Genomic DNA, 57,517 nt, shown 5'->3' on the forward strand with positions numbered 1-57,517 from the left:
CCCCCGCATCCGGGCCGCTCTCCAGCAGCCCTTCACACCGGGAGGGGCTCGCAGACATGCAGCCCAAGCCGCCGCCACGGTAAGAAGTAATGGGGCGCGATAATCAGCTCCCAGGTAAGAAGGCTTTATGGCGCGACTCGCCCCGAAGCCGTGCCGCTCTCGATGAGCATGCGTTCGTAGCTGCTGTAGCGGCTTTCGGCGATCCCTCCGGCGGCCACGGCCGCCTTTACACCGCAGTCCGGCTCGCGCAGGTGGGTGCAATCGGAAAAGCGGCAGGTGGTCGCCGGCCGGCGCATCTCGCGGAAGCCCTCGACCAGCTCGGCCGGAGCGACCCGGCCGAGCCCGAATTCGTTGACGCCCGGGCTATCTATAAGGAAGCCGGCGGGCAGGCGGTAGAGGCGCGCCGCGGTCGTGGTCTGGCGGCCCATGCCGTGCCGCGAGACGTTCCCGACACTCGCCTGGCCGCCGAGCGCGCGGAAGATCGAGCTTTTCCCGACGCCGGAGTTCCCGCAAAGCAGCGCGTGACGGCCCTCGAGGGCTCGGCGCAAGGCCGGGACGTTCGCGCCTTCCTTTGGGTTTACGATCAGGCTCGGATATCCGAGTCTCGAGTAGAGATCGTGCAGCTCGCGCGTGATGCCGGGATCGGCGAGGTCGGGTTTTGTCAGTACCACCATGGCTTCGATTGATTCGAGTTCGGCGAATGCCAGTAATTGGTCCAAAGTAATCAGCCGCGGTGCCGGATCGGCTAACGCGGTGACCGTGACCAGCATGTCGACGTTGGCCGCGATCGTTTTGCTGCGGCCTTCGACGGTACGGCGCTCGAGTCGGAAGCTGCGCGGTTCGATCCGGTCGACAACCGTCCGGTCGTCTTCCAAAATGCGGACGTGAACCACGTCACCGGGCACCGGCATGGAGCGTTTACCGCTCTGACGACGCAGCTGCGCGAGGCGCGGCTGCGTTTCGGAATCCAGACAGATCCACGCCACGTTTTTTCCCGTGGATACAACCAATGCGCGATGTAGGCCGTTCATCACATTAGGAGAACCGTGTTATCGTGTCCGGCTTCACCCTGCGAGTTCAACCCATTCCCGACGATGCCGAGCGTGCGACGATCGAATCGATCGCTGCCGGCCATGGGGCGCAGGTCTCGTGGGTCCACTTCCCGGCATGCGGGCGGACGTATGGTTTGGTCGAGCGCGCCGGCGATGCGTGTGCGGCCGCGATCCGCGAGGCGACGGGGGCGGTGATCTTCGAGCGACCCATCATCGCCCTTGCAGTTTACCCCAGCGTCCCCGAAGCCTTGCCGCTGCTGCTCCATGCGCTGGGCGGTCCGGGGCGCCCCGACGGCGTTCTCGCCTGCGAAGCACACGGCGCCGGCGTGATCGTGGAATGGGATATGGACCGATCGGCTCTTGAGGTCGTGCTCGGTTTGGTCGATATCGAAATCAACCGCTTTCACGCGCGCCGCGTCAATGCGCTGCTCACGCCGCTTCCGCTGCGTTGGTGGACGGCAATCGCCGCCAGCGGTTTGCACGCGCCGGAGATCACCCCGGATCGCGTGCTCGAAGAAGCGCTCGAGGTGCATCGTGTCCTGGATTAACGCGCTGTTCGGTTATGTCGGCATCACCGATGTCGTCGACATCGTCGCGACCAGCGTGCTCATCTACTACGTGCTTCTGCTGATCCGCGGGACGCGAGCGGTGCAAATGCTGACCGGCTTGCTGGTGCTGGCCGGCCTGCTCGGCTTGGCCAACCTGATGCACTTATATCTGCTCGGCGCGATTCTCCAGTTCGCGCTCGTCGGCGCCGCCGTCACGATTCCGATCGTCTTTCAGCCGGAGCTGCGGCGCGCGCTCGAGCAGATCGGGCGCGGCGGCTTGCTGCACATCGGCGAAGAAACGACCGACTGGATGCGGCGCGAGGACAAATCGATCACGACGCTCGCGCACGCGGCATTCCTGCTCTCGCGCAACAAGCTCGGCGGGTTAATCGTGATCGAGCAACAGAGCGGCCTCAAAGAATTCGTGGAGAGCGGAACCGTGCTCAACGCCGAGCTCTCCGCCGAGCTCGTGCTCGCGCTCTTCATGCCGCGTTCGCCGTTGCACGACGGCGCACTGATCGTGCGGGGGAACCTCGTCGAGGCCGCCGGCTGCTTCTTGCCGCTTGCCGAGCAGCGTCTCTCGGAACGCCGGGTGGGCACGCGCCATCGTGCGGCGCTGGGTCTGACCGAGCAGACCGATGCGGTCGTCATCGTGATTTCCGAGGAGAGCGGCGCGATCTGCATCGCGCGCGAAGGAAGGCTCTCGCGGCCGATCGAGGAGGAGACGCGTCTGATCAAGGTGCTGCTCGCCGTAACGCGTCCGCCGCGCGAACGCCGCCGCTTTGTGCGCAACGACGTCATCTCGCAATTGCGCTCACGGCTCGCACCGCCAAAAGACAAGGGAAACGTCCGTGCAGATCATCCGAAAGAACTTCGGACTTAAGCTCCTCTCCCTCGCCCTGGCCATCGTCGGCTGGGCGTATTTCCGGTATGCCAGCAATCCGGTTTTGGCGGCACGTTTCGATCAGCAGCTCTCCGTTCCGATCGTCGCGGCGAACCTTCCGGCCGGATACGTCGCACGATATACCGACAAGGAGGCCGTCGTCACCGTCGATACCCGCCGCGCCGGACCGGCGGTCAAGCCCGACGAGATCAAGGCGGTCCTCGATCTTTCGGGCAAGGGGGCGGGCGTCTACAACGTGCCGGTGGAATTGGTCGCGCCGAACGTGGTGGTACAGAGTTTGAGCCCGGCCTCGGTGAGCCTGACGGTTGAAAAGATCGATCAGCGCAGTTTCGCGCTCTCCTTTCATTACAGCGGAGCGCCGCAGACGCACGTCGTGGTCAATAGCTCCCAGCTAACGCCGGCACAAGTGGTCGTCCAGGGCCCGCAGGACCAGCTCTCGCAGGTCAGCTCGATTCGTGTCGACGTCCCGATACCGCAGACACCTCAGGCGATCGACGAGATGGTCCGCCCAATCCCCGTCGACGCGAGCGGATCGGAAGTCGCCGAGCTCAACGTCTCCCCCGATTTGATTCGCGTGCGCGTCGACTTCGTGCAGGGCGCGAGCGAACGCAATCCGTGAGGGCGCACTTCGGCACGGATGGCGTGCGCGGCGTCGCGAACGACGATTTGACGCCGGAGCTCGCCTTTGCGATCGGACGGGCCGGCGCAACGGCGCTGGCGCACGAGAGCGAACGGCACCGGCCGGTGATCGTCGGCCGCGACACACGGCTGTCCGGAACGATGCTCGAGGCTGCAATCGTGGCGGGCATTACCTCGGTTGGACGCGACGTGCTGCAAGTCGGAATCGTGCCGACACCGGCCGTTGCGCGCATCACCCTGGCGGAGGAGGCGGCGGCGGGCGTGATGATCAGCGCCTCACACAATCCGATCGCCGACAACGGAATCAAATTCTTCGGCCCCGACGGATTCAAGCTTTCCGACGATCTCGAACACGAGATCGAGTCCCTTATGGAACGCGACGATCTGCCGCGTCCCACCGGAGCAGGCGTCGGGGTTGCACGGATCGCTCAAAACCTCGGCAAGCACTATTACGACGAACTCTACGAAACGGGCGTCGATCTGGGCGGCATGCGGATCGTGGTGGACGGCGCGTTCGGAGCAGCGTACGCCATCGCGCCGTATGCGCTGCGCAAACTCGGCGCCGACGTGATCGAAATCAATTGCGACAACGACGGTGCGCGGATCAACGTCGAGTGCGGTGCCACGCACCTGGGTCCGCTGCAGGCCGAAGTCGAGCGGGCACGAGCGCGGAACGATCGGCCCGTGGTCGGCGTCGCGTTCGACGGTGATGCCGATCGTGCGCTCTTCGTCGACGAGAGCGGCGCGATCGTTTCCGGCGATCACGTGATGTACGCGATCGGACGTTTGTTGCACGAGCGCGGCGAGCTCACGCACGATACGATCGTCGGGACGGTGATGAGCAATATCGGATTCGAGCGTGCGCTCGCGCGGGTAGGATTGACGCTGATCCGCACGGCGGTTGGCGATCGCTACGTACTCGAACGCATGCAGGCCGGCGGTTTCGTGCTCGGCGGCGAGCAATCGGGACACGTGATCGACCTGCGCCGTAATACGACCGGCGACGGACCGATGACGGCGGTGACGCTCTTCGGTATTATGTGCGAGAAGAACGTGCGGTTGCACGATCTCGTGCGCGAGGTCGTCGTCGCACCGCAGGTCCTGGTCAACGTGCGTACGCCGCACAAGGGCGTGCTCGACGTGCAAGAGGTGCGTGAGGCAATCGTCCGGGCGGAAAGCGCGCTGGCCGGCACCGGCCGGCTCCTGATTCGGCCCTCCGGAACCGAGCCGTTGATCCGGGTCATGGCCGAGGGGGACGATCGCGAGACGATCGAGCGGATCGCCGGGGACTTGGCTCGGCGCATCGAGCAAGCTGCCGCCGTTTTGTAAAGCCTGAGAAAAAGAGGGGCAGGAGATGGTCGCCTCGCGGTAAACCAAAAGGCCCAAGCCGTGGGCATAGCCTGCGGTCCCTACGCCTGCACAAGAACACTGAATCCGGCGATGGCAGCCGGAGCGGGGGACTTTCCCGGGATTAGGGGTGAATGGGCCGGTCCGGTCCTAGGGCGATCTTTCCCGTCCGAACCCGTCAACTAACCTCGCAAGTGTCGTGAAAGAGGAGCGTCTCTTGCGTCAAGCGTTAGCTATCGGGGCTTTTGCCCTGTTGCTCACCGGGTCGTTTGCCACTGCTGGCGCCGCGACCCCAGGTCCCGCAAAAACCAGGGCCTTCGATTCGGCCCCAACCAGCCCCGACGTCGCGGAATGGACGTCCCACCTGATCGTCGTCACCAAGTCCGAGCACGGCGCCAAGAACGCCGAGTTTCGTTCCTTTGCGGGCGGCGTGCTGGCGCGGACCTCACGGATCGCGACCGAGCTCACCCGCAGCGCCCTGAAATTCCTCGGCGTCCCATACGTTTTCGGCGGCACGACCTCGAGCGGCTTCGATTGCTCCGGGTACGTGCAGCACGTCTTCGCGATGCTCGGGATCAGCCTGCCGCGAACCGCCGACGCGCAGTTCGACGCCGGGCAGCGCATCGTGGGCGGCATGCGGCCGGGCGATCTGGTGTTCTTTCAGACCTACGCCCCCGGCGCTTCGCACGTGGGCATTTATCTTGGCCACGGAAAGTTCGTCCACGCCGCGAGCGAAGGAGTGATGGTCTCGAGCCTGCACGACGCGTATTGGGCGAATCGGTTCATCGGCGCCAAGCGCTTCATCAGCGCGAAGCAAAAACATCTGCTCGCAACGAGATAAATTAACACACCGACCGAACGCGCCGACGCGGAAGCGCGCAGCGCATCGCTGGCCTACCTCGCATGGCCGCTGGCGCTCCTCGAAGCGGTGACACCGCGGCCGGAGGCATCGGCCTGGTATCGGTTCCACTTGCGGCAAGCCCTTTGGTTCGGCATTCTGTCGACGGCCATCGGGCTTGCCGCGTTGCTGTGGCCGCTCGTGCTCAGCCTGGTCGTCGGCGACGTGGTTGCCACCCTCTGGATTTACGGTCTCGCCATCCTGCTCGATCTCGGGCTCTTCGTCGTATGGCTCGTGCTTGCGATACGCTATAGCCGGCGCGCGGCTCGTGCCGAACTTTTCGACGTGCCATGGGTCGCGCGTATGACAGGGACCTCGGTCCGAAAGTAGTATTGAGGGCCGTTGCTCCGCAATGGGGTCGCCGCACGAAGCGGCGACACAACCGGAGCGACAGGATGTCGCGATTTTCGCGAAGCGAAAACCGGTGGGGTGTCGCCAAGCGGTAAGGCAGCGGACTTTGAATCCGCCATTCGTTGGTTCGAATCCAGCCACCCCAGGGACTTTATCCGACAAAGCCGGGGACGGCTTTGTCGGGCTAAAGTCGTCGCGGCTTTGCTGACGCAAAGCTCGCGCACTCATCGCTTCGCAGCGCGCAGGCAGCATAGCGGCAACAATAGCGTGGTAGAATGCCCTCATGGAGCGTGAACCGACGCCGGCGGATCTGATGAACGCGATCCTCGACATGCACGGAGCGATGTCCCAGGGGTTCGCCCAGGTCGACGCGCGGTTCGGTCGGCTCGAGGCGCGGGTTACTTCGATCGAAGGCGAGATCAGAGGCATTCATCATTGGATCGCACGCAGCGACGCGCGGTTCGATGCGCTCGAACGGCGCCTTTAACCCTCATGGAGCGTGAACCGACGGCGGCGGATCTGATGAATGCCATCCTCGACATGCACGGCGCGATGTTCCAGGGATTCGCCCAAGTCGACGCGCGCTTTGCCCAGGTCGACGCGCGGTTCGAGCGGCTCGAGGTGCGGGTCACGTCGATCGAAGGCGAGATCAGAGGCATTCATCGCTGGATCGCACGCAGCGACGCGCGGTTCGATGCGCTCGAAGGGCGCCTCTAGCCGGTCACCGCACCCGCGTTTTTAACGCCTCGATGACGGCTTTGGCCGTGCTCGCCCTGGATTGCGGGTTCTGACCGGTAATCCACCTTATCGAGTTTGACGGCACGTTCTTCCTCGTCGGTGAAGCACGTGATCGTCTTTCCGGCGACGAGCGTTGCCGCTTCACCGGTCCGAATCGCATCGACGAACGCCGCCGGTCCATGGCAAACCGCCGCGATGATCTTTCCCTGCGCGTCGAACTCGCTGAGCAACGTCTTCAGCGGATCGAAGGTGGCAAGATCGAACATCGTACCGTGTCCGCCGGGGATAAAGACGGCGTCGTGGTCGGTTGCATCGCCCGCTTCGCGCAAGGTTACGGTCTGCTCGAGGTCCTTGCGCGCGAGATCGTTCGGATCGGCGCCCTCGAGACTGCGCGGATCGATCGGTGCGTGGCCGCCGTGCGGCGTCGCGGTCACGATCTCGAAGCCGGCCTCGCGAAACGCGTGCCACGGGATGCTGTACTCCTCGAGCCAGAGCCCGGTCGGGTGCTCGGCATCGATGCGCGAGTGCCCGGTCACAATCATGAGAATCTTCGGCATAGCAATCCGATGATACATGAAATTTCCGTATCAAGAGGCCGGCCGAGAGCTTGACTCATTGCGCGCGGAGGAAGTGGGCCATGAGCTCGACGCGGCCGTGGAGGCCGAATTTTCGTAAAATCGCGACGACGTATTGATGTGTCGTGCGTGGTGTCAACGAGAGCTGCCACGCGATTTCACGCTCGGCCATCCCGGTGAGAAGAAGACACAGCACCTCGTGCTCGCGCGGCGTAAGCGAACACGCGGGCGCGAACGCCCGCATCGCCTCGCGATGAAAGGCGCCGGCGCCGAGGAGAAAAAGATTCAATACATCGCGCTCACGCTCACCGAAGGGTCGAGCGTTGATGCCCCGTTCGAGCCCGATGTACGACTCGTGTCGCGTATCGATCGTGTGTGAGCCGAGGAGACGGTCGCCGACGGCCAGTGGACGCAGAATTTCATTGTAGAGCCACGAGTTTTCCCACTCGTGATCGTCGACGAGCTCGGGGCGCAGGAAAGCGCGAGTGCGCCCGGCGTGCGCAAGGATCGCTTGCGTTTGCGGGTCGACGTCTCCAGCCGCGAAGCGCGCGGCTTGTTCGGCCACACGGCCGCGGCGCTCAGCGGAAGAATCGAGTTGCGCGGTCGCAACGATACGCCACGCGCGCGGGTCGGTGATGCGCGAGGCTTCAGCGTCCCGTCGGGCCGCAACCCAAAATCCGTTGGTCGCTCCGATCGTCCGGGTAAGTTCCCGCAGCGCGTGGGCTAGTGCCGCATCGATGTCGGATGCGGGAAAGTCGGCGAGCTCGCTCCAGATCCGCGAGACGGCGTGCACGTCGCGCTCCGACACATGCATCGTCAGGCCGACTTCGGGGGGCTAGCGTGGGGCACCCTGCTAGCTAGCAGATTGCCGCACGAGTCTCAGCCTCCCACATAATAAGCAATGACAGTGCGCTACGCGCTTCCGGCGTTCGCCTTATCCGTGCTGGTTCTCGCGGCATGCGCGGCGTCACGCGGGTTGATTCCGGGGCCAACGCCGCCGCCGGGAACGGTGGTCCTTTCGTCCGCAAGTATGGCATTCACGGCCGCGGGCGCGAGCGGTTCCTAATGCGCAATCTTGCATCGGTTGCGCTCGTCGCACTGCTCGCCGGCTGCGGCGGTGGCGGCTCCACGCCGAGCCTTCCCGTGCAATCCGTCGCGTCGCCCGCGCCGCAGCCTACGCAACAGTCGCCGCAAAGCGTGAAGGTTTCGTTCAACATCATCGTGCCGACGGCGAGCGGCGCGAGCGCGCGTCGCGTGCCGAACTACGTTTCAGCGTCGACGAAATCGGCATCGATCGCGGTCGGCAGCGCAATGCCGACCACCGTGAACTGCACGGCGACGTGCAGTGGGACGGTGAGCGCGCCGGTCGGCAGCGATACGTTTACCGTGAACCTCTACGACGCGACCAACGGCACGGGCAACGTGCTCTCGACCGGAGCATTGACGCAAACGATCGTCGCGAACACGGCCAATAGCGTGAACGTCACCTTCAACGGTGTCGTCGCGTCGCTGAGCATCGTGCTCGGTGCAAGCGGCACCGCCGGCACGCCGGCGTTGATTCCGGTCAGCGTCAACGCGCTCGACGCTGACGGGAACACGATCGTCGGGCCCGGCGTGTACGTCAACGCGAGCGACAAGCCGCTAACGATCGCTCTCTCGGATTCCGATCCGTCCGGGGCAACGGCGCTCTCGCAAACATCGCTGACGCAACCGACGAGCGGGATCACGCTGACCTACACCGGCTTGGCGATCACGTCATCCACGATCGGCGGGTCCGCCGCCGGCATTACAACGAGTACAACGAGCTTCACGCCGACGCTGCAGCCGATCGTCGTGACAACGAACGATACGCAAAACCCCGCGTATGCCGGCATCGATTTGTACGCAACGAGCGGCACGGGTTCATCGGCGACGTTCAGCGCCTCCGAAGTCGGGTGGACCAACGCTCCGTACGACAAGACGCTAACCGTAGCCACGGGGAGCGGATGTGCGAGCATCGCGACCGTCGCGCCGTCGAGCGGGACGTCGTTTACGGCATCGGTTGTTGCTTCGCCGAGCGCCGGCACATGTACGGCGACCCTGAGCGACGGCGCGGGACAGAGCCAAGCCGCATCGCTCGCGTATACAAGTTTCGTCTACACCGGCGCATCGCAGTCCATTACGCTGCCCAGCGGCGTGACCAACGTGACGATCACCGCGGCAGGCGCCCAAGGGGGGACGGCCTGCGTTTGCTCGACCGGCGGTTCCCCCGGCGCGGGTGGCGAGGGCGGCTCGGTTACCGCAACCCTGGCTGTAACGGCCGGCATGTTGGACGTCTTGGTGGGCGGCGCCGGCGGCACGAGCAGTAGCGGTTCCGGAGCCGCGGGCGGCTACAACGGCGGTGCGGTGGGCGGCAGTGCTACCGGCTCCGTCGAAGCCGAAGGCGGTGGCGGTGGCGGCGGCGGCGCTTCCAGCGTTACCGAGGGAAGTACGCAACTTGTCGTTGCCGGCGGCGGAGGCGGGGGGGGGATTGGCGACCCCGGTTGCACCGACGGCGGCGGTAACGGTGGCTACCCGGACGGTACTGCTGGCCAGACCCCGGGAGATCTGTGTGCCACTGCTGCCGGTGGTGGGGGTGGCGGCACGCAGAGCGCAGGCGGGGGCGGCGGACAAAACGGCGGCGGCGGTGGAGGCGCGCGCGGTAGCGCAGGCTCGGCCGGTGCGGGCGGCGCCGGCGGAACCGCTGATAGCGCCAACCTCGTCGTGGGCGGCGGCGGCGGCGGCGGCGGCTACTACGGCGGTGGAGGCGGAGGCGGCGGCATCACCGAGGGCAGCGCCGGCGGAGGGGCCGGATCGTCGTTCTACATTTCAACCGCGACGAACGTGACGACACAATCCGGCACACAGAGCGGCAACGGCTACGTGATCATCACGTGGTGAAAGGAGCATTCAATGGGAACGGGTGGTTCGATAACATTGGTCAACGGCACGACCCACGACTGGCGCAGAACGCATCAGAACTCATACCAAATGGCGGCCTGGGAGTTTCCGCAGGCCATCGCGGCGGGAACCGCGCCGAGAATCTATGTCGAGTGGGACGAGCGACTTCTGCACGAGTGGCGTGACGACGTGGGCGAGGTCACCTACGCGATCGGTGATACCGGGCATACGTTCCAGGTTCAAGCGAGCGTCAGGGATGGAAAGTACGACGTGCGTATCTATTTCGAGAATCTCGCAACGCAAGGCACTCCGCGCGGGGCGACGCTCGACCTGGGATGGGGATACAACGGCGACGTGACTTTCGTTCTGGCGAGCGCCGGCGACGACTTCATTTCGAATACCGTTCCCACGTCCTGGATGCAGAACAACCTGGCCATCTTGGGAGATCTCACGCTGCGGCGCCTCTGCATGCCGGGCTCCCATGATGCGGGAATGAGCGTGCTGAATGCTCATACGTTCTTCGGCACCGCCGCGAACTGTTGCACGCAGACGCATTCCATTCGCAATCAGCTCGAACTCGGGGTGCGTTATTTCGACATCCGTCCGGTCATCAGCGGCGGTCAGTACTTCACGGGACACTACGGCTATGTCAAACTCCTCAATTCGTGGCAGGGCGCCAACGGCGAATCGATGGCCCAAGTCCTTTCCGCCGTCCGCGACTACACCGCAAAGCACAAAGAACTGGTGGTTCTGCACCTCTCGCACGAGTTTAACACCGACGTGGCGAACGACCGGTATCGGGTGTTCACCCAGGAGGAATGGGATCGATTGCTCGCGCTCGTGCGCGACGAACTAGAAGCGGTACTCTTCATCGCCAAACCTGCGGACGTCGACCTCACCACGTTAAAGCTCAAGGATTTCATCGGCACCGGGAAGGCGGCGGTCGTCGTGCGGGTCGATCCGGGGGATGGGAAGGTCGGGCTCGGACGTTTTGCCGGTCAGGGGTTTTATCCGCAGTGCCAGTATCCCATCTTCGACCAGTATTCCAACACGGACAACATCGGTCAGATGGCCACCGATCAGCTTTCAAAGATGAAGGCGAATAAACCCGACGGGAAGGCTGCGTGCTTTTTGCTGGCGTGGACGCTGACGCAGACCGCAGCCGAAGCAGCCGCCGGCTTTCCTCCGATCCTCATGTTGGGACTGCTCGTGAACCCGCGACTCTACGGCTACCTGTACCCTGCGTGCACGCCCGACTGCTTCCCCAACATCTTGAATCTGGACTGCGTCTCGACATCGACGGTCACGGCACTGGCTATGGCCTTGAATGCGCGAGCGGCCCGCTCGGCCGGCCTCCCGTCCGGGAGCGTGGCATCGACGGCGTAGTCGGGCTAAAGTCGCCGCGGCTCTGCCGACGCAAAGCTCGCGCACTCATCGCTTCGAAGCGCGCTGGCAGCATGGCGGCAACAATCGCGTGGTAGAATGCCCTCATGGAGCGTGAACCGACGCCGGCGGATCTGATGAATGCCATCCTCGACATGCACGGCGCGATGTCCCAGGGGTTCGCCCAGGTCGACGCACGCTTCGCCCAGGTCGACGCGCGCTTTGCCCAGATCGACACACGCTTTGCCCAGGTCGACGCGCGCTTCGATCGGCTCGAGGCCCGGGTCACGTCGATCGAAGGCGAGATCAGAGGCATTCATCGCTGGATCGCACGCGGCGACGCGCGATTCGATGCGCTCGAACGGCGCCTCTAACCGCTCAACGCGCCCGCGTCGTTAACGCCTCGAAATTTTCACAGAATCGCGACGACGATACGACTCGTACCGCGTATCGATCGGGTGTGATCCGAGCAGGCGATCACCGACGGCGAGCGAAAAAATGATGGTGCGCTTCGGGCTCCGGGCAATGGCCTTATGCGTGCTCGCATTTGCGGCATGCGCGGCATCGCGCGGGTTCGCACCCACCACCGTCGGGAGGTTCGTGATGCGCAACGTTGCCGCGGTCGCGATCGCCGCGCTGCTCGCCGGATGCGGCGGCGGCGCCACCACGCCGGGCCTTCCCGTGCAATCGGTGACGACGCCGGCGCCGCAGCCCACGCAGCAAAAGGCGCAAATCGTCAGCGTTGCGTTCACCATCATCGTACCGACGGCGAGCGGTGAAGCGGCACGGCGTGTGCCCAACTACGTTTCTGCGTCGACGCAATCGGCATCGATCGTGGTCGGATCGGCAACGCCCGTCGTGGTAAATTGCACCGCAACCTGCAGCGGCACCGTGAATGCACCGGTCGGCAGTGACACCTTCAGCGTGGAGCTGTACGACGCGACGAACGGCAGCGGCAACGTGCTTTCGACCGGCACTCTCACGCAAACGATCGTCGCGAATACGGCCAACAGCGTGAACGTCACGTTCAACGGTGTGGTGAACTCGCTCGCCGTCGCGATTGGCAATGTGGTATCGCCGGGCATGGCCGGTTCGGTCGGCGTGACCGTGAACGCGCTCGATGCCGACGGCAACACGATCGTGGGCCCCGGGGTATACGTGAACGCGAGCGGCGCGCCGGTCACGATCGCGCTGAGCAACTCCGATGCAAGCGGCAACTCGACGCTCTCGCAGACCTCGATCACGCAGCCGACCACCGGGATCGAACTGACCTACACCGCCGCATTCGATGCGAATCCGACGATCTCGGCAAGTGCAACCGGATTCACCACGGCGAACGCAGCCGTGCATTTCCCCGCACCGACGCTCACCGCGCTAAGCGCGGTCAGCGGCGTAGCGGGCAATACCGTGAATGAGACCGTAACCGGCACGAACTTCGTGAGCGGAAACACGAGCATAGCGGCGGGTGCCAACGTCACCGTGAGCAGCGTGAACGTGACGAGTTCGACCTCGTTGACGGCGAGTTTCGTCATCGGCGGCGGCGCGGCGTTCGGTTCGCAGAACGTGAGCGCCACGACGGGCAACGGAACGAGCGGTACGATTCCGTTCGCGATTGGAACGAGTTCGATCGTCGTTACCGCGATGACCGATGCCACACCGGGATCGCCTCCGGGCACCGGCGCCGGTAGCGCGGGGGACTTGCGCAGCGCGATCTTGGCGGCTAATGCCGCGCCCGGCAGCGTGATCACGTTCAACTGCGGTTCGCCATGTACGATCCCACTCGGGGGTCCATTACCGCCGATCCAAGCGAACACGGTCATCGACGGTGGAACGTACGGCAGTGTGATCATCAACGGACAGAACCTGTATCGCGCATTTTGGGCCGAGAGCGGCACCGTCGTCCTCGCGAATTTGGAAATCGAAAACGCTGCGGCAATCGGTGGTGCCGGAGCCGTCACCAACGGCGGCGGAGGTAGCGGCGGCGGCGCGGGACTGGGCGCAGGCCTTTTCGTCGACTCCGCGAGCGCCGATGTCAGTCTGATCAACGACTACTTCTCCGCCGACAGCGCTACTGGGGGTGCGGGCGGCAAGGCCGCGAGTGGCGGTGGCGGAAACTTCGGCGCCAGCGGCGGAGGCGGGTTGGCCGGCGTCGGCGGCTATGGTTCTAGTGGCGGCGGCGGTGGCGGCGGGCTCCTCGGCGCAGGCGCGAACACGGTTTCCGCCGGCGGCAACGGCGGTGTCGGTTTCGATAGCTGCAGCGGTGGCAGCACGGGTGGCACCTCCGCGTCCGGGCAAGTGGGTGGCCAGGGACAGAGCGGAGCCGCTAGCGGGTGCGGCGGCGGCGGCGGAGGCGAGGGCGGGACGGGGACGGCTGTGGATGTGAACGGCTTTGCCGGCGGCGACGGCGGGAATGGCGCCTTTGGTGCGGGCGGCGGCGGCGGCGGCGCGGGTGGCAGCTCGTACGGCTCCGCCGCCGGGAGCGGTGCCGACGGCGGGAACGGGGGCTTAGGTGGTTTTGGCGGCGGCGGTGGCGGCGGCGGCGAAGGCGGCTCGGGCGACACATGCACTTGCGGCGCGGGAAACGGCGGGAACGGCGGACTCGGGGCGAGCGGCGGCGCCGGCGGCGGAGGTGGTGGCGGCGGCGAAGGCGGCGGCACCGCGAACGGTTCAGGTGGAACGAGCGGCGTGGGCGCCTCAGGAGGCAGCCTTTCGCCCGCCGTCGCTGGGGGTAACGGCGGTTCCCCGGGCGGTGGCGGCGGTGGGGCGGCAGCGGGACCAGCAATCTTCGTGAATGCGGGGACACTGGTCACCTTCAACAGCGGCGCCGGCGGCTGCACCGCGGCAGGCGGGGCCGGTGCATCCGACGGCGGCGGTAACGGCGGCTCCGATGCGACGCCGGTCTTCAACTACGGCGGAACGGTGAACGGCGTCACGGTAACGGCGGGTAACGGCGGCCCCGTTGCAAGCGCACTCGGCTCGACGGTGCCGTAATCGAGACATAAAGGGACGTTAATCCGAAAAGCGCAAAGCGCGCGTATGTCGATTGCACGTACGTTCGCACTCGCGGCATTGCTGTTGGGCGTTTCTTTTGTGCCCGCACGCGCCGCTGATCCGCCGTTGCTTTTGCAGAGTCCCACCGTGAGCCGGACCCAGATCGCCTTCGTCTACGGCGGCGACATCTGGACGGTCTCGCGCGACGGCGGCGCGGCGCATCGCGTCGTGACCGGCTTCGGCGCGTCGGGCTCGCCATATTTCTCACCCGACGGTTCGACGATCGCGTTCAGTTCCAATTATGACGGCAGCACGAACGTCTACACGGTTCCTGCGTCGGGCGGCGAACCGACGCGTCTCACCTATCATCCCGGGCTGGACAACGTGATCGGCTGGACGCCCGACGGCAGCAAGATCATCTTCGTCTCGGGACGGAACAGCCCGAACGACTCGACCCAACCCTACGAGATTTCGAAGAACGGCGGCATTGCGACGATGCTGCCGCTGCCCGATGCGACCGAAGGTTCGTTCTCGGCCGACGGCACCCACTTTGCGTACGTACCGAACAATCAGTGGGAGCCGTTCTGGCAAGGCTACCGCGGCGGTCAGACGACGCCGATCTGGATCGCGCGGATGAGCGATTCGTCGGTCGTGCCGATTCCGCGCAACGGCGAGAACGACCGCTATCCAATGTGGATCGGAGAGAAGATCTACTATGTCTCCGATCGCAGCGGGCATTACACGCTCTGGGACTACGATCTGCGCACGCACGACGTCAAGGAACTGGTGCCGAACCCGCGCGGCTTCGACGTCATCTCGGCGTCGGCCAATGACGGCGAAATCGTCTACTCGAAGTTCGATTCGATCCATCTCTACGATCCGGCAACCGGCGACGATCGCAAAGTGGATATCAGGATCGCCGACGAGATGCCCGACCTTCGCCCGCACTGGGTAAACGTTGCCGGCCGAATAGCGAACGCCGCGGTTTCGCCTACCGGCGTTCGCGCGGTGTTCGAGGCGCACGGCGACATTTTGACCGTGCCGGCCGAGAACGGTTCGGTCCGTAACATTACGCAAACCCCCGGAATCGAAGAGCGCGATCCGGCCTGGTCGCCCGACGGGAAGTGGATCGCATACTTTTCCGACGCGAGCGGCGAGTACACGCTGCGTCTGAAGGATCAGCTCGGATTGCAGCCCGAGCGCGTGTACAAACTCGAGCCGTATCCGTCGTTCTATTACACCCCGACGTGGTCGCCGGACAGTAAGAAGATCGCCTATTCCGACAAGCACGGCGGACTGTATTACCTCGATCTGACGCAAGCGCACCCCCAGCCGGTCAAGGTCGCGGGGATTCTGCACGAAGATTTCGCGCCGAACCCGTTCGAGGAGGTCTGGTCACCCGATAGCCGCTATCTGGCCTACCAAAAGCAATTGCCGAATTTCCTGCACGCGATCGACGTCTACGATACGCAGGAGCATCACGAGTACCAGATCACCGACGGTATGAGCGATTCCACCAATCCGGCCTTCGACAAGAACGGGAAGTACCTGTACTTCCTCGCCAGTACGAACACGGGATTCACGGCGTACACGCTCGACATGGAGTCCGACGAGCACCCGACGACCAGTTTCGTCTATGCGGTGGTTTTGCACAAAACCGATCCCTCGCCGGTCGCGCTGCAAACCGACGAAGAGCATGTCACGAGCGACGAACCCGAGGCGATGCCCGCGCCTCCGAAGACGGCAGCGCAGCCGGCCAAGCCCGAGGCGAGGCGGCCGAGGTTCACGCCGATCGATTTCGACGCGATCGATCAGCGCATCGTCGCGCTTCCGATTCCACAAGCCAATTACGCTGGGCTCGAGTCAGCCGGCCCCGATACGATTTTTCTCGCGGCCGTGCCGCTGGCCAGCGTCGTACCGCTTCCGCCGACCGCGGAAATCGTGCGCTACGACAACATCTCGCGCAAAGTCGTACCGTTTGCCAGCGGCGTTTCGGCCTTCGACGTCTCGTTCGACGGGAAGAAGATGCTGCTCGGACGAGGGATCTTTGCGCAGCAATGGGCGATCGTTCCGACGCAGGCACCGGTTCCCGCCGGGACGGGAACGCTGGCCACGAGCGCACTCGAAGTCTATTCCGTGCCGCGCGAAGAGTGGGCGCAGATGTATCGCGAGACATGGCGTATCGAGCGTGATTGGTACTACGATCCGCACTATCACGGACTCGATCTCGCCGCGGCCGAGAAGCGCTTCGCGGTGTTCGTGCCGGGCCTTGCCTCGCGATCCGATTTTACCTTGCTGACCCAAGAGATGATCAGCTATCTCTCGGTGGGCCATCTCTTCGTCCGCGCCGGGGCGCCGCCGCAGACCGATCACGTCACGGTCGGGCTCTTGGGCGCGGACTACAGCGTCGATCACGGCCGTTTCCGTTTTGCCAGGATCTACAGCGGCGAGAATTGGAATCCGACGCTCTTGGCGCCGCTCACCCAACCCGGCGTCAACGTGCACGTGGGTGAGTATCTGCTCGCGGTCAACGGTAAACCGATCTACGCCGATCGCGGGGTTTCCGCGTACTTCGAGGAAACCGCCGGCAAGCAAACCACGATCACGGTCGGCCCAAATCCCGACGGAACCGGTGCGCGCAACGTGACCGTCGTGCCGCTGGCCAACGATCACGCGCTTCGCAACCTGAATTGGATCGAAGACAATCGCCGTTTGGTCGATAAGCTCAGCGGCGGCAAACTCGGCTACGTCTATATGCCCGACACGGCGTACGGCGGGTTCACGAATTTCAACCGGTACTTCTTCGCGCAGGTGAACAAAGAGGGCATCATCCTCGACGAGCGCTACAATCACGGCGGACAAATCGCGGATTACGTGCTCGACGTGCTCAGCCGCAAGCCGCGCGCGATCATCGTCGGACGCGACGGCGAGCCGTATCTCGATCCACCGCTGGCCGTCTTCGGACCCAAGGTCATGATCATCAACGAGTACGCCGGTTCGGGCGGCGATGCGATGCCCTGGCTCTTCAAGAAGGCCGGACTCGGACCGCTGGTCGGTGTGCGCACCTGGGGCGGACTGGTCGGCATCGGCGGATATCCGGCGCTGATGGACGGCGGTTCCGTGACCGCGCCGCGGATCGCGATCGGCGGATTACACGGGCACTGGGAGGTCGAGAACCACGGCGTTTCCCCGAACGTCGAGGTGGAAGAGGATCCCAAGCTCGTGCGCGAGGGACACGACCCGCAACTCGAAGCCGCGGTCGCAACCGCGATGCGGATGCTGCGCGAGCATCCGCTGCCGCGTTACTATCCGCCTCCGTATCCCGATCATCACCCGGTTTTGCCGCCGGCGCGTTAGTCTTCGGTGGCGATGGCGCTCACGATCCAGAAATCGAACGTGAGCGACCGGTCGATGAAATAGGCTTCCGGTATCCAGAAGAAGCCGTCGTCGGCGAAGCGCTTCCCAAGTGAATTGCGCGCCAGGAATCGTTTCTTCGCGCGATCGTAGCCGACGCAGATCAGGGCGTGTCCGGTTATCGGGCGATCGCTCGGGCGCGGCAGGCGCAGCACGCCCGTGTGCGCGGCTTCGCTGAAGGTCTCCACGTACGCTTCGACGCCGAAGACGAACGGGTTTCGCTGCGCGAGGGCTGCGTAGAGATCGTCGAGATTGCGCGCGATGCGGCGGTAGGACGCGGGGCGCACGTGCGCGTGCGCGTAGCACGGGTGCGGCGGCGTCGCGAGCACGTTCGCATCGAGGTAGCGCCACATCCGTTCGGGGCACGCGCCGAAGCGCGCGGCTGCCTTGATCGCGGTGCGCAGGGTCGTACCGCAATCGGTTTGCTGCTGGCGCTTGGCTTTGCGCGCGTTGAAATACATGAAGAGGCGAGAGGGGCCCGGAATCGGCCGGCGGTCGCGGTTCGCGATCAACGTGAAGGTCGAGGCGAGCGCGTTGGCGCTGCAGCTTTGGATGTGGCGCTGCTGATAGACCTCACCGCACCAGGCCGAGAGATCGACCGCACGCGGAAGGCGCGCGATGCTTGGCCGGAACCGGCGGTCGCGTGCGTCGGGTTCGTCGCGCCGGCTGCCGGGATGAAATTTCACTCCTGCCATGAACCGCCCATTCGATATGGGTTCGCGGCAAGCCGCTACGCTGCACGTTACCAACGGCGACACGGTCGTGTATTTGTTCAAGAAGGCCGGCATCGTGGGGACGCACCTGCCGTGGCGCGATGGGCTGCACGAAGGCCCGGTGCCGGCGGTCTCCACGCTCGAGGAGCTGAGCCGAATCCGCGGGGAGTACCTGGCTTCGCGCAACTTCGGAAACCCGATCAAGCTGTTGCATGAGCTCGCGACGCGTGATGCGGTGCTGCATCGTGCCGAGGAATTCCGCGAAGTCATCCTCTGGTTCGAGCACGATCTTTACGACCAACTTCAAATGCTGCAGATTCTGGTCGAGCTGGACGCGCTTGCACTCGAACCGGGCCGGGTGAGCGTGGTGCAGAGCGACGCATATTTGGGCAGCATGACCGTCGACGAACTCCTTGCGCTCTATCCTCGCCGCCGGACCGTCACCACCGCGATCTACGATGCGGCGCACCTCGCCTGGGACGCGCTGCGCGCCGAAGATCCCGCCGGTCTGCTGCTGCAGAGCCAACGCGATGCCGCCGGGCTGCCGTTCATGCGCGCCGCGTTGCGGCGGCTGTGCGAGGAGTATCCCTGGAGCAGCGACGGGCTGTCGCGCTCGCAGCGCCAAGCCCTCGCGGCGATCGCGCAGGGACCTGCCCGTATCGACGAACTCTTCACGCGCGCACAGGCGCGCGAAGAAGCGCCGTTCTTGGGCGACCTCGCGTTCGCCGCGATCGTGCACGACTTGCAAAGCGAACCCGCGCCGCTGGCCCGGATCGAGAACGAGACCTTCGAACTGACCGCGCTTGGCCGTTCGACTCTTGCCGGCGGCGAGGACTGGCTTGCCGTACAGCCGATCGACCGCTGGATCGGCGGCGTTCACCTCACCCCGGAGCGAGCCTATCGCTGGAACGACGGGAGCGAAAGGTTTAGCAAGGGACCGGCAACGGTAGACTCGTGACATTCCGCGAGCTGATCGAGGAACTCGTCGGCGCCTGGCAAGCAAACGATGCATTGCGAGCTTGCGCGTTCTTCGCTCAAGAGGGCCTTTACCATGAATCAGGCCGCGAGCCGCTGCTCGGCCGCGATGCGATCTTGGCACACTTCGCGCGCTTTTTTCGCGACGGTCCCGCATGGCGATTCGAAATCGACGACGTGATCGTTGAAGGCGATCGCGCTGCGGTTTCGTATACGTTTGCAACCAACAACGACGGCACGTGGCGCACGCGCGCCGGGTGCGCGCTCGTTCGGCGTGAAGGCGACTCGATCGTGCAATGGCGCGAGTATCACGGGTAGATAGGAAGAACACCGGTATGATGGGCGAGCAACTCAGTATCGATATCACCACCGAGAATCACGGCGAAACCGTGATCTATCGGTTGCGTGGTTGCTTGGATTTGGCAACTTCGCCGAGCGTACGGGCCGCACTGGTCGAAGCGGCGGGTGGTGACAAGCACGATATCATCGTCGATTTGACCAAGCTCGAATATCTCGACTCGACGGGCCTTGGTGCGTTGATCGGCGGCCATCGCCGGGCGATTGAAAAAGGCGGGGCGATTCGATTGGCGGTGGGAAACGGTGCGATCGCGCGCTTGCTCACGATCACCGGTCTGATCCGCGTTTTTCCGGTCTATGCGACGCTCGAAGACGCGGTCGCGGATCGCTCGCGGCTAACGGCTACGGTGTAGAGTACGCCTCGTCGAGAAGCTCGACGATGTGCTTTACCTCGGCCCGAAGGCCTGCCTCGCGCAAACCGGCTGCGACCTGCAGTGCACACCCGGGGTTCGCGGTCGCGACGATGTCGGCACCGGTGGCTTTGATGTTGGCTGTCTTGCGCGCTTGCAAGCGCGATGCCATCTCGGGTTCGGTCAGGTTGTAAATCCCGGCGCTGCCGCAGCATAGCGCGCTCTCGGCCATCTCGATCAGGCGCAGTCCGGGAATTTTCGCGAGCAGTCTACGCGGCGCCGCACTGACCCGTTGCGCGTGCACCAGGTGACAGGGCTCTTGATAGGTCACGCGTGCGTCGATCCGTCCGCGCGGTGGCTGCAGTTCCATCGCGTCGAGGACTTCGGTGACGTCGCGCACGCGCGCCGCGAACGCTGCCGCGCGCTCGCGCCAGGCCGGGTCGTCGTGCAGGAGCCGTTCGTATTCCTTGAGCGTACTGCCGCAACCGGCAGCGTTGACGACGTACACGTCCGCGCCGCTGCGTTCGAACGCGGCGACGTTGACGCGAGCCAGCTCGCGCGCTAAGGCGTCGTCACCTGCGTGCACCGCGATCGCGCCGCAACAGCCCTGGACGCGCGGAACCACGACCGATAAGCGCGCGCGGTTTAGCATGCGAATCGTAGCCTCGTGCACGCGCGGGAAGGCGACGTGCATGACGCATCCCGCGTGCAGCATCGCCGTGCCGGCGGCGTTCGAGACGGTGTACTGTTGATCGTCCGGCACGAAAAACCGGCCGGGAATAGGCGGCGCCAGCCGTGCCAGTTCGCGTAATCCGAAAAATCCGGCCAGCGCGGAAAGACCACTATGCTGGGCGAACCGCAGCATCGACGCCGCCATGCGCAAGCGCGCGGGTCTGGCGAAGAGCCAATCGAGCAGAATCGCCCGGCTCCAGCGAACGCGCACCGGCTGGGTCGCGGCGCTTGCGTGTCGGATGCGCGCACGCATCTCTTCGAGCATCGAGCCATAGGGAACGCCCGAGGGACAGACGGCTTCGCAAGCGCGGCAGTCCAGACACTGCGACATCTGCTCGACGAAACCCGGGCTGAGCAGATCGAGTTCGCCCTCGTCGGCGGCCTTGATCAGGCTAATGCGGCCGCGAGGGCCTGACGTCTCGGTCATCGTCTCCAGATACGTCGGGCACGCCGGTAAACAAAGCCCGCACCGGACGCACGCCTCGTAGCCCGTCATCATACGGCTTCGATGCCGGCGTAGCGCGGCTGCCACATCGCGGTATGAATGGCGCTTTCGACGTCCTCCGGAACGACGCGCGCGAGTCCCTCGCGCAACGCCGCAGCAGCAACGGCGGCTGCAACGCGCGCCGAAACCTCGCGCAGGCGCTCCATCGGCGGAAGAATCGGGGCTCCCAACTGCGAGACGTCGACCATGTCGGCGATCGCAGCGGCGGCCGCGACGAACATGCCGTCGCTGATCAGCTGAGCTCGCGTTACGATCGTTCCTAAGCCCAGGCCCGGGAAGATCATGGCGTTGTTCGCTTGGGCGATTTCGTAGGTCGAACCGCCGTAGACCACGGGCGCGAACGGACTTCCGGTCGCGACCAGCGCTTTTCCGTCGCTCCACGCGATCAGGTCGGCCGGCTGCGCCTCGGCTAGTGCGGTCGGATTGGAAAGCGGCAGAATGATGGGACGAGGCGTCCCGCGCGCGAGCTGACGGACGACCGCTTCATCGAAGGCGCCGGTGACGCCGGACGCGCCGGCCAGAACCGTCGGCTCGACGCGGCGCACGACCTCGGCCAACGTAATGCCGCGTTCGGGGTCACGTTCCCAGCCTGCGACTTCGTCAGCCGGCCGCGCATACGGTCGCTGGAAGTCGCGCAGGGCGGACATGTTCTCGAGCAGCAAGCCGTCGCGGTCGACGCACCAGAAGCGGCGCGTGGCTTCCTCGCGTGAGAGTCCTTCGCCGGTCATCGCCTCCACGATGAGATCGGCGATTCCGCAACCTGCCGTGCCGGCTCCGAAAATGAGGAAGCGTTGGTCGCGTAGCCGTCCGCGCACAACCTTGAGAGCGGCTGCGACCGCGGCGAGCACGATCGATGCCGTGCCCTGGATATCGTCGTTGAACGTGCAGACCGATGAACGGTAGGCATTGAGTACGTAGCGAGCATTGCTTGCCCCGAGGTCTTCCCAATGCAGCAGGGCGTTGGGATACACGCGCAAGGCGGTCGTGACGTAAGCGTCGATGAACGCGCGGTAGCGCTCGCCGCGAACGCGGCGATTGCGATAGCCGAGATAGAGCGGATCGTCGAGCAGCGACTGCCGGTCGGTTCCGACGTCGAGCATGACCGGAATCGTGCGCGACGGATCGATGCCGGCGGCAGCGGTATACACCGCGAGTTTGCCGATGCAGATATCGATGCCGCCGACGCCCCAGTCGCCGATGCCGAGAATCGCTTCCGCGTCGGTCGCAACGATGAGATCGACATCGTCCGGTTCGTCGCCGGCTTCGTTGTTGCGCAGTGCGCTTTCGATTTCGCCGGGCCGGTCGATCGAGAGAAAGACGCCGCGCGGTCTACGGAATTGGTGGCTGTATTGCTGAATCGCAAGGCCGACGGTCGGTGTGTAGATGACGGGCAGCATCTCGGCGAGGTGCGAGGCCAAGAGATGGAAGAAGAGCGTCTCGTTGCGATCGCGCATCGCGGTCAAAAAGGTGTTCCTCGCCAGGTCATCCGCCTGTTTCACGAACAGCTCGTAGGCGCGCTCGGCCTGCTGGTCGAGCGTAAGCACGGCCGGCGGCAGCAGTCCAACCAGACCAAGCTCCTCGCGTTCCCGCTCGGTAAAGGCCGTGCCCTTGTTGATTCGCGGGGTGCGCAAGACGTCGAAGCCGCGAGCGCAGACCCGGAACGATCCGTCGTCGGCGACGCAGTAGAATTTCGACCGCCTCATGTGCCGAGCGGTTCGCCGACCGCTCCGACCTTTCCGGTAGACCGGAAGGCAGGCATGGGCGTACGTTCTCCTGCGCGAATCCCGGTTACACTCGGAGGCTCTTTTTGCGTAACGCCGTCACCTCGAAATACTTTCTCACGACCGAAGAGAAACTGAAGCATTTTATCGTCGACGTGCTCGAGCGGTCCGGCGTGGCGCGTGCTCACGCGGAAGTGACCGCCGACGTTCTGGTGGAGGCGGACCTGCGCGGCATCGAATCGCACGGCGTCGCGCGTTTGGAGTCGTATTACGTCGCGCGTATCCGCAGCGGCCATCTGAACCCGCAGCCGAACTATCGCGTCGTTCGCGAAAGCAAGACGTCGATCGTCTTCGACGCCGATAACGGCCTGGGCCATCCGGTCTCGAAGATGGCAATGGAATCGGTCATTGCCAAGGCGCAGGAATTCGGTTCAGCTTTTGGTGGGGTGCGCAACTCGAACCACTACGGCATTGCCGGATATTATGCGATGATGGCGCTCGAGCACGACATGATCGGCATGTCGGCGACGAACTCCGTCAAATACGCGGCCGCGACGTTCGGGCGTGAGGTCACGCTCGGAACCAACCCGTTTGCGTTTGCGGTGCCCGCCGGCAACGAGCCCTCGTTCGTGCTCGACTTCGCGACGACGACGGTTCCGAAGGGCAAGATCGAGGTGTACAAGCGCAAGGACAAAGAGCTGGAACCGGGATGGGCGATCGACGAGCAGGGCAATATGACTGCCGATCCCGACGAAGCGCTGCGCGGCGCGCTCTTGCCGTTGGGCGGTTTCGGCATGGAAGGCGGCGGCCACAAGGGGTACGGCTTGGGCTTGCTGGCCGACATTTTGTGCGGCGTTCTTTCCGGCGGCTGCTTCGGTCCGACGCTGCCTTTTGCCGACGAAACGAAGAAGGGCGCGATCTCGCATTGGTTCGGCGCGTTCCGCGTCGACGGATTCCGCGACGTGGCCGAGTTCAAAGAAGACATGGACGTCGAGCTGCGCTACTTCAAGGACAGCGCGGTCGCGCGCGGCGCGCAACGCATCATGGTCGCGGGAGAACCCGAGATCCTCAAAGCGGCATACCACCGGCAGTACGGCGTTCCGGTGCACGCGAAAGTCTGGGACGGGCTCAAACGCATCGCGGACGAGCTCGATCTCGACTTCAACCTCGAGAGATAACCCGGTCGGCGGAATCTAGGAGACGGCTTGCGCCGCCTGCTCGCCGGTGGGAATGAGCCCTAACTCGATACACGCGTCGCGCTCTTTGCGCAATTCCTCTTGCGTCTTCTCGAGCATCCGGCGCCCAAACGCGTCGAAATCGAATCCTTCGACGATCCGCGAGACGCCTTTTTCGGTGCGCGAGGGATATGAAAAGATCAAGCCCGGATCGATTCCGTACTCTCCGTTCGAGTAGCGCGCGACCGAGTAGACTTCACCGGCGGGCGTGTCGTGCGTGAGGCGGTAGACGCCGGTCACGGTTGCGTGCGCAGCCGAGGCTGCCGAGGATGCCAAGCGAGCCTGAATGACTTGCGTTCCACGGTTCTGCACGGTCGAGATGAACTTGTGCTCGAGCCATTCCTCGTCGTCGATGACCTCCGGAACGGGGCGCCCGCCGATTTTCGCGTGCGCGAAATCCGGGAACTGCGTTGCCGAGTGATTTCCCCAGATGATCATCTGCGAGATCTCCGAGACGTCGACGCTGGCTTTTTTCGCGAGCTGGGCGCGAGCCCGCAATTCATCGAGCGTCGTCATCGCGAAGAAGCGGTCCCTCGGTACGCTGGGCGCGTTGTTCATCGCGATCAGGCAGTTCGTGTTGCATGGGTTACCTACGACGAACACGCGCACGTCGTCGGCAGCGTTGTTCTCGATCGCGCGCCCCTGCTCGGTGAAGATCTTGCCGTTGACGCGCAGCAGCTCGGAACGCTGCATGTCACCTTTACGCGGGACGGCGCCGACGAGAATCGCCCAATCGACGTCGCGCATCATCGCGTCGGAGTTTGAGCCGTACTGGACGTTTCGCAGCAGCGGGAAGGCGCAGTCCTCGAGCTCCATCAGCGTGCCCCGAAGCGTGCCCAGGGCCTGCTCGATCTCGAGCAGGTGCAGGTCGAGCTCGATCTGGGGACCGAACATTTCACCGTTGGCGATGCGGAAGATCAGCTGGTAGCCGATCTGACCCGCGGCGCCGGTAACCGCCACCTTGAGACGTTTTTTCACGATACCTCCGCACGACCGTCGTAAGCTTTGCCCCGGGTTCTTCGCGCTGCCAGGAATTCCGTTTGGCCTTGCCCGATAAGGCTTCCATGCGCGGTCCCCACGGCCAGCCCGACCTCGAACTCGTCCACGTCAGCGTCATCTCCGCTGCCGGTGCGTATACCGTAGGCAATTCCTCCTTTTTCCGCTACATCATTCGGCTGGCCGAGATGGAGCTGCCCCTCTCGCGGGCGGATCAGGAAGCCGTCGACGTCTTGGCCGCGATTCCCCACGCGTTCGACGCCGACGACGACGTGCCGGCGCTCTCGGGAGCCGGATGGCGCATCGTGCCGGCGCAGGGCGAGCTCGACTGGCCGGTGCTCGAAGCAACGCCGCAACGGCTGCGTACCGCGCTCGAGCGTGCGCGCGCACTGCTCTGGAACAACGCGTCGCGCTTTCGCGTGAGCGCGCGCGAGATATCCGCGATCGAGGACGAACTCGATGCCGTCTACGGCGTCCTGATGCGAGCTGAGGCGGCCGGCTTCGCGGTAAACGTCTCATACGTTTCGTAACGCCCCTGCTTGGTGCGGGCGGCGAACCCATTTCGTTCGTCCGCACGCTTTACTCGCACGGGCTGCCGTTTCTGCCGCCCGGTGCGATCGATGAAACGAACAACACCTACACGCTGACGGTGTCGATCGGCGGGCGCACGCGTTCCCTGAAATTCTCGGCGGACGGGGAGAATCTCGTTGCCGAGCTGGGCGGCGGCCGTGCAAGCGCCGCGGATCTTCACGCAGCGCAGCGTATTACGCGCCGCGTCTTTCGACTCGATCAGGATCTCTCGCCGTTCTATGCGATGATCGCGAACGACCCGCGCCTGGCGTGGGCGGTCGGAGCAGGCCGCTTGATCGCCAGTCCGACCGTGTTCGAAGACGTGATCAAGACGATCTGCACGACCAACTGCGCGTGGAGCGCGACGCGCCGCATGGTGAGCGCGCTGGTCGATCTCGGCGGCGGAGCGTTTCCGGATGCGGCGCTCCTTGCCGCGACACCGGCAAAGTGGTTCGCCGGCGTCGCGCGCATGGGGTATCGCGGACCCTACGTGCGCGCGATCGCGCGCGACGTGAACGCGGGCCGTCTCGATCTCGAAGCGATGCTGCCGCACACGCTACGCGACGAAGCGCGAGAAGCCGCGGTGGAAGAAGCGCTGCTCGAGCTGCCCGGCATCGGGCCGTACGCGGCGGCGCACATCATGCAACTCCTCGGCTATCATCGTCGGTTGATCCTCGACTCGTCGACGCGGCCGAAGTATTTGCGGCTGACGAAGAAGAAGCGCGCTTCCGACAAGAGCATCGTACGCGATTTCAAACCATACGGGCCGTATGCGGGACTCGCGTTTTGGCTGTTCCTCACCCGAGACTGGGTCGAGGAGTTACCGTTCGATTCCCAGGGGGATGAGCGCATGGAGAGGGTTTAGCGAACGAGCAGCACGGCCAGCGCCATCGCGGGGAGTGTTATGGCCAAGCCGATGCCGAGAAATACGACCGGCCGCACACGGAAGCCCTCGCGCCGCAAAGCGATCAGCCAAAGCATCGTAGCGAGCGATCCGGTTACTGAGACGTTCGGCCCAAGATCGACGGCCACCAGCGCGGCATGTGCAATCGCCGGCGACACCGGTGCGGATTGCAGCGCAAATCCGCTCGCGAGCGCGACCGGAAGATTGTTGAACACATTGTCCGCTGCCGTGAGAAGAAGCGCGGAGAGTAGATTACCCGGACCGTAGCCCAGTGATTGTGCGTGATGGAAGAAGAGACGCAGGAGGTCGATCACGCCGGCACGATCGAGTGCGGCAACGATGACGAACAACCCGGCGACCAGCGGAACGATTTGCCACGCCACGTGCCGCGCTACGAACGCGAGGACCCCGCGCTCGCGCAGCGAGACGACGGCCGCGCAAGCGATCGCGCCGGCGAGCGCGGTAATGCCGACGTCGAGGCGTAACGTCGCGGCGATGACCAGCGCGAGGGCCGCGATCCCGATCGCGGCGCCACTTAGCGCGGCGGCGGCCGGCAGCGGCGCGGGTTGCGCGCGCACGCGGTACGCGCTCTGCAAATCCGCACGGAAGAACAAGCGCAATCCGAAGTACGTGACGATGATCGCGGCGAGCGAAGCGAGTGCAAAGTCTGCGAGCCACACGTGCAGCGCAGGTAGGTGCGGACCGAAGACCACGAGATTGGCCGGATTGGAGATCGGAAAAATGAAGGAAGCCGCGTTCGCCACGAACGCGCACGCGAAGAGATAGGGCGACGGGTCGGCATCCGTGCGCACGAGTGCAGCGCTGATCGCCGGCGTCAGCACGATCGCGGTGGTGTCGTTGCAAAGCAACGCGGTCACGCCGGCGCCGAGCAGATAGACGAGGGTAAAGAGCCGGCGCTGCGAGCCGCCGGCCGCGTCCAGGACGCGGGTGGCGAGCCAATCGAAGAGCCGTTCGTGCCTCGCCAGTTCCGCCAGAGCCATGATGCCGACGAGAAAGGCGTACACGTCCCTGCCGCGCATCACGGCGGCTAACGCCTGCGTGGGCGAGATCGCACCGAGCAAAACCAGCAGCGCCGCCCCGCCGGCCGCCCAGATCCACTCCTGTGCGCGCCGCGGCCAAAAGATCATCCCGGCGATGGCGATCACCGAAATAAGAATCACCGGCCAGCCTAGAAGAGCCACGAGGTCCAGCATACCCGCCGATGCTCTTATCCACAGCGCCTCCACAGAGGAACGGCGCGATCTTCCGCTAATTAGCACAAACCAATATTTGCGCTAGTTACGCAGGCTTGGGAGAAGGTGCGCGGTGGATAATTCACGGCCTTTACGCACAGCCGAGACGGATGGGCGGCGGCGGACCTCCGCCACCGCGGATCCGCTGGTGGCAGAGTTCGGCTCGCAGCTCACGCTGGAATTGCGGCGCGGCGAACGCACCGTGCGCGAATATACCCGCGACGTCGAAATCTTCGGCGCGTTTTTGCAAGAACGGGACATCACCGGCGCCGACGGGACGCCGTACCGTGGGCCGTTCGGCGATGCGCTCAAACGCGCGACCCAGTCCTCGGTCCGGCAGTTCGTCATGCATTTGAGCCGGCTCGATTTTTCGCCGGCCGCAATCCGGCGCAAGCTGGCGGTGCTGCGGCGATTCTACGCCTACCTGAAGCGTGAAGGCATTCGCGCGGACAACCCGGCCGCCGACGTTCCGAATATTCGCCTGCCCAAACGGCTCCCCAAAGCATTGCCGTTCCGCGACGTGATGCGGCTGCTCGGGACGCGGCCGGCAGCCGGTGAGCCGGAGTTGCGCTGGCGCCGCGACATCGCGATCCTGGAGCTGCTCTATGCGAGCGGGATGCGCCGCGCCGAACTGGTCGGCATCAACGTGAGCGACGTGAACTTCGAGGATCGCACGATCCGCGTGATCGGGAAGGGCAACAAACAGCGAACGGTGTTCTTCAACCATGCGACGGCTGCCGCGCTCGAAGCCTATTTGCGCGTTCGACCGCGCTGCGAGGACGGCGCGCTCTTCGTGAGCAAACAGCGCCGGCGGCTCAGTTACCAACAGCTCGGACGCGTCTTTGCGATCTACGTGCGGCTCAGCGGCTTGGAGGGCAAGGTGACGCCGCACACGATGCGTCACTCGGTAGCGACGCATCTGCATCAAAGCGGCGTCGACCTGATGACGATCAAAGAGTTTCTCGGGCATGAAAGCATCCAGACGACGCAGATCTATGCGGAGATGACGATGGAACACGTGCGCCGCAGCTACGAGGAGCATCATCTTCGCGATCGCGAAGACCGCTAGCGTGAAACGCTTTGCTCCGCTTCTTCTTCTGGCTTTTGTCGCATGCGAAGCCCAGCCCGTATCCTATTCGACGACGGTCGGCGTCCTCAAGCCCGGCGCCACGATGACCGTTCGCATCGCGAACGGAGTACTCAACGCATACGCACCCGCCGAAGGCGATCCGTCCGATCGCTTCACCGTGGTTGCGAGCGCTTTGCCGACGGCCTCGCCCCTACCGGCGCCGCCGCAGATCCGCCCGAGCGGCAAAGGCGTCACGATCGACGCGTCGGGTACGCTGGCAAACCTGCTGGTGCGCGTACCCGAGGGCGTCAATCTCGTCGTCGAGTCGAAGCGCGGGAACGTGAACGTGACCTCGATCAGCGGTAACGTCGTCGTTCACGCCGGAACGGGCGACGTGAACGTCATGATTACCGGCTACGCGCAGGCCAGCACGCAGAACGGCGACGTCGACGTAACGATGGGCGCGACGCATTGGCCGGGGACGCTGCACTTTCGCACCCGGAACGGCGACGTGACCGTCTACGTCCGCGAAACCGACGCGTTTCACGCCCGCATGCACACCGACGACGGAACGCTCTTCACCGATTTTGGTTTGCGTGGAACCTCGCATGGAAACAACGAGACCATCGATGCTCCCGTCGACGGCGGAGGCGCCTTTGGACTCGATCTCGAGAGTAAGCGCGGCGCGGTCCGGCTGTTGCGCCTCACCCCACAGGCGTAAGCGGATGAAAGCTGCGCGCCGGTGTATTTCGAGTGCGGTCGTGCTGATCGTGCTCGGCTGTTCGCACGCCTCGGGTGGGCCGCAGGGCTGGACGAAAGCGAACGGCACGACGTGGGTGAACGGCTCGGGCGCGGAGCAAGAGCGCTATACGATGACGAGCGCCGCGTTCAACGGCTCGCTCAAGGATCTGGCTTCGCAGCAAACGATCGACATCGTGCTGAAGAATGCCGGAACACGCTTCGTTCAGAGCGTTCCATTTCCGAATTGTCCCGGACAAGCGGGTTTGGCGACGTTCCGCTCGCCGAAAGCGATCGTCGAGGACGGCTTCGCCTTGGAAGGCGAGCGCGCGGTCACGATTCTCTACGTGCGCCCGTCCGGCGCCGCCGAGAGCCCGGAGGTTCTGGCGGCGATGAATGCCGCGCTCTGTGTGCCGCCGGCTTAATCGCTCGCGAGCACGGCGCCGGGGTTCATCGCGTCCGCGGGATCGATCGCGCGCTTGACCGCGCGCATCAGTTCCATTTCGACCGGGCCGCGCTGCAGCGCGAGTTCCTCGCGGCGATAGCGGCCGACGCCGTGCTCGGCGGTGATGCTGCCGTCGAAGTCCCGCACGACCGAATGAACGGTGTGATTGACGGCCTCGGCGCAGTCGCCGGGACCGAGGAGCACGTTGAAATGGATGTTCCCGTCGCCGACGTGCCCGAACGCGAGCACGCGCGCTTCGGGATGATTGCGCCCGACGGCGTCGTGGGCGCGCGCGAGAAACGACGGAATTGCCGAGACCGCAACGCTGACATCGTGCTTGGCGCTCGGTCCCGTGCGGCGTTCGTTTTCGGCGATGCTCTCGCGCCACTCCCACAATGCCAGCGCCTGCGCGCTGCTCTCGGCCATGACGCCGGCGCTCGCGTACCCGCGTTCGGTGACCAGCGCCAGCGCCTGCTCGGCCCCTTCGCGCAGTCCGGGGAGGCTCGATGCCGCTTCCACGAGCAGATACCACGGGTGCGGTGCGAGCGGCCGAACCAGTTCCGGCGCGTAAGCAAGACGCAATCCGACGGCGAGCTCGCTGAAAAGCTCGCAGCCCACGAGCGCCTCCCCGAGCGCCTCTTGCACCTCGGCAAATGCGGCGACCGCGTTTTCGGGAGAATCGATTCCGAGCAGCGCGGTTGCGCGGTGCGCCGGCCGCGCGAACAGACGCAACACCGCGCCGGTGATAACGCCGAGCGTTCCTTCACTGCCGATGAACAGCTGCTTCCAATCGTAACCGGCATTGTCTTTGCGCAGCGCCCGCATCCCGTCGGCGATGCGACCGTCGGCGAGCACCACTTCGAGCCCGAGCACGAGCGCGCGCATCGAGCCGTAGCGCAGTACCGCCGTTCCGCCGGCGTTGGTCGCGATCAGGCCGCCGATCTGCGCGCTTCCCTCGGCCGCAAGCGAGAGCGGAAAGAAGCGTCCGGCCGAATCGGCGGCGCCTTGTACGTCGGCCAAGACGCAGCCGGCGTCGAGGGCGATCGTGAAGCCGAGCGCATCGAGCCACCGCACGTTGCGCATTCGCGAAAGGCTGAGAACGACCGCACGGTCGAGATCGAGCGGTGTCGCGCCGGCCGCGAGCCCGGTGTTGCCCCCTTGCGGGACGATCGCCGCGCCCGCCGCGCGAGCGGCACGTACGCACGCCGCGACTGCCGTCGTATCCGCCGGGCGCACCACCGCGAGAGCAGCGCCGTGAAAGACGCCGCGCCAATCGGTGAGGTAGGGTTCGAGATCGCGTTGTTCGGTAAGCACACCGCCCGGGCCGCAGATCGCGGCGAGCTCCGCGAGCAGTGACACGCTCATTCGCGCTTGCGCGCGAGCTGCGCTTCCTTCGCTTTGATCAGGCGCACCATCGCGTCGTTGTACGGCGTCGCGACGCCGGTGCGCCGGCCGAACGCCACGACCGCGCCGTTGATGTGATCGATCTCGCTCGGATGTCCGGACTCGAGGTCGAACGCCATCGAGCTCTTCGAGTCGGCGCCGATTTCGATCACCTGGGTGACGTATTGCCACGGGCTGACGAACGGCAGATTGATCTTCAGTGCGGCCGCGACGGCGGCTGCTTCTTCTGCCAACGACTCGGCCAAATGGGCCGCGTTGGGGCTGCGCGGAATCTCACCGGTTTCACAATCGAGGAGGGCCGAGATCGCGTTGATCGCGGCATTGGCGATCAGCTTGCCCCACAGGTGCGGGCGAATATCATAGACGACCGAAGCGCGCAGACCCGATCGCGTCAGCAACTCGGCGATCATGCGTGCCGTCGCCGGTGCGGCCGAGGTCGCGCCGATCAGCGTGTTGCCGTTTACCGAGCTGCGCACGTGTCCGGACGCGACCGTGGTCGAGGATTCGGTCGTAACGCCGAGCACCACCGGCACGGCGCCGCCGAGGGCGGTTTTGATCGCGTCTTCGTTGCCCACGCCGTTCTGTAGCGAGATCACCGGCGTGGCCGGATTGAGCTCGCCCGCGAACGGGCGGAGCGCTCGCAGCGTATCAACGGCTTTGACAAAGAGCAGCAGCATCTGCGAATCGAAGAGCTCGCGCGCATTCGAAGCGACGCGTACGCGACGCGGAGCCTCGTCGTTGATCTGCAATCCGCGTGCAGAGATGGCCGCGCTCGTCTGCGCGTTGGCATCGAGCACGGTGACGTCCGACGTCGTCGCGAGATGATACCCGAACAGCGTGCCCATCGAGCCCGCCCCGATGATGCCGATCTTCAGCCGCTCTGCCTCCATCAGGGGAATTGGGTCTGCAGCCCGTACGAGAAGCGGCGCTCGGCGTGATTGATGGCGCGTTCGCCGTAGAAAAGTTCGAGATTGCGCGTCAGGTGCAGGTTGCCGTAGATATCGAGTTGCGGCCGGCGCGGATCGTAAAACCGCGTATCCAAACCGAAGACGCCGGCGTTGTATTGGCCGATGAGGCCGAGCTGCGAGTAGAGGATACCGCCGCCCACTCGCGTGTCATCGTTCAAGGAATGGAGGAGGGCGAGATTGGTCGTCGTGTGGTATCCGATGTCGTTGGCGCCCACGAAGAGGCTCGTCGAGGAATTCGGCAGCAGCGTCGCGTCGAGATCGGTTTGCGGCCCGCGGTCGCTGCTGTAGAGCCCATTCGGGCAGCACACCTTCTGCGCGGATAGTTCACTCATGCGCAGTTGAATCGAGATCAGGTTGCTCGCGATCCTTGTGAGCCGGTTCCGCAGATGCAGCGACGCCGCGGTGGGAAGCGGTGTGCCCAGCGGCGCGGGCGAGGCGTTTGCCCCGGGCACAGCGGATGCCGGCATGGTCGGCAGAGGATAGGGCGTGGCGCCCTCGTCGACACCGTAAACGCGGCTGGTTCCACCGAGAGCGCCGAGGAGCGAGTTTGCTCGCTGCATGGTCGCATCGAGGTTGGCGACCGTGTTCTTCAGTTCGGCCTGCGTTTGGGGATCGGAGGTGATGCTGCGCAGATCGTGGGTGATACCCGCGATGTTCTCCGTCGTGTCGGCGATGTTTTTGGTCGTCGCAAGCACGCTCGTATGCAGGGCCGGATCGGTAACCATCGACTCGAGCGAGGCCATCGAGGTGTTGAGCGCATGCGAGGTTTGCTGGAACTGCACCAAGATGTCGGTGATGCGGTGCGAATTGAGCTGCGTCGTGTCGTTGAGCGTTCCGGTGAGCGCGACCAGATTGGCGCTCGCTTCGCCGAGGCTGCTTTGGAGCTGGGCCGAGAGCGAGCCGATCGCCGTTTTCATCGATGCCGTCAATTCGTCGGCGTTCGTCAGCGTCGATTGCAAGGTGTCGAGCAGCTTGGGTTCGCGTTTCGAAAGCTCGTCGAGCATCGCGTCCAACTTCACGACCTCGCCCTGTCCCTGCTGCAGCAAGTCGGCGATCGTCGCCGTGTTCTGTCCTTCGGGCTGCTGATCGATCGGCAGCACGCGCCGCTCGAGCGGTATCATTCGTGCGGTTTCTCGCGGCGCGCCGAACACGCCGCTCGGATGCGGAACCGGCGGCACGATGATGAGGTTGGGATCACCGGTCAGCGGTGCTTGTATCAGGAATCTCGATTCGCGCGGGATATCGACGTCGCGGTTGATCGCCAGGATCACGTCGACGGTATTGTCGGCCAAGAGCGTGATCGAATCGACCGACCCGACGGTCACACCGCTAAAGTAGACCAACGCACCCGAGTGAAGTCCGGCCGCGCTTTGGAAGTGCACGCCGATGCGGTACCCGGTGTGCCGTGTTCCGAAATCCGTGATCACGTAGAACACGGCGAACAGCAACAGTAACGCGAGTAACGCGAATGCCCCCACCTGTGCTTGCCGACTCATTATCGCCCTGTTACTCTGCTCGGCCCGTCATGGCCTCGTGGATTTGCTCGTCTGTAGTCCCGATGGACCTTCGCAGCGACGAGGGGGCTCGTTCGGCGCGCCCTCGGGGAATGAAGCGCAAGCCGAGATCGTGCGCGCGCCATGGTCCGGGGGCCCCACGAAGTGGGGGGCGCGGAGCCTGGGGCGAAGCGCCATTTAAATGGGTATCGGGCCGACTTCACTGCCGGCGATAAACTGCTGTACGATGGGGTTCGTCGAGCGCTTGATGTCGTCGACGGTGCCGTAAGCGATGATCGCGCCTTCGAAGAGCATCGCGACGTAGTCGGACATCATGTAAATCGACTCGAGATCGTGCGAGATGACGACCGCGCTGCCGCCGTAGCGCTGGCGCAGGCGAACGATCGTGTCGGTGATGAGATGGGTGACGATCGGATCGAGCCCGGTCGTCGGTTCGTCGTAGAGGATGAGCTGAGGGCGGGTGACGATGGCGCGCGCAAAACCCGCGCGCTTGAGCATACCGCCGGAGAGCTCGCTCGGCATGGAGTCGTAGGTGCCGCTCAGCCCAACGGAGTCGAGCGCGTCTTCGACGGTCTTGCGAATCTCGGCATCGGTTCGGTGAGGGGGGCGCTCGCGCAGCGGCAGCGCGACGTTCTCACCGACCGTCAGGCTGTCGAGCAGTGCTGCGCCCTGAAACGCCAAGCTGATCGTACGCCGCACCTCGTTCAGCTCCGATTCGTGCATGTGGCAAATATCAAGCCCGCCGACATAGACGTGGCCGGTGTCGGGTTTGCGCAAACCGTCGAGGAGCCGCACGATCGTGGATTTCCCGGCTCCGGAGAGACCGATGATGCAGGTGATGGCTCCCTCAACCACGTCGAGGCTGCAGTTCTTGAGGATGAGACGGTCCCCGTAGCTCATGCTCACGTCGTCGAGCCGCGCGATCACGTTCGGCACGGCGCTCAATGACCGCCGAACAAGATAAACGATAGTATGAAGTTCGAGATGAAAATCAGAATGATCGAGATGACCACCGAGCCGGTGGTCGAGACGCCGACGCCGGCTGCACCTCCGCGAGCCGAAAGTCCCTGATAGGCGCCGACCAATGCGATGATCATCGCGAATACCAGGGACTTGAACAGGCCTTTGACGACGTCCTCGAAGCCGATCGCCTGACGCGCGGAGGAGATGAACGAATCCGGCGAGATGTGGGCGTAGACTTGTGCAATCCACATGCCACCGCCGATCGAGATGACGTCGGCGAAGATCGTGAGCAGCGGCAGCATGACGAGCATTGCCAGCAGCCGCGGCAACACGAGAAAGCGCGCCACCTCCAAGCCCATCGAGGTCAACGCCTCGATTTGCTCGGTCACGACCATCGATCCCAATTCGGCCGCGATTGCAGCGCCGGCGCGACCGGCGACGACGACCGCGGTGAGCATCGGTCCGAGTTCACGAACGGCTGTGTACGTGACCGCGCTTCCGACCAGGCTTCCGAAGCCGTACTGCACCGCTTGCTGGGCCGATTCGAGCGAGATCACCATGCCGGTGAAGAGCGAGGTCAAGAGCACGATCGAGAGCGATTGGAACCCGAGTAGGTAGCATTGGTTGATCGTCTCGATGAATCGAATGCGGAGCCGCCCGAGGAAACCCAGCGAATCGCTCGCGAGGATCACGATGCCGCCGGCATATTCGAAAAATTCGATCGTCGCGCGGCCGACTTGGTCCAAGACCTTCACGGAGCGTGCTCCATCGTTTCGACTTCGGCGAGAATCTCGCGAGTCGCTTCAATCCGCTTGACGGCGACGCCGCGTTCGGCGGTCAGGTTGAAGCGCACCTGGTTGAGATGTTCGAGGCGCCGATCCACGTCGCGCAGATGTTCGCGCGCCTCGCGTTCGAACCCGGCGAAGTACCGGCGCACCGCCTCCACGTACTCGGCCCGCTGCTTCGGCTGAATCGAACCGCTCGCAAGAGCCCGTTGCGCTGCATCGTGCGCGCGGCGCATTGCTCGATCCGTGATGTGAAAGTTGCCGACATGCGCGACCAACGCGGCGAAGGCGTCGTCAGCCACCGGTGCTCCCAAGCGCATGCCGCTGTTTTTCGAACAGCTCGCGAATCCCCATTTCAGCCAGCGCCAGCAGACGATCGAGCTGCGCGCGATCGAAGGGCATCGCCTCGGCCGTCCCCTGCAACTCGACGAATTTGCCGGCATCGGTCATGAAGACGTTCATGTCGGTATGCGCGGCGCTGTCCTCCTCGTAGGCGAGATCGAGCATCGCCATGCCGTTGACGATGCCGACGCTGATCGCGGCGACCATGCCGGTCAACGGCCACTTTGCGCCGCCGAAATCGGGGAGCGCCCGGAGCGCGAGTGCAAGCGCGACATAGGCGCCGGTGACCGAAGCGGTGCGCGTGCCGCCGTCGGCCTGGAGCACGTCGCAGTCGATCCACACGGTTCGTTCACCGAGCTTGGCGGTGTCGGTCACGGCCCGCAGCGCGCGCCCAATGATGCGCTGAATCTCGTGCGTCCGGCCGCCGACGCGTCCCTTGGCCGCCTCGCGTTGCGTGCGCTCCTGGGTCGCGCGCGGAAGCATTGCGTACTCCGCACTCACCCAGCCCAGGCCCTTGCCCTTGAGCCATTGCGGCACGCGTTCTTCGATGCTGGCGGCACACAAGACGCGGGTATTGCCGACGCTGATGAGCGCGCTTCCCTCCGCGTATTTCAAGAATCCGGTTTCGATCGTGATGGGGCGCAATTGGTCGGGAGTTCGCCCGTCGCTTCGCGTCATATTCCGCTACCTTTGGCAGACCGCGCAGGCATTCCGCCCTCGGGGAAACAAACCGCCTGGTCGATCCGTTTCCCCTAGTGTTCGTTTGCTGCGAACGGAGGAACGTCATGAAGCGAATCTTCGCCGTATTGGTTGCGGCGGTCGCATGTTTTCCCATCAGCGCCCGGGCGGCGGTGATCTCCGTCTCGCCGGCGACGCTGACGCTGGAAATCGGCGGCAAAGTCTTCGGGAAAGTGAGCGCCAGCGCGGCGAGTTCGCACGTTGTCTTAGCGTCGTCCACCTGCTTTACGACGGCGGGCTCGCGCAACGACATCCTCAAGGCTACGGCCATCAACAGGTCGGAATCCGGCAAGTTCACGACCCTGACGATCGACGTTCGCGCGCAGAACGCCGGGAACTGCGTCATCAAGTTCCAGAGCGAGTCGCACTTCGCCACCGTCAACGTGATCGTGAAGCCGGAGGAGCCGTAATCGTGAAATTGCCTCCTCGGGCTCGTGCGAACTCGAGTTCCACGTGGGCCTTACGAGCAAACGATTACCGCTGACGTTCAAGCCCTGAACCGTCGCGCTATTCGACCGTGACCGTTTTCGCGAGATTGCGCGGCTGATCGACGTCTTTGCCTTCGATGTCGGCGATGTGATACGCGAGCAGCTGCAGCGGAATCACGTTGACGATCGGCGAGAGCAGTTCGTCGACTTTGGGCACCCAGAAGACGTAATCGGCGACCGAGCGCGCTTCTTCGTCGCCGTGGTTCGCGACGACGACGATCGGGGCTTCCCGCGCCTTGGACTCCATCAGGTTCGAGAAGATCTTCTCGCGCACGCGGCCGTCGGTCATGATGCCGATCACCGGCGTCTCGGTATCGAGCAGGGCGATCGGCCCGTGCTTCATCTCGCCCGCGGCGTAGCCCTCGGCGTGGATGTAGCTGATCTCCTTGAGCTTGAGCGCGCCTTCGAGCGCGGTCGGGAAGTTGATGTAGCGCCCGATGAAGAGGCAGCTGCGCATCTTGCGAATCTTGCGCGCCACGTCGCGAATGTAGTCGGAGGTGTTCAGCACGACGTCGACGGCTGCCGGCAGTAATTTCGTATTGGCACCGATCTCCAGCAGGCGCCGCTCGCCGACCGTACCGCGCATTTTCGCAAGGTAGAGCGCGAAGAGCGTCATCGCCGTTACCTGCGAGACGTAGGTTTTGGTCGCGGCGACGCCGATTTCCGGACCGCCGCGCGTATAGAGCGTGCCGTCCGCGATGCGGCTGAGGTGCGAGCCGAGCACGTTGCAGATGCCCAGGATGCTGGTTCCCGCTTCTTTCGCGATGCGAACCGCTTCGATCGTGTCGGCGGTCTCGCCCGACTGCGACATCGCGATGACCAACGCGGTCGGATCGATCACGGGGTCGCCGTAGCGAAACTCGCTTGCCAGCTCCATCTCGACCGGAAGCTTGACGAGCGAACGCAGCAGATACATGCCGACCATCCCGGCGTGATACGCGGTGCCGCAGCCGGTGATCGCGATCTTCGAAATTTCGCGCAGCCGGCGGTCGTCGATGGCGCCGATTTCGCTTGCGAGATGGACCGCGCCGTCTTCGTCGATGCGTCCGGCCATCGTTTCCTTGATGACGTTGGGCTGCTCGAAGATCTCCTTGAGCATGAAATGCTTGTAGCCGCTCTTCTCCGCCGAGGTCGCGTCCCAGGTGATGGTGATGACGTCGCGCGTCACCGGGGTGCCGTCGTAGCGTTTGAGCGCGTAGCCGTCACGCCCAACCACCACCATTTCGCCTTCCTGCAGGATGATCTCGCGCCGGGTGTACGGGAGAATGGCCGGCGTATCCGAGGCGACGTACATCTCGCCCTCGCCGATCCCGACGACCAGCGGGCTCGCGCCGTTACGCGCGAAAATCAGCCGTTGCGGATCGTCGCTGGAGATGACGCCCAACGCGTAGGCGCCGACCAGTTCGGCCAGCGTCTTACGCACCGCGGTTTCGAGATCGCCGTCGTCGTGCATCTCGATCAGATGCGCGATCACTTCCGTGTCGGTCTCGCTCTTGAAGACGTGACCGAGTTCGATCAGCCGGCCGCGCAGTGCGGCATAATTTTCGATGATGCCGTTGTGGACGACCGCGATCGTGCCGGTGCAGTCCATGTGCGGATGCGCGTTGGCGTCGTTCGGCCGGCCATGCGTCGCCCACCGGGTATGACCGACGCCGACCCGTCCGGAAATGCGGCTGCCGTTCTTGAGGCGCTCGGCCAGGCGCGAGAGCTTTCCCTCGGCCTTGGAGCCGGTGAGCGCACCCGCTTCGTCGATGACGGCGATACCGGCCGAGTCATACCCCCGGTACTCGAGCCGGCCCAGCGACTCGAGGATGATCGGTACGCTGTCCTGCTCGCCGATATAGCCGACTATTCCACACATATGCGTCTCTTTTGAGCCTTGACCAAGGAGGCATCCAGTAGTTACCCCACCGGGGGACTATTTAATGCCTTCTTTGGTCCGATGGTAACCGATCACGCCCTCGGCGATTTCGTCGAGCGCGATCGAGACCGGCTTATTGGGATTGATTTCTTCTTTGTCGACGACCAGCGGTTCGCTGGCGAAGAATTCGCGCCGGTCCGAAAACGGGAGCTGTTGGATGCGGATCCAGTTGTTCAACTGGCGTGCGCGTTTGGTCACGATGTTGACGAGGCTGAACTTCGAATCCGCGTGCTTGAGCAGCGCGTCGAGGTCGCCGAATACAGTTTTACTCAAATTTTCCCCAATGTTCTTCAAAGATGCTAAGAATACGTTTGCGTTTGCTAGTTGTGTTCGACGTCCGCAAGCGAATCGTCGCTGTAGCGGTGAATCCGGAAGCGTTCGGCTTGCACGATCGCCAACAGATCCGCCGTGGCCTGGTCCGGCTTTCCCTGTTCGTTGATCACGATGTAATCGAATTGCCGGATGAACTTCATCTCCTGATGCGCGATCTCGAGACGCCGCGCGATCTCCTCGTTGGTTTCGGTCCTTCGCGCGAGCAGCCGCTCGCGCAGCTGCGAGAAGCGGTCGGGCACGAGAAAGATCAACACCGCGTCGGGGTAGGCTGCCTTGACGGCGAGCGCCCCGTTGACCTCGGGTTTCATGATCACGTCGTACCCTTGGGCAAGCGTTGCTTCCATGAAATCCCCCGGCGTTCCGTAGAGGTTCCCGTTGTACTCCCGCCACTCCAAGAACCCGCCCGCCGCTTGGCGCGCCTCAAAGGCCTCCCGCGTCACGAAGAAATAATGCTCGCCCTCACGCTCGCCCGGACGCGGATCGCGCGTCGTTGCCGAGACCGAATACCGGAAGCGCGGAAGACGATCGCGCAGGGCATCGACAAGGGTGTCTTTGCCCGCACCCGACGGCCCGGAAACGACGAACAGGAGTCCCGGGCCGGTGATCACGCGAAATCCTCGAGGAACGAAGCCGGAAGAGTTCCCAGCCGATAGGGAGGCCACCTGGTCCATGTCGTCACTCTCTTTAGCATCCATTCTTGCCGAGAGCGCATTGCGCCATCCGGCCCGCGCCGCCCTCGTCACCGGGTCGGAGACCATAACCTACGCACGGCTCTGGGAGGATGCCCGGCGCTACGCCGCCCACCTGCGTGCCCTGGGCGTAGGACCGGGCGACCGGGTCGGGATCCTGCTGCTCAATACGGTGGACTTTCCGCGCGCTTACTACGGGGTGCTGGCGTTGGGCGCGGTCGTGGTGCCCGTCCACGCGCTCCTGACGCCCGAGGAGATCGGCTACATCCTCGCCGACGCCGGCGCCAAGGTCCTGGTCTGCGGCGGCCCGCTGAGCGGGAACGGGACGGCCGGCGCTGCGCTGGCCGGCGTGACGGTCTTCGAGGCGGCGCTGCCGCAGGATGCGCCGGTTCCTTCGCTGCTGCAGCGCGACGCCGCCGACGACGCCGTTATTCTCTACACCAGCGGGACGACCGGACGGCCCAAAGGCGCGGTCCTCTCGCAAGCCAACATCGTGCTCAACGCCGCGGCCTGCGTGAACGATCTCTTCTACGTCGTTGCCGAGGACGTGTTCCTCGCCTGCCTTCCCCTCTTCCATGCATTCGGACAAACGGTGGTGATGAACGCCGCGTTCCGCGCCGGCGCGTCGCTCGTGCTGATGCCGCGCTTCGACGGCAAGACCGCCCTCGATCTGATGCTTGCGCATGGCGTGACGGTCTTTGCCGGCGTGCCCACGATGTACATCGGGTTGCTCGAAGCCGCGAACGCGCGGGTCGAGCGGCCGCCGCTGCGCAGCGCCGTCAGCGGCGGCGCATCGCTTCCGCTGGTCGTGCTCGAGTCCTTCGAACGCGCCTTCGGCGTTCCGATCTACGAGGGATATGGGCTCTCGGAAACCTCGCCGGTTGCGAGCTTCAACCAGCGTGATTTCGGACGTAAGCCCGGCACGGTCGGCCGCGGAATCTGGGGCGTCGAGCTGGATATCGCCAAAGCCGACGTCGACGATCGCATCGAGCTGCTTGGCGCAGGCGAACTCGGCGAGATCGTGATTCGGGGACACTGCGTGTTCAAGGGCTATCTGAACAACGCGGAGGCGACGCGCGCGGCGATCGTGGAGGGCTGGTTCCGTTCCGGCGATCTCGGAACGAAAGATGTGCAGGGCTTCATCACGATCGTCGATCGCAAGAAAGACATGATCATCCGCGGCGGGTACAACGTGTACCCGCGCGAGGTCGAGGAAGTCTTGATGCGCCACCCCGCCGTCAAACAGGTGGCAGTGCTCGGCGTGCCGCACGAAACGCACGGTGAGGAGGTGGTCGCCGTCATCGTGCGCAGCGACGAAGGCGCAAACGTCAGCGACGAGGCGATCATCGTTTGGTCACAAGAGCACCTCGCGCGCTATAAATACCCGCGGTACGTGCATTTCGTCGATGCATTTCCGCTGGGTCCGAGCGGGAAAGTGCTCAAACGAGAGCTTCGAGACAGCTTGCAGCAAAGGACGGTATCATGATCGACGCCACCACGACCACGCGTATCCGTTCCCTCAACGTCATCCAGCTCGCGCTGATGCTCGGCGTCCTCTACGCGCTGTTCGGCATCATCGCCGGCTTGATCGCAGGGCTCGCTGCGTCGACTGCCGGCTCGGCGTTCGGCGGATACGGCATGCCGAACTTCGGTGCAATCAGTATCGTGCTTTTCCCGATCTTCTACGGCGTGCTGCTCTTCATCGGCGGCTTTCTCTACGGGCTCATCGGCGGCGCGCTCTACAACCTGGTTGCGGGTTGGATCGGCGGCATCGAGATGCGGCTCGAAACGCGCGTGTAGCGCCTTAGACCGATGGCGAGCCTGCGCACCGACCCGGAGCTGATCGCTCGGCTCGCGGCTGAAATCGACGCGCGTTTCGCGGGATCAAAGGTTCGCGATGTGGGACGGCTGCCCGACGGGCGAACCGCGCTCGTGCTTTGGTCGCGCGGGTCGGAGCACACGCTCTGCATCGATATTTTTGCGACGCCTCCGCTCGTCACCCTCGAAGATGTCCCGCTCGCGATCGAGGGCGAACCAGGATTCATTCGCGCGACCGGCGCGGCCTTGCGCGGCAGCAGGCTGCTGCGCGCTTCGGCGCGAAAAGGCGACCGGCTGCTGCGCCTCACGTTCGGCACGCGCTCGCGCTTCGGCGTCGGCGACGAGAGCGACCTCTACGTCGAGCTGGTGCCGCGCTTCGGTAATATCGTGCTGGTGCGAAAAGAGCGCATCGTCGCCGCGGCAAAAGAATTTTCGCTCGCCGAGAACACCACGCGTGCGGTCGAAGTCGGGCAATCCTATGCCCTTCCGCCGCTGCCCGCGCGCGATCGCCCGATCGGTCCGGAAAGCATCGCTCGGCACGAAAGCGTCCTCGAGTACTTGAGTGCCCACCGCGCCGATCGGGTTCGGGCCGGCGAGAGCCGCCGCGCACAAGACCGGCGCAATGTCCTGATCAAGCGGCTGGACGCGCGCGAAAGCAAAATCCGGCGCGAGCTCCATGCGGTTGCCGAAAAGCAGCGCGCGGCCGCGGATCGCGACGCGCTGCGCGCGCGCGGAGAGGCGATATACGCCGGACTCCACGAGGGAAGCGCGTTGGAGCAAGAGGAGGCAAAAGCCGAGGCAGCCGCGCTTTTCGCGCGCTACAAAAAGCTCGGCGCGTCGCTTGCGCACTTGGACGAGCGCGCTCGCGTGCTGCACGCTGCGCTGGAGGCGGTCGATCAGCTTCGGTGGGAAGCCGAGCGCGCCGAAGACGGAGATCTCGGCGACGTCGAGGAGGCGGTTACGCAGTTGGATCCGCGGACGCGCCGCAGCCGTGCCACGGCCCCGCGCCGCAAACGCGCGCCGCTCGAAGTGCAAACTTCGAGCGGTTCACGCATCCTGGTCGGCCGCTCGCCCAGCGAAAACGCCGATCTCACCTTCCGCGTCGCGCGGCCTGACGATTGGTGGTTTCACGCCCAGAACATTCCCGGCGCGCACGTCATCCTCCAGCGGCACGATCGAAGCGAACCGCCGCAGACCGATCTCGACCGTGCCGCCTCGCTTGCCGCGTTCTACTCCAAAGCCCGGAGCAGCGCCAAGGTGCCGATCGACTACACGTTGCGCAAATACGTGCGCGCCCAGCGCAACGCACCGCCGGGTTTGGTTTGGTACACGCATCCGCACACCATCATGGCCATTCCACAGCCGATTTGATCCCGCTGTCCGCTTTGTTCAGATCGAGGAACCAGAGTCCGAAGTTTGCTAGCGGCAAATGAGGACTCTGGTGACGAAGAGATGGACTAAGCGGTCAAGCGGGATTCGCAGACGCCCCAGTCGACGTGGGCGAGAAAGGCTTCGATGTATTTGCCTTTGTCGGCGGGCTTGTAGTCGCGCAGAAACGCGTGCTCCCACAAATCCATCACGATAACCGGCTCGCAGCCGGCGAGCTCGTTGATGTTGTGGTCGCCGATCCAGATGTTGACCAGCTGGTTCGCGTTTTGATCTTGGAAGGCGATCGCCCAGCCCACGCCGCGCATCGCGCCGATCGCGGCAAAATCTTTCCTCCAATTCTCGAACGAGCCGAAGCTCATGCCGGCGAGTTCGTACAGACGCCCGCCGCCGGGCGCCGCCTTCGGATTCTTGGTGAGGTTGTCGAAATAATATTCGTGCAGCCTCATGCCGTTGAACTCCCACCCCAAACGTCGCACGAGTTCGGCAAAGGCGGGATCGGCGCCGCTGTTCTTGCCGCCGCTCCGCAGCTCGGTCAGCCGCTCGTTCAAAAGGTTCGTATTCTTCACGTAGCCTTCGTAGAGACCGAAATGAATCTGCAGGGTGTCGTCCGAGATACCTTGCAACCCCGAGAGATCCCACTTTTTGGGCGTGTATTGCTTTGTCGCCACTTGAGCGTTCATGTGGATCAAAAACCCCGTTTCTAGCTTTTGAATGCTACCCGTTGTAAAACGCGTACCTAAACGTTAGCTGCAACGGCGCGCTTCGAGAAGGGGCGGGCGCCCGCCTGCGCTGCTCGTTTCACCGGCACTTCCTTAGATATCGGGAACGAGCACGATCTTTCCGATATGCACGCTCGATTCGAGCCGAGCGTGTGCTTCGGCCGCCTGCGAGAACGTGAAGACCGAATCGACGACCGGCACGATCGGATCGCGCGCACCGAGCAGGGGCCAGATCTTCGCTCGCAAGCCCGCTGCGATGGCTGCTTTTTCGGCATCGGTCCTGGGCCGCAGGCTCGACCCCAAAATCGTTGCCCGGCGTTGCAACAGGTAGCGCAGATCGATCGCGGACTCCGAGCCGCCGGCGGTGGCGATGCACGCGATGCGGCCCTCGGTCGCGAGGGTCCGAAGATCGCGGTTGACGTAGTCGCCTCCGATGATGTCGAGCACCACGTCGACGCCGCGCTTGGCGGTGTACTCGAGAACCTCTTCGACGAAATCGACGCTGCGGTAATCGATTGCCGCTTCCGCGCCGATCTCGAGTGCGGCGCGGCACTTGGTCTCGGAGCCGGCGGTCGCGATGGCGCGCGCGCCCACGGCACGGGCGAACATGATTGCCATCGTTCCTATCCCGCTCGTGCCGCCGTGTACGAGCACGATTTCACCCTCGGCCAGGTGCGCGCGCACGAGGAGGTTGTCGTAGACCGTAAACGCATTTTCGGGCAGCGTCGCGCCCTCGACGAACGACCATTGCGCCGGAAGCGGAAGCACTTGCCCGACCGGGACGGCGACGAATTCGCCATAGCCGCCGCCGTTGCAGAGTGCCACGACGCGATCGCCGACCGCGTATTCGTCGACGTCGGCACCCAACTGCGCGATCGTGCCGCTGACCTCCAGCCCGAGAATCGGCGACGCGCTTTTGGGCGGCGGATAGTTTCCGCGCCGCTGCAGCGTGTCCGCCCGGCTCACGCCCGCCGCTTCCGTCTCGATCAAGACTTCACCGATGCGTGGAACCGGGGCAGGCATTTGCGCGACGCGCAACACCGAGGGGTCGCCCGGCTCGTCGTACGTGACGTATCTCATCCTAGGGAGCCTGTGTGCGGGCCGAGGCCGCGCTCATCCTTTCCCCTGCTCATCCTCGCAGCGGGGGACCTTCGATGAACATCGCATCGCCGAAGGAAAAGAATCGATACCGCTGCTCGATCGCCTCGCGATAGGCTTCCAGGACGCGCTCCCGGCCGGCAAACGCGCTGACCAGCACCAGCAGTGTCGAGCGCGGCAGATGAAAGTTCGTGATTATGGCGTCGACCACACGAAAGTCGAAACCCGGCCGGATGAAGAGCGCGGTCGAGGCCTCTTCCGCGACCAATCCCCCGTGGACGGCGGCGCTACCTTCCAGCGCGCGCACGACCGTCGTACCTGCAGCGATCACGCGGCCGCCGCGCGAGCGAGCTCGCTCGATCGTTTCGAGCGCGAGCGGCGGAATCGTATAGCGCTCGGCGTGCATCGTGTGCTCGTCCAGACGCGCACTCTTGAGCGGGCGGAACGTCCCGAGGCCGACGTCGAGCGTCAGTTCGGCGATCGATACCCCGCCGCGCTCGATCCGTTGCAGCAATTCGGGCGTGAAGTGCAGCGATGCGGTCGGGGCGGCGACGCTGCCCGGTTCGCGTGCGAAGACGGTTTGGTAGCGTTCTTGCGCTTCGTCGGTGTCGTTGTGAATGTAGGGCGGCAGCGGCAAACGGCCTGCGCGTGACAAGAACTGCTCGAAGGGCTCGTCGAGTTCGAACTCGAGCTCACGCAGACCCTCGTCGTGCGCGGCGACGACGCGGGCGCGGGTGCGCGCATCGAAGAGAATCGCGGACTCCAGGCGCAAACGGCGCGCGGGGCGCACCAGCGCGAGCCAGCGGGTGGCGCGCGGATCGTAACGCATCGACTCGGCGGGATGCAGCAGCAGCACCTCGACCGTTCCGCCGCTTCCGGCTCGACGTCCCCACAAGCGCGCAGCGATGACGCGCGTACGATTGAGCACCAGCACGTCGTTTGGATGGAGCAGCGAAGGCAGATCGGAGAAGATCTTGTGCTCGATGCGGTCGCGGGATAGTACCATCAGCCGGCTCGCGTCGCGCTGCTCGGCCGGACGCTGGGCGATCAGTTCCGCGGGAAGCTCGAAATCGTACGCGCAGGTTAGGGAAGCTCTGGAGGAGTCCATGCGCTGGAGGAGACTAGCCGCCGGTCAGGCGCGCTCGTTCGATCTCGAGGAAATTGGTCAAGCGCTTACGTTCCTCTTCGGTGGCGTCGACGATCAGCACGCCGACTTGGTACGTATCGCCCTGGAAAGCGCGAATCCACCGTACCTGACCTCGCAACGTGAGGAACGGATTGCGTTTCATCGTGAACGTATATTTGGTGCCGACGGGCAGATATTGATCTGCGATCACGCGCATGCCGGTCGGTGAGATGTCGGCCACCGCTCCGCGAAAGAGCATCGAGGAGAGCGGATCTTCGACGACGACGTCGATATATTTGCGCAGCCGCAGCGCAAAGCGCTTGTCGCTCTCGCTCTCACCGCCGTCCGGGCGATTGGGCTGGCCTTCAGTCATGGTCGATATCGGTTCCCGGAAAATAAGAATTCAGAATCTCGGCAGGCTGGGCGCCTCGCAGTGCGAGACCTCGCGCACCCCACTGGCACATCCCGACCCCGTGCCCTAACCCACCGCCTTCGATGGCGATGTGCCCAGCTGCTTCTGCTGCGGGTTCGAATTTCGTAATGAGCAGACTCGGCAGCACGCGCGGACCAATGCGCAATCGGAACGTGCTGCCCTTGACGGGAAGCGACCAATCCGTACCTGCGAGCACGATCGTTCGTGCTCTGCCGCTGGGGTCGCGCGTTCCTTCGCTCAGCGACTGCAACGATCCGAGCGGCGCGATTTCGTTCGCGAACGCCGATGCGACGGAGGTCAGATCCAGCGTACGATTCCAGCGATAATAGGGCGAATCCGTACACGTCGTGCAGACGACGCCGCCGAGATACGGGATCGGCGCCCCGCCCCAGGCGTCGCTCGCCGACTCCGTATGCCCGCCGCAGCACGAACTGTACATGACGCGCGCGAAGTTCGCACCATACCGTAAGACCAGTCCGGCGCTTGCATCGACCGCGGCGCGGGCAGCCGGACTCTCCTGTGCGACGCCGCCGTAGACTTGATCGAGTTCGGACGGAACGACGTCGTAGCCTCGCGCCGGATTGCTGCGCTGCAGCACATAGGTGCGGGCGCAGATCGCTTGAGCTTGCAGCGCGGCATCCGGCCATCCGGGTGTCATCTCGCGCGGCACGACGCTGTACAGATACTCTTCGAGACGCAGCGTATTCACGATCGATCCACCGGGAAGGCGTGAATACGTGCCGCGATAGGTCTGCCCGTTGAAGGCAAAGCTGCCCGGAGATGCGCTCCGTACCACGCCGGGACCGAGCAACACGCGCAGCTCCTGCGCGTTCGCGTTCATTGCCGGATCGAATTCGTCGGCGCGTGCGCGGGCCGTTGCGGCCGCCGCGAGTGCGGCACAAACGAACGCGCGGCGCGTGATCACAGCAGGCGGTTCTCCTGGGCCGGTGCGATGATGCCCAAATGCCGGTACGCCGCCTGCGTTGCCTTGCGTCCGCTTGCCGTGCGCACCACGAAGCCGGCCTTGAGCAGATAGGGTTCAACCACGTCTTCCAGCGTCTGAACGTCGTCGTTCAACGTGGCGGCGATCGCCGCGATTCCCGCCGGGCCGCCGCGGTACGATTCGATCAGCGCGGTCAAGAATGCGCGATCTATGCGGTCGAGACCGAGCTGGTCGACGCCCTCGCGCGCGAGCGCGTCGGCCGCGACCGCGTTGGTGATGATTCCGTTTGCCCGCACGTCGGCGAAGTCCCGCACGCGCCGCAGCAGGCGGTTCGCGACGCGCGGCGTGCCGCGACTGCGCTCGGCGATCGTACGAGCGCCGGATCCGTCGATTTGCGCGCCGAGCAATCGCGCCGAGCGCGTGACGATCCGTTCCAGTTCGTCCGGTTCGTAGAAGTCGAGATGGTGAACGATGCCGAAACGGTCGCGCAGCGGAGCGGTGAGCATGCCGGCGCGCGTCGTCGCCCCGATCAGCGTGAAATGTTTGAGCGGAAGCTTGAGCGTCTTGGCGTAGGCCCCGCGATCGACGACGAAGTCGATCTGGAAGTCTTCCATCGCCGGATAAAGAAATTCTTCGACGACACGCCCGAGGCGGTGGATCTCGTCGATGAAGAGGACGTCGCCTTCTTCGAGCGATGTCAGAACGCCGACCAAATCTTTGGGCTTCTCGAGCGTCGGCCCGCTGGTCGGACGAAAATTCGCGCGCATCTCTCGCGCGACCAGCGCCGCGAGCGTCGTCTTACCGAGACCGGGCGGTCCATAGAGCAGCGTGTGTTCCAGCGGTTCGCCTCGACCGCGCGCAGCCTCGATCGCGATCCGCAAATTTTCGACGACGCGCTCTTGGCCGACGTATTCATCGAATGTGCGCGGCCGCAGCGATGCGCCGTAGACTTCATCTTCGAGTGATTCTTGGGGAGAGAGAACCCGCGCCGACTGATCGTCGCCGCTGTAGAGCGGACGGCGCGCGTCCTCGCTCATGCGGGAGAGCGCTCCGGCGTTTTCCGGCGGTAGATCTGCGCCAGAAGCGTCTCCGCATCGGCGATTTGCGGCGTGCCCTGGAGCGTTTCGCGGATCATCGCTTCGGCCTCGCCACGTTTGTATTCGAGTTGCAGCAGCACGGAGAGGGCCTCATCGGCAAAATCCGGCATCGCAGCCGGCGGTGAGGGCGGCGCGTCCCGGATCAACAAGAAACGCGCAACCTTGCCCTGGAGCTTCGCCACGATGTCGCGCGCCTTCTGCTGCCCGATGCCGGGAAGTTTGCGCAGGTAGCCATAGTCGCCGCGGTCGATCGCGCTCGCGATCGCGGACATCGGCTCCGAGAAAGCGCGCGCGGCGGTGCGCGGGCCGATCGACGCGACGCTGATCAGCGCCTCGAAAAACGCCCGCTCGATCGCATTGGTAAAGCCGTAATAGGTAGCGCGAGCGCTGTTTCCGTCGATGTTGAGGGCGGCGTAGATCTCGAGCGCGACGCGCTCGCCGGGCGCTGCCGTGATCTTCTCGGCGATGCACGGCGGAAGAACGACGTCATAGCCGAGTCCGCCGGTCTCCAGCACGACGTGCTCGCCGTCGCGCTCGACGAGGGTTCCGCTAATACGCGAGAACATGTCCGCTCACGTTGAGATAGGCCAGCGCAATCGCGAGCGCGTCGGAAACGTCGTTGGGCTTGGGTGCGGTGCGCAGCTTGAGCATCTGCCTGACCATCGCGTTGACCTGATCCTTGCTAGCGCTGCCCGACCCGACCAACGCCCGCTTGACGCGGGCGTGACCCAAGGTTTGGACCGGAATTCCGGCCTGCGCGCTGGCCAGACACATGACGCCGCGCGCATGTCCCATCAAGATGGCGGTCGACGGATTCTTATACGTCGTGTACAACTCCTCGATCACGACCACGTCGGGGGTCGTTTGCGAGAGCAGCGCGGTGATGCCGGCGTGGAGCTCGGCCAGGCGCCGCTCGAGCGCAGATCCGACGTTCGGCGTCACCACGCCGGCTTCGACCAGTGCGATGTCTCTTCCACGCCGCTCGATCACGCCGTATCCGGTGACGCGGAGCGCGGGATCGATGCCGAGAATCCGCATTACTCTCCGGTTCCATTGACGACGAGCGTGACCGTCGAGCCGGGCGTGAGGTTCGTGCCGGCGCTGGGGTCGGTGCCGATCACGCGTCCGTTCGCGCCTTCGCTCGTCGTGTACTGGATGTTACCGACGCGATAGCCGTCTGCCTCGAGCGTCGTCTGCGCGTCACTGAGCGAGTCGCCTTCGGTATCGGGAACTTCTCCGTTGACCGAGAGCGTCAGCGTTACGCGCTTTCCGCTCTCGACTCGAGTGCCGGCGGCCGTATCCTGCGCGAGGATGGTCCCGTTTCCGGCCGCCTGGGTCGAAAACGTGACCGCCACCTGGAGTCCGAGTTGCTGAAGCTGCGAGACGGCTTGCGCGTACGCCGCTCCGACCAACGAGGGAACGGTGATCGTTTGTGCGTAGCTCGCCGGGCCGGTGCTCACGGTCGCGCGAATCGTCTGGCCGCGCTGAAGCGGCTGCCCGGCCTGTACGTTTTGCGCGTCGATGAACCCGCTCGGCACGTTCGGATCGGCGGTCTGTTCCGAGGTGTCGAGCACGACACCGAGTTTTTGCGCGAGTGCCGTCGCGTCGGCAACCGACATGTTGTAGAAATTCGGCGCCGCGATCGCCTGCGGCCCTTTGGAAACGACAAGTGCGATCGTTGCACCCTGACGCACTTGCGAACGCGCCGCGGGAGCCTGATCGATCACGCTGTCCTTGGCGGCGTTGTCGAAGCGTTCGTCGCGCTTGACTTTGAAGCCGTCGTCCTCGAGCGTACGTTCGGCGTCGTTCACGTTATAGCCGCGCACGTCGGGCAAGCCGATCAGCGGGAGCCCATTGCTGATCACGAGCTCCACCACCGAGTTGCGGTCGACCTGGGTGCCCGCTACGGGATTTTGGCGCATCACGTGATTGGCCGGAACGGTATCGCTTGCGCTCTTGTAAAAGCGCGCGATCAATCCGGCGTTCACGACCGCCGCTTCGGCCTGCGTATCGGTCATGCCGCTGTAGTCACCGACCGACACGCTCGACGCGACGTTCGGCAGCGTAAACGGCCGGCCGAAGACGTAATACCCGAGTCCGGTCGCAACCAGCGCCAGGAGCACGAGCGTTGCAACCAAACCGGCGCCGAAGCGCGAGCGCCGTTCTTCTTCCTCACCGAGCGAGGTGTAGGCGCGGTCGGGCAGCGGCGAGCGGCGCGGCGGCAGTACCGTATGCATCATCTGCGTCGGCGCGTCGTCGGAGATTTCGTAGGCGGCGACGCTCGGCCGCTCGCGCGCCTCGCGCAGCGCGGTAGCGACCTCGCTCGCGGAACGGAAGCGGTTCTCGGGACGCTTTTGCAGCAGTTTGTTGACGATCGCCGCCAGTGCGGGCGAGGTGCCGGGGACCTTCCCGTCGAGCATCGGGACGGGATCGCCGATGTGTTTGAGCGCGACCGTGACCGGCGATTCGCCGGTGTAGGGAAGGCTGCCGGTGAGCATCTGATAGATGACGATGCCGACGCTGTAGAGATCCGAACTCTCGTTCAGCTCGTGACCTTGCGCCTGTTCGGGGGAGATGTAGTACACGCTCCCCATCACCAGGCCCGGCTTGGTCAGTGCCATCGTTTGCTGCGAGACGGCACGCGCGATGCCGAAGTCCGAGAGTTTGACGACGTCGTCCTTCGTAACCAGGATGTTGGCGGGTTTGATGTCGCGGTGCAGCAGCCCCGCGCGGTGTGCGTAGGCGAGGCCGTTGCAAATCTGCGCGGCGTAATCGATAGCAACGGGCTCGGGAAGCGCTCCGTCGGCGATGATCTCGGCGAGCGATGGACCATCGACGAGTTCCATCACGATGTAGTACGTATCGCCTTCGCGCCCGACGTCGTAGGTATTGACGATGTTGGGATGCGAAAGATGAGCCGCCGATTCGGCTTCTTGGTAGAAGCGCCGCACGAATTCGGCATCGGCAGCATATTGCGGGCGCAAAACCTTGATCGCAACGCGCCGGCGCAGGACCGTATCGGTGCCGCTGTAGACCGTCGCCATCCCGCCTTCGCCGAGTTTGCGATCGAGTCGGTACCGATTGTTGAATGTCTGCTGCTCGATCACGTTCGTCTTACGGTTTCCCGCATCGCAGGTCTTTCCTCCTAATGCGTCGCGAGCGCCGCTTCGAGCACGCGGCGCGCGATGGGTGCAGCAACCGTCGCACCGTAGCCGGCGTTCTCCACGACGATTGCGACGACGAAGCGCGGATGATCGGCCGGCGCGAAGCAGACGAACCACGAGTGCGCCGCACCGTGAGGATTGGTGGCGGTCCCGGTCTTTCCGGCAACCTGCACGCCGGGGATCTGCGCGGTCGTCCCGGTGCCGTACTGCACGACGGCGATCATCATCTTCTTGACGTCCGCAGCCGTCTGCGGCGATATCGGCGTGACCAGCGTGCTCGTCGGCGTGACGCTGCGCACCCGGCCGTCGAGCACGATCTGCCGTACGATGTAGGGCCGGGGCATCGCCCCGTTGTTTGCGATCGTCGCCGCGAGCAGCGCCATCTGCAGCGGCGTCATCAAGAGCGCGCCTTGTCCAAAACCCATCTGGGCAAGCTCGCCGGGAACGATCGTGTCCTTCGGCGGCACACGGTCGGTTTCGGCCGGAAGCTGAAAGTCGAGCGGTGCGCCGATGCCCCAGCGATCGAGGTAATCGTAGAACGCATCGGTTCCCATCTTCAAGCTGATCTGCGCGAAATCGACGTTGCTGGAGAGCGCGAATGCGCCGGTGAGGTCCTGATATCCGGTGGCTTCACTCTCGTTGTCGTGCAGGACGAAATTCCCGATGACGTAGTAGCCGGGGTCCTCGAAATGGGAATCCATCGTTACCGTGCCGTTTTCGAGCGCCGATCCCGCCGTGAAGATCTTGAACGTCGATCCGGGTGGATAGAGCCCGCTGATCGCGCGATTGAGCAGCGGGCTCTGGGTGTCATCGACGAGCGAGGGGAATTCGCGGTCGAAGTCCGTGGGATCGTAGCTCGGTACGCTGGCGATCGCGAGCACGGCGCCGGTCGAGGGATCGAGCACGATGCCCGCGCCGCGCGCGTGCACGGAGAGCTGCGCCCACAGCGTACGCTCGATCGCGGGCACGATCGTCGTCACGACGTCCGCGCCCCGCGAGCGCGAACTCTTCCCGGCGAACGCGTTCTCGATCGCGTCGAATTGCGCCAGCGGATCGCCGGTCGTGTCGGCCGGCGTGAGCGCGCGGTCGTACGCGCTTTCGATACCGCTCGTGCCATAGCGCGCGGAGACGTATCCCACCGTTTGCGCGAGCGCGGCGCCGAGCGGATAGACGCGCGCGCCGCCTCGCGTGCTCGCGAGCACGGCGCCGTCGGTCGCGAGGATCTCGCCGCGGCGCGCGTCGAGCAGTGCATGCCGCGGATTATAGGGCTTGGCGGCGATGCCCGGCCCGTCGACCAACATCACCCATGCGGTGCGCAGCGCCAGGGCCGCGAAGAGCACGACGAAGAGCACCCGCAGAGCGCCGATCGCGCGATTGGTCACCGTTCGCGCAAAACGCTGAATCCGCCGCCGGAGCGTAGGGCCATATACGGCCGGCCCGGCTCGGCGGTGATCAACAGGTTGATCATTTCTTGCGCCGTTGCTGCAGCGATCTCACCCGAAGAAAAGACGACGTCGACGCCCATTTCGGCCAGAATCGGCGCAGCGATGTACGCGCAGGTCGGCAGCGTCTCGAAATGCCGATCTTCATACGGACCGTCGTGCCACGGACCGCGCTTCCCGAAGACCTGCGCGTGATAGTCCCAGGCGCACAGCTCCTTCTCTTTCCACACGAACTCGCCTTGGACGCAGAGGCGGCGGCACGCTGCGCACTGCACGATCGGTGCGGGCGGATGCGCGAGCCCATCGACGATCTCCTCGGGCAGATCCTCGATGTTGAGCACCGCTTCGTCGGAGAGCGCTTCGGGCAGGTCGGCTTGCCATTGTACGCGCGCGAGCAATTCGATGTCGCGCATCGGGGCGACGAACGCGCGCTCGTCTTCAGGCGGAAAGGTTCGATCGACCCAATCGAGCAGGTTCGCGAGCGCGATCCCAACGTTCTGCCAGGATTCGCCGATGACGACGCCGATCGGCGTCCATGCCAGCGGCACCAGCCGCGCGGTGACCGCTCCGGCGTCGGTTCGAAAACTGTTGATGAAGCCGAGCGTGCTTCCGCTGCCGCCCAGCACGAAGACGCGAGGCTCGTTGCTCAGCTCGAGGCTTCGATCGTCGCCGGAGCGCTGCGGACCACGGGACGATGCCCCGCCGTGGTTGCCAAAGTGATGCATCGGGATGAACTTCGACTCGTCATCCGGCCGAGCCCTGGAGTGAGCGCATCACGGGTTGGACGAATGCGCGATGTCGAAGCGCAGGCGGATAAATGCGTCGGGTGCAGGAAGGGGTGCAGCGTTTTCGAGCAGCGTGCTGCCGCTTTGCGTCAGCAGCGGCTGTGCGAATCGCGGGGAAGTGAAAAGGCCGGCGTAACTGTTGAAAAGGTTCCGGCTTACGATCTCGAGCGTGCACGCCGGAGAAATCCGGCGCTCGATCCCCGCCGTCCAGTACGCATATCCGGGCAAATTGTTCGAATTGTTTCGCGAGGCGATGATCCCGCTGAGCATGAGTTCGGTCTTATCGTCGGGCAGGCCCCAGCCGGCCGAGAGCCCGGCGCGCCATGGAGCGATATTCGGCAGCTGGCGTCCCGGGATGTAGATGGAAAACGGAGCGTTGAGGCGAGGATCGCCGGCGAGGATCGCTTGCGTTCCATCTAAGAAGCCGGAAACGTTGACGCGTTCGCGAAACGCGGTAACGTTCCAGGCAAGGTTCACGCCCCGGTAAAGAACGCTAAGACCGTTGAGATCTTGTATCAAGTAGATTCTACTGGTGGCGGGAGCGGAGCCCGGGCAGCCGCCGTAGGTGGAATATCCATCTTGCAACTCCGCCGCATATCCCGCGGGTACAGCGCCGGCAGGCTCCGTCCCGAGCGGAACTTGCGCATCCGTCAGGGTTACACCGCGATCGGATTCATCGTACGCATAAGCGCTGACTGTCGTTTGCGCGTGGGTCCAGGTCCACCCTGCGTCCACGACCGCCGATCGGACGGCGTGGCCGTTTTGGCTGGGCGCGTTCGCCTCGATGAAATTGCCGGCACAATCGTAATACGCGGACGCCGCATCGTCGAGTACGCCCCCACCCAGCGTCTCGGCGTCGCGCGCGACGGTGCCGACCTTGAGACGAAACGAGTTCGCGCCTGCGGTTGCGGATGACGAAAGTGCGGCACCCGCGCCTGCGCCGCTTCCTGAAACGTTTACGTCCGTAACGTCAATCCCTACGGGAACCTTGCCTACGATGAATAGATTTCGGTGAGCCTTGATCGTCTGTGCGTTCTTTGCGCCTTGCATGAAAGGCAGTTCCGGCGTCTGGGCGATCGCCGTGTCGTCGCGGTCACCGTCGGCGAAAAACATCAGGTTCGTTTGCGCCGCGTCCGCGAACGCGAAATCGATGCTTGCCGACGTGCCTATCGTCGTCGTCGTTTCCGTCAATGGAGAGGGGATCAGACCCACGATGCGGTGCGCATAGTCGTCCTCATCTCCTATTCCAAGGCGCGAGAGCGCGACGGCAAGCATTCCGGATGGCAACGTTCCGGTGAACCGCACGCTGAGATGCGAGAAGTCGAGAGCACTCGTATTGCCCGGGCCGATTCCATATGGAAGGGGGCCGGCAAAAAACGTCGGGATCGGCTGCTCGAAGGATCGCGCGTCGATCGCGCGGAGTGACGCAGTCCAATTGACGCCCAACGGGAAGTTCACGACACCGTAGAGCGAGGTTCCGCTGATGCCGCCGGTGTGCAGGTAATCCAGGCCCGAGGTGTCGAGGTACGTCGCGCCGTTCAGCGAGCTATCCACGTGCCGTTCGTTGACGACCGCCGCGTAGCTGATCGCTCCTGACGTGCTCTGCAGCGAAGCCTTCTCGGTTGCATATTGGTAGCCGCCATAGGTTCCGGTCGCGGCAAGCTGCGTTGCCAGCGAGGGATTCAGAAAGAACAGATCCACCGAGTCGTTGAACTGATCGGTTTGGACGCCTTGCAGCAGATCGGGATCGAGCGCGTGCAGGGCGAGCGGATTTGAGATTTGCACGCCGTCGAATGCCACCGAGGTCATGCTTGGGTCTCTACCCTCGAGCGAAAGGCCTTCGACCGTGCCGTCTTGGGCATTGCGCTGAACGGTGATACCACCCAAATCGTTGAGCGCATCGAGCAGATTGAGCGAAAGCTTCGCCGCGACGTCATTCTCCGAGAGCCGGCGACTTCCGACCTTGATTTCTGAAGCTAGTGCCCTCACGGTCCCGATCGTTTTCAACGTGGGCGCCAAACGCACGTCGACCAGCGTTTCTCGGTTCGGCGTCACTTCCACGAGGTGCGTAATCTCTTGGTAACCGTGCGCGCGCACGGCGAGACGGTATTCGCCTTCGGGAAGCGACACCACACGCGCGTCACCGGCCGAGTCGCTGAGCACGACGCGGTCGAGCGATTCCGCACCACCGATGACGTAGACCGCTGCGCTCGCAAGCGGGCGTCCGGTGGAAGCGTCGATCACATGAACGAGAAGGACCCCCACGGATTCGGTTTGCGCGCCCGTATCGACGCGGACGAGGAGGTATGCCGCGACGACGACTGCGAGCAGAATCGCCGCAGAGCGGCACATCAATTCAGGCGATGAAGCGTGATGATGATGCGACGCATCTCTTGACGTGCCGACGAAATCGTGGTTTGCCCGAGAAACACCTGCTGATCGACCGTGAGCGTTTCGTCCGCGGTCACGCCGTGCTCCAGCGTCAGCGTCGCGTGCCAAGTGGAGGCGCCGTACTCCGTCGGAATATCGATCGTCGTGCCGTTCACGCTTCCGGTCGTGTGTATCGGATGCTCGATCTCTTGCCCGGACGGACCGTTGCCGCTGCCCGACAGCTCGAGGCGGACCTCTCCGGTTTGGGCGTCGATGGAGACGACGCGTACCCGTTGCTCCCCTGCCGGGCCGAAGGCCCATGGACGAGCGATTGTAAACCTCCACGCTTCGCCGGCTTGCAGCGTTCCGGAAGGCCGGCCGCAGAATATGGGATCGTAAAAGACCTCTACGCCGGGATCTCCAATAGCACTTTTACCCGCGGCAGAGAGATCATACTTATTGACTGTCATATCGGTCGATGTGGAATGACCGGGCAGATCGAAAACTGCATGAAGCTTCATCGACGCGTCGTCTTGTTCGAGCGCGGTAACACTGATTTTGCCGGTGAACTGACGGAAGGCGCCGCCGGAGAGCTGCAGCCGGACACCATATGCTTCCTTAACCGTCGCCCCCGTTGGGATGGTCGGCCGTAGAAGCACGGGAAGT

General features: G+C 64.3%; 57 protein-coding genes, 1 tRNA gene and 1 riboswitch (1 of these 59 cut by a window edge). Of the genes, 27 read left to right on the forward strand and 31 right to left on the reverse strand.

Annotation, left to right across the window (positions count from 1 at the left end; translation table 11 throughout):
• Positions 1-125: 125 nt before the first annotated feature.
• Positions 126-986, reverse strand: a complete 861-nt coding sequence (gene rsgA, locus VMF11_11230) for a ribosome small subunit-dependent GTPase A (GenBank protein HTU70879.1) — start codon at positions 984-986, stop codon at positions 126-128.
• A gap of 68 nt (positions 987-1,054) precedes the next feature.
• Here rsgA and VMF11_11235 point away from each other — a divergent pair, with 68 nt between their 5' ends.
• From VMF11_11235 to VMF11_11275, 9 genes are all read left to right on the forward strand, one after another.
• Positions 1,055-1,600 (forward strand): hypothetical protein, encoded by a 546-nt coding sequence (locus VMF11_11235; protein HTU70880.1) that lies wholly within the window; start codon positions 1,055-1,057, stop codon positions 1,598-1,600.
• Positions 1,587-2,483, forward strand: coding sequence for a diadenylate cyclase CdaA (gene cdaA / locus VMF11_11240; GenBank protein ID HTU70881.1), 897 nt, complete (start codon positions 1,587-1,589; stop codon positions 2,481-2,483). The genes VMF11_11235 and cdaA overlap by 14 nt, the downstream gene beginning before the upstream one ends.
• Positions 2,452-3,123: a hypothetical protein gene (locus tag VMF11_11245; protein HTU70882.1), complete on the forward strand. Its 672-nt coding sequence runs from the start codon at positions 2,452-2,454 to the stop codon at positions 3,121-3,123. Before cdaA ends, VMF11_11245 begins: the two co-directional genes overlap by 32 nt.
• The gene (glmM, locus tag VMF11_11250) at positions 3,120-4,472 is read left to right on the forward strand and encodes a phosphoglucosamine mutase (protein HTU70883.1); all 1,353 of its coding nucleotides are present in this window, start codon (positions 3,120-3,122) and stop codon (positions 4,470-4,472) included. Before VMF11_11245 ends, glmM begins: the two co-directional genes overlap by 4 nt.
• A gap of 87 nt (positions 4,473-4,559) precedes the next feature.
• Positions 4,560-4,703: riboswitch (cyclic di-AMP (ydaO/yuaA leader) on the forward strand.
• A gap of 4 nt (positions 4,704-4,707) precedes the next feature.
• On the forward strand, positions 4,708-5,331 hold the full coding sequence (locus VMF11_11255) for a C40 family peptidase (GenBank protein ID HTU70884.1): 624 nt from the start codon (positions 4,708-4,710) through the stop codon (positions 5,329-5,331).
• 129 nt (positions 5,332-5,460) lie between these two features.
• Positions 5,461-5,718: a hypothetical protein gene (locus VMF11_11260; GenBank protein HTU70885.1), complete on the forward strand. Its 258-nt coding sequence runs from the start codon at positions 5,461-5,463 to the stop codon at positions 5,716-5,718.
• A gap of 95 nt (positions 5,719-5,813) precedes the next feature.
• A tRNA-Gln gene (locus VMF11_11265) sits at positions 5,814-5,885 on the forward strand.
• 137 nt (positions 5,886-6,022) lie between these two features.
• Positions 6,023-6,226 carry a hypothetical protein gene (locus VMF11_11270; protein HTU70886.1) on the forward strand — a complete coding sequence of 68 codons (204 nt, stop codon included), beginning with the start codon at positions 6,023-6,025 and terminating at the stop codon, positions 6,224-6,226.
• Between the two features lie 5 nt (positions 6,227-6,231).
• On the forward strand, positions 6,232-6,456 hold the full coding sequence (locus VMF11_11275; protein ID HTU70887.1) for a hypothetical protein: 225 nt from the start codon (positions 6,232-6,234) through the stop codon (positions 6,454-6,456).
• Here VMF11_11275 and VMF11_11280 read toward each other — a convergent pair.
• Both VMF11_11280 and VMF11_11285 read right to left on the reverse strand, forming a co-directional pair.
• Complete coding sequence (locus tag VMF11_11280) at positions 6,453-7,034, reverse strand: type 1 glutamine amidotransferase domain-containing protein (GenBank protein HTU70888.1); 582 nt, start codon at positions 7,032-7,034, stop codon at positions 6,453-6,455. The genes VMF11_11275 and VMF11_11280 overlap by 4 nt on opposite strands.
• Positions 7,035-7,089: 55 nt before the next feature.
• Entirely contained in the window at positions 7,090-7,866 is a 777-nt protein-coding gene (locus VMF11_11285) for a helix-turn-helix transcriptional regulator (protein ID HTU70889.1), read from the reverse strand.
• Between the two features lie 251 nt (positions 7,867-8,117).
• Here VMF11_11285 and VMF11_11290 point away from each other — a divergent pair, with 251 nt between their 5' ends.
• The 5 genes from VMF11_11290 (at position 8,118) to VMF11_11310 (ending at position 17,702) form a co-directional block, all read left to right on the forward strand.
• Positions 8,118-9,971: a hypothetical protein gene (locus VMF11_11290; protein HTU70890.1), complete on the forward strand. Its 1,854-nt coding sequence runs from the start codon at positions 8,118-8,120 to the stop codon at positions 9,969-9,971.
• A 12-nt stretch (positions 9,972-9,983) separates the two neighbouring features.
• Positions 9,984-11,357: a hypothetical protein gene (locus VMF11_11295; GenBank protein HTU70891.1), complete on the forward strand. Its 1,374-nt coding sequence runs from the start codon at positions 9,984-9,986 to the stop codon at positions 11,355-11,357.
• 104 nt (positions 11,358-11,461) lie between these two features.
• Positions 11,462-11,728, forward strand: coding sequence for a hypothetical protein (locus tag VMF11_11300; protein ID HTU70892.1), 267 nt, complete (start codon positions 11,462-11,464; stop codon positions 11,726-11,728).
• Between the two features lie 163 nt (positions 11,729-11,891).
• Positions 11,892-14,345 (forward strand): hypothetical protein, encoded by a 2,454-nt coding sequence (locus VMF11_11305; GenBank protein ID HTU70893.1) that lies wholly within the window; start codon positions 11,892-11,894, stop codon positions 14,343-14,345.
• 45 nt (positions 14,346-14,390) lie between these two features.
• Complete coding sequence (locus tag VMF11_11310; GenBank protein HTU70894.1) at positions 14,391-17,702, forward strand: PDZ domain-containing protein; 3,312 nt, start codon at positions 14,391-14,393, stop codon at positions 17,700-17,702.
• Here the strand turns inward: VMF11_11310 and VMF11_11315 are convergent.
• On the reverse strand, positions 17,699-18,454 hold the full coding sequence (locus tag VMF11_11315) for a C1 family peptidase (GenBank protein ID HTU70895.1): 756 nt from the start codon (positions 18,452-18,454) through the stop codon (positions 17,699-17,701). The two genes, VMF11_11310 and VMF11_11315, sit on opposite strands and share 4 nt — an antisense overlap.
• Between VMF11_11315 and VMF11_11320 the strand changes: the two genes are divergently transcribed.
• From VMF11_11320 to VMF11_11330, 3 genes are read left to right on the forward strand one after another with little or no spacing between them, the layout of a single operon-like run.
• Positions 18,453-19,430 carry a hypothetical protein gene (locus VMF11_11320; GenBank protein ID HTU70896.1) on the forward strand — a complete coding sequence of 326 codons (978 nt, stop codon included), beginning with the start codon at positions 18,453-18,455 and terminating at the stop codon, positions 19,428-19,430. The genes VMF11_11315 and VMF11_11320 overlap by 2 nt on opposite strands.
• The gene (locus VMF11_11325; protein ID HTU70897.1) at positions 19,427-19,765 is read left to right on the forward strand and encodes a nuclear transport factor 2 family protein; all 339 of its coding nucleotides are present in this window, start codon (positions 19,427-19,429) and stop codon (positions 19,763-19,765) included. The genes VMF11_11320 and VMF11_11325 overlap by 4 nt, the downstream gene beginning before the upstream one ends.
• Positions 19,766-19,782: 17 nt before the next feature.
• A complete protein-coding gene (locus tag VMF11_11330; protein ID HTU70898.1) occupies positions 19,783-20,157 on the forward strand; it encodes an STAS domain-containing protein in 375 nt (124 codons plus the stop codon).
• Here VMF11_11330 and VMF11_11335 read toward each other — a convergent pair.
• Positions 20,147-21,385: a (Fe-S)-binding protein gene (locus tag VMF11_11335; protein ID HTU70899.1), complete on the reverse strand. Its 1,239-nt coding sequence runs from the start codon at positions 21,383-21,385 to the stop codon at positions 20,147-20,149. The two genes, VMF11_11330 and VMF11_11335, sit on opposite strands and share 11 nt — an antisense overlap.
• On the reverse strand, positions 21,382-23,094 hold the full coding sequence (locus VMF11_11340) for an NAD-dependent malic enzyme (GenBank protein HTU70900.1): 1,713 nt from the start codon (positions 23,092-23,094) through the stop codon (positions 21,382-21,384). The genes VMF11_11335 and VMF11_11340 overlap by 4 nt, the downstream gene beginning before the upstream one ends.
• Before the next feature lie 104 nt (positions 23,095-23,198).
• On the opposite strand from VMF11_11340, the gene VMF11_11345 reads away from it, so the two are divergent.
• Positions 23,199-24,290 carry an Ldh family oxidoreductase gene (locus VMF11_11345; GenBank protein HTU70901.1) on the forward strand — a complete coding sequence of 364 codons (1,092 nt, stop codon included), beginning with the start codon at positions 23,199-23,201 and terminating at the stop codon, positions 24,288-24,290.
• A 15-nt stretch (positions 24,291-24,305) separates the two neighbouring features.
• Here the strand turns inward: VMF11_11345 and VMF11_11350 are convergent, their stop codons facing one another.
• The gene (locus tag VMF11_11350) at positions 24,306-25,325 is read right to left on the reverse strand and encodes a malate dehydrogenase (GenBank protein ID HTU70902.1); all 1,020 of its coding nucleotides are present in this window, start codon (positions 25,323-25,325) and stop codon (positions 24,306-24,308) included.
• 86 nt (positions 25,326-25,411) lie between these two features.
• Between VMF11_11350 and VMF11_11355 the strand changes: the two genes are divergently transcribed.
• Positions 25,412-25,873 carry a hypothetical protein gene (locus tag VMF11_11355; GenBank protein ID HTU70903.1) on the forward strand — a complete coding sequence of 154 codons (462 nt, stop codon included), beginning with the start codon at positions 25,412-25,414 and terminating at the stop codon, positions 25,871-25,873.
• Between the two features lie 119 nt (positions 25,874-25,992).
• A complete protein-coding gene (locus tag VMF11_11360; GenBank protein HTU70904.1) occupies positions 25,993-26,778 on the forward strand; it encodes a hypothetical protein in 786 nt (261 codons plus the stop codon).
• On the opposite strand, the gene VMF11_11365 is transcribed toward VMF11_11360, so the two are convergent.
• Positions 26,775-28,019 (reverse strand): SLC13 family permease, encoded by a 1,245-nt coding sequence (locus VMF11_11365; GenBank protein HTU70905.1) that lies wholly within the window; start codon positions 28,017-28,019, stop codon positions 26,775-26,777. The genes VMF11_11360 and VMF11_11365 overlap by 4 nt on opposite strands.
• Before the next feature lie 199 nt (positions 28,020-28,218).
• Here VMF11_11365 and VMF11_11370 point away from each other — a divergent pair, with 199 nt between their 5' ends.
• From VMF11_11370 to VMF11_11380, 3 genes are read left to right on the forward strand one after another with little or no spacing between them, the layout of a single operon-like run.
• Entirely contained in the window at positions 28,219-29,139 is a 921-nt protein-coding gene (locus VMF11_11370; GenBank protein ID HTU70906.1) for a tyrosine-type recombinase/integrase, read from the forward strand.
• Position 29,140: 1 nt separating this feature from the next.
• Entirely contained in the window at positions 29,141-29,860 is a 720-nt protein-coding gene (locus VMF11_11375) for a DUF4097 family beta strand repeat-containing protein (GenBank protein HTU70907.1), read from the forward strand.
• Between the two features lie 4 nt (positions 29,861-29,864).
• Positions 29,865-30,302, forward strand: a complete 438-nt coding sequence (locus VMF11_11380) for a hypothetical protein (protein HTU70908.1) — start codon at positions 29,865-29,867, stop codon at positions 30,300-30,302.
• Here VMF11_11380 and VMF11_11385 read toward each other — a convergent pair.
• The 7 genes from VMF11_11385 to rph all read right to left on the reverse strand — a co-directional run bounded on the left by VMF11_11385 (position 30,299) and on the right by rph (position 36,976).
• Positions 30,299-31,681 (reverse strand): FAD-binding oxidoreductase, encoded by a 1,383-nt coding sequence (locus VMF11_11385; GenBank protein HTU70909.1) that lies wholly within the window; start codon positions 31,679-31,681, stop codon positions 30,299-30,301. The two genes, VMF11_11380 and VMF11_11385, sit on opposite strands and share 4 nt — an antisense overlap.
• 2 nt (positions 31,682-31,683) lie before the next feature.
• Entirely contained in the window at positions 31,684-32,616 is a 933-nt protein-coding gene (locus VMF11_11390; GenBank protein HTU70910.1) for a 2-dehydropantoate 2-reductase, read from the reverse strand.
• Entirely contained in the window at positions 32,616-34,190 is a 1,575-nt protein-coding gene (locus VMF11_11395) for an MlaD family protein (GenBank protein ID HTU70911.1), read from the reverse strand. Before VMF11_11395 ends, VMF11_11390 begins: the two co-directional genes overlap by 1 nt.
• 195 nt (positions 34,191-34,385) lie before the next feature.
• A complete protein-coding gene (locus VMF11_11400; GenBank protein ID HTU70912.1) occupies positions 34,386-35,144 on the reverse strand; it encodes an ATP-binding cassette domain-containing protein in 759 nt (252 codons plus the stop codon).
• 5 nt (positions 35,145-35,149) lie between these two features.
• The gene (locus VMF11_11405) at positions 35,150-35,926 is read right to left on the reverse strand and encodes an ABC transporter permease (GenBank protein HTU70913.1); all 777 of its coding nucleotides are present in this window, start codon (positions 35,924-35,926) and stop codon (positions 35,150-35,152) included.
• A complete protein-coding gene (locus tag VMF11_11410) occupies positions 35,923-36,258 on the reverse strand; it encodes a hypothetical protein (protein HTU70914.1) in 336 nt (111 codons plus the stop codon). Before VMF11_11410 ends, VMF11_11405 begins: the two co-directional genes overlap by 4 nt.
• Entirely contained in the window at positions 36,251-36,976 is a 726-nt protein-coding gene (rph, locus tag VMF11_11415; protein HTU70915.1) for a ribonuclease PH, read from the reverse strand. The genes VMF11_11410 and rph overlap by 8 nt, the downstream gene beginning before the upstream one ends.
• A gap of 107 nt (positions 36,977-37,083) precedes the next feature.
• Between rph and VMF11_11420 the strand changes: the two genes are divergently transcribed.
• On the forward strand, positions 37,084-37,446 hold the full coding sequence (locus tag VMF11_11420) for a hypothetical protein (GenBank protein HTU70916.1): 363 nt from the start codon (positions 37,084-37,086) through the stop codon (positions 37,444-37,446).
• A 97-nt stretch (positions 37,447-37,543) separates the two neighbouring features.
• Here VMF11_11420 and glmS read toward each other — a convergent pair whose 3' ends face one another.
• Genes glmS through gmk form a run of 3 tightly spaced genes read right to left on the reverse strand, consistent with a single transcriptional unit; the run spans position 37,544 to position 40,386 of the window.
• Positions 37,544-39,385 carry a glutamine--fructose-6-phosphate transaminase (isomerizing) gene (gene glmS, locus VMF11_11425; protein ID HTU70917.1) on the reverse strand — a complete coding sequence of 614 codons (1,842 nt, stop codon included), beginning with the start codon at positions 39,383-39,385 and terminating at the stop codon, positions 37,544-37,546.
• Between the two features lie 57 nt (positions 39,386-39,442).
• Positions 39,443-39,718, reverse strand: coding sequence for a DNA-directed RNA polymerase subunit omega (rpoZ, locus tag VMF11_11430; protein HTU70918.1), 276 nt, complete (start codon positions 39,716-39,718; stop codon positions 39,443-39,445).
• Positions 39,719-39,765: 47 nt separating this feature from the next.
• Positions 39,766-40,386, reverse strand: a complete 621-nt coding sequence (gene gmk / locus VMF11_11435; protein HTU70919.1) for a guanylate kinase — start codon at positions 40,384-40,386, stop codon at positions 39,766-39,768.
• 61 nt (positions 40,387-40,447) lie between these two features.
• Between gmk and VMF11_11440 the strand changes: the two genes are divergently transcribed.
• The 3 genes from VMF11_11440 to VMF11_11450 are packed head-to-tail and all read left to right on the forward strand — an operon-like array spanning position 40,448 to position 43,656.
• A complete protein-coding gene (locus VMF11_11440) occupies positions 40,448-41,953 on the forward strand; it encodes a long-chain fatty acid--CoA ligase (protein HTU70920.1) in 1,506 nt (501 codons plus the stop codon).
• On the forward strand, positions 41,950-42,267 hold the full coding sequence (locus tag VMF11_11445; protein HTU70921.1) for a hypothetical protein: 318 nt from the start codon (positions 41,950-41,952) through the stop codon (positions 42,265-42,267). Before VMF11_11440 ends, VMF11_11445 begins: the two co-directional genes overlap by 4 nt.
• A 12-nt stretch (positions 42,268-42,279) precedes the next feature.
• The gene (locus tag VMF11_11450; protein HTU70922.1) at positions 42,280-43,656 is read left to right on the forward strand and encodes an NFACT RNA binding domain-containing protein; all 1,377 of its coding nucleotides are present in this window, start codon (positions 42,280-42,282) and stop codon (positions 43,654-43,656) included.
• 86 nt (positions 43,657-43,742) lie between these two features.
• On the opposite strand, the gene VMF11_11455 is transcribed toward VMF11_11450, so the two are convergent.
• From VMF11_11455 to VMF11_11515, 13 genes are all read right to left on the reverse strand, one after another.
• A complete protein-coding gene (locus tag VMF11_11455) occupies positions 43,743-44,354 on the reverse strand; it encodes a Fe-Mn family superoxide dismutase (protein HTU70923.1) in 612 nt (203 codons plus the stop codon).
• Positions 44,355-44,486: 132 nt separating this feature from the next.
• Positions 44,487-45,473, reverse strand: a complete 987-nt coding sequence (locus VMF11_11460; protein ID HTU70924.1) for an NAD(P)H-quinone oxidoreductase — start codon at positions 45,471-45,473, stop codon at positions 44,487-44,489.
• A 49-nt stretch (positions 45,474-45,522) separates the two neighbouring features.
• Positions 45,523-46,599, reverse strand: a complete 1,077-nt coding sequence (queA, locus tag VMF11_11465; protein HTU70925.1) for a tRNA preQ1(34) S-adenosylmethionine ribosyltransferase-isomerase QueA — start codon at positions 46,597-46,599, stop codon at positions 45,523-45,525.
• Positions 46,600-46,612: 13 nt separating this feature from the next.
• Positions 46,613-46,990 (reverse strand): PilZ domain-containing protein, encoded by a 378-nt coding sequence (locus tag VMF11_11470; GenBank protein ID HTU70926.1) that lies wholly within the window; start codon positions 46,988-46,990, stop codon positions 46,613-46,615.
• Positions 46,983-47,975 carry a SpoIID/LytB domain-containing protein gene (locus tag VMF11_11475; GenBank protein ID HTU70927.1) on the reverse strand — a complete coding sequence of 331 codons (993 nt, stop codon included), beginning with the start codon at positions 47,973-47,975 and terminating at the stop codon, positions 46,983-46,985. Before VMF11_11475 ends, VMF11_11470 begins: the two co-directional genes overlap by 8 nt.
• On the reverse strand, positions 47,972-49,030 hold the full coding sequence (gene ruvB, locus VMF11_11480) for a Holliday junction branch migration DNA helicase RuvB (GenBank protein HTU70928.1): 1,059 nt from the start codon (positions 49,028-49,030) through the stop codon (positions 47,972-47,974). The genes VMF11_11475 and ruvB overlap by 4 nt, the downstream gene beginning before the upstream one ends.
• On the reverse strand, positions 49,027-49,656 hold the full coding sequence (gene ruvA, locus VMF11_11485) for a Holliday junction branch migration protein RuvA (GenBank protein HTU70929.1): 630 nt from the start codon (positions 49,654-49,656) through the stop codon (positions 49,027-49,029). Before ruvA ends, ruvB begins: the two co-directional genes overlap by 4 nt.
• A complete protein-coding gene (gene ruvC, locus VMF11_11490; GenBank protein HTU70930.1) occupies positions 49,640-50,128 on the reverse strand; it encodes a crossover junction endodeoxyribonuclease RuvC in 489 nt (162 codons plus the stop codon). The genes ruvA and ruvC overlap by 17 nt, the downstream gene beginning before the upstream one ends.
• A complete protein-coding gene (gene pknB, locus VMF11_11495; protein ID HTU70931.1) occupies positions 50,128-52,197 on the reverse strand; it encodes a Stk1 family PASTA domain-containing Ser/Thr kinase in 2,070 nt (689 codons plus the stop codon). The genes ruvC and pknB overlap by 1 nt, the downstream gene beginning before the upstream one ends.
• A gap of 38 nt (positions 52,198-52,235) precedes the next feature.
• Complete coding sequence (locus VMF11_11500; GenBank protein HTU70932.1) at positions 52,236-53,636, reverse strand: penicillin-binding protein 2; 1,401 nt, start codon at positions 53,634-53,636, stop codon at positions 52,236-52,238.
• Entirely contained in the window at positions 53,633-54,421 is a 789-nt protein-coding gene (locus VMF11_11505) for a hypothetical protein (GenBank protein ID HTU70933.1), read from the reverse strand. The genes VMF11_11500 and VMF11_11505 overlap by 4 nt, the downstream gene beginning before the upstream one ends.
• A 48-nt stretch (positions 54,422-54,469) precedes the next feature.
• On the reverse strand, positions 54,470-56,833 hold the full coding sequence (locus VMF11_11510; GenBank protein ID HTU70934.1) for a carboxypeptidase-like regulatory domain-containing protein: 2,364 nt from the start codon (positions 56,831-56,833) through the stop codon (positions 54,470-54,472).
• Positions 56,833-57,517: the 3' portion of a hypothetical protein gene (locus VMF11_11515; GenBank protein ID HTU70935.1), read on the reverse strand. It continues 62 nt past the right edge of the window; 685 of the gene's 747 nt are visible here — the last part of the coding sequence; its start codon lies off the right edge, out of view; the stop codon is at positions 56,833-56,835. The genes VMF11_11510 and VMF11_11515 overlap by 1 nt, the downstream gene beginning before the upstream one ends.

Source organism: Candidatus Baltobacteraceae bacterium, assembly GCA_035502855.1.
In the GTDB taxonomy this organism is placed as follows: Bacteria; Vulcanimicrobiota; Vulcanimicrobiia; order Vulcanimicrobiales; family Vulcanimicrobiaceae; genus Aquilonibacter.

Bases quoted from the DNA above. Each gene is read 5' to 3' on its own strand.
- VMF11_11270 (HTU70886.1), top strand. From the start codon at position 6,023: ATGGAGCGTGAACCGACGCCGGCGGATCTGATGAACGCGATCCTCGAC.
- VMF11_11275 (HTU70887.1), top strand. From the start codon at position 6,232: ATGGAGCGTGAACCGACGGCGGCGGATCTGATGAATGCCATCCTCGAC.
- VMF11_11280 (HTU70888.1), bottom strand. From the start codon at position 7,034: ATGCCGAAGATTCTCATGATTGTGACCGGGCACTCGCGCATCGATGCC.
- VMF11_11285 (HTU70889.1), bottom strand. From the start codon at position 7,866: ATGCATGTGTCGGAGCGCGACGTGCACGCCGTCTCGCGGATCTGGAGC.
- VMF11_11290 (HTU70890.1), top strand. From the start codon at position 8,118: ATGCGCAATCTTGCATCGGTTGCGCTCGTCGCACTGCTCGCCGGCTGC.
- VMF11_11295 (HTU70891.1), top strand. From the start codon at position 9,984: ATGGGAACGGGTGGTTCGATAACATTGGTCAACGGCACGACCCACGAC.
- VMF11_11300 (HTU70892.1), top strand. From the start codon at position 11,462: ATGGAGCGTGAACCGACGCCGGCGGATCTGATGAATGCCATCCTCGAC.
- VMF11_11310 (HTU70894.1), top strand. From the start codon at position 14,391: ATGTCGATTGCACGTACGTTCGCACTCGCGGCATTGCTGTTGGGCGTT.
- VMF11_11320 (HTU70896.1), top strand. From the start codon at position 18,453: ATGAACCGCCCATTCGATATGGGTTCGCGGCAAGCCGCTACGCTGCAC.
- VMF11_11315 (HTU70895.1), bottom strand. From the start codon at position 18,454: ATGGCAGGAGTGAAATTTCATCCCGGCAGCCGGCGCGACGAACCCGAC.
- VMF11_11330 (HTU70898.1), top strand. From the start codon at position 19,783: ATGATGGGCGAGCAACTCAGTATCGATATCACCACCGAGAATCACGGC.
- VMF11_11335 (HTU70899.1), bottom strand. From the start codon at position 21,385: ATGATGACGGGCTACGAGGCGTGCGTCCGGTGCGGGCTTTGTTTACCG.
- VMF11_11340 (HTU70900.1), bottom strand. From the start codon at position 23,094: ATGAGGCGGTCGAAATTCTACTGCGTCGCCGACGACGGATCGTTCCGG.
- VMF11_11355 (HTU70903.1), top strand. From the start codon at position 25,412: ATGCGCGGTCCCCACGGCCAGCCCGACCTCGAACTCGTCCACGTCAGC.
- VMF11_11380 (HTU70908.1), top strand. From the start codon at position 29,865: ATGAAAGCTGCGCGCCGGTGTATTTCGAGTGCGGTCGTGCTGATCGTG.
- VMF11_11390 (HTU70910.1), bottom strand. From the start codon at position 32,616: ATGGAGGCAGAGCGGCTGAAGATCGGCATCATCGGGGCGGGCTCGATG.
- VMF11_11395 (HTU70911.1), bottom strand. From the start codon at position 34,190: ATGAGTCGGCAAGCACAGGTGGGGGCATTCGCGTTACTCGCGTTACTG.
- rph (HTU70915.1), bottom strand. From the start codon at position 36,976: ATGACGCGAAGCGACGGGCGAACTCCCGACCAATTGCGCCCCATCACG.
- VMF11_11420 (HTU70916.1), top strand. From the start codon at position 37,084: ATGAAGCGAATCTTCGCCGTATTGGTTGCGGCGGTCGCATGTTTTCCC.
- glmS (HTU70917.1), bottom strand. From the start codon at position 39,385: ATGTGTGGAATAGTCGGCTATATCGGCGAGCAGGACAGCGTACCGATC.
- VMF11_11440 (HTU70920.1), top strand. From the start codon at position 40,448: ATGTCGTCACTCTCTTTAGCATCCATTCTTGCCGAGAGCGCATTGCGC.
- VMF11_11445 (HTU70921.1), top strand. From the start codon at position 41,950: ATGATCGACGCCACCACGACCACGCGTATCCGTTCCCTCAACGTCATC.
- VMF11_11450 (HTU70922.1), top strand. From the start codon at position 42,280: ATGGCGAGCCTGCGCACCGACCCGGAGCTGATCGCTCGGCTCGCGGCT.
- VMF11_11455 (HTU70923.1), bottom strand. From the start codon at position 44,354: ATGAACGCTCAAGTGGCGACAAAGCAATACACGCCCAAAAAGTGGGAT.
- VMF11_11460 (HTU70924.1), bottom strand. From the start codon at position 45,473: ATGAGATACGTCACGTACGACGAGCCGGGCGACCCCTCGGTGTTGCGC.
- queA (HTU70925.1), bottom strand. From the start codon at position 46,599: ATGGACTCCTCCAGAGCTTCCCTAACCTGCGCGTACGATTTCGAGCTT.
- VMF11_11470 (HTU70926.1), bottom strand. From the start codon at position 46,990: ATGACTGAAGGCCAGCCCAATCGCCCGGACGGCGGTGAGAGCGAGAGC.
- ruvB (HTU70928.1), bottom strand. From the start codon at position 49,030: ATGAGCGAGGACGCGCGCCGTCCGCTCTACAGCGGCGACGATCAGTCG.
- ruvA (HTU70929.1), bottom strand. From the start codon at position 49,656: ATGTTCTCGCGTATTAGCGGAACCCTCGTCGAGCGCGACGGCGAGCAC.
- ruvC (HTU70930.1), bottom strand. From the start codon at position 50,128: ATGCGGATTCTCGGCATCGATCCCGCGCTCCGCGTCACCGGATACGGC.
- VMF11_11505 (HTU70933.1), bottom strand. From the start codon at position 54,421: ATGCATCACTTTGGCAACCACGGCGGGGCATCGTCCCGTGGTCCGCAG.
- VMF11_11510 (HTU70934.1), bottom strand. From the start codon at position 56,833: ATGTGCCGCTCTGCGGCGATTCTGCTCGCAGTCGTCGTCGCGGCATAC.